Below are 45,670 nucleotides of genomic sequence, written 5' to 3' on the forward strand. Positions count from 1 at the left end.
CGATTGCATTTCCTGACAGGCGTTCCGGCACGCCACGGTGCGCACTACCTCGGTAGTGCCGGCCGCTGGCCGGCACCGCGTGATTCACGCCTGCGCCAACCACGCCACCACGCCACGCCCGGCGCGCAGCCCGCTGGCATAGCAGGCGGTCAGCAGATAGCCGCCGGTCGGCGCTTCCCAGTCCAGCATCTCGCCGGCACAGAAGGTGCCCGGGCGCCCGCGCAGCATCAGCTGCGTATCCAGCGCTTCCAGGCGCACGCCGCCGGCGGTGCTGATCACTTCATCGATCGGGCGCGGGTGCTGCAGGGCCAGCGGCAGGCGCTTGAGCGCATGCGCGATCTGGTCCAGCGGCAATTGCCCGGCCTCGCGACCCAGTACCTCGAACAGCAGCGCGGATTTGACCCCGCCCAGGCCCAGCTGGCGGCGCAGGACCTCGCCGAAACTTCGGCCCTGGCGTGGCTTGCCCAGTTTCTCCGCTACCTGCGCTTCGGTCTGGCCCGGCAGCAGGTCCAGCTGCAGGGTCACCTGGCCGTCGCGGGCCAGGCCGTCGCGCAGATCGGCCGACAGCGCGTAGATCAGGCTGCCTTCGATGCCGGTCGCGGTGATCACGCATTCGCCCTGCAGCGAGCGCGCTTCACCCTGCAGGTCGGTCCAGTGCGCCACCACCGGCTTGAGCGGGGCACCCGCCTGGCGCTCGCTGAAGTAGGGCGTCCAGCCGATGTCGAAGCCACAGTTGGCCGGCTTCAGCGGGGCGATGTCGATGCCGCTGGCGGTCATCGGCGCTACCCACGCACCATCCGAGCCCAGCTCCGGCCAACTGCCACCGCCGAGCGCGAACACCACCGCATCGGCCGTGATCGTGGTCGTGCCCTCGGGGGTCTCAAAGCGCAGTGCGCCCGCGTCATCCCAGCCAGTCCAGCGGTGCTGCACGTGGAAGCGCACCCCCTGTTCCTTCAGCCGGCGCACCCAGCCGCGCAACAGCGGGGCGGCCTTGCGGTCGACCGGGAACACACGTCCCGAACTACCCACATAGGTGTCCACCCCGAACGCCAGCGCCCAGGCACGCAGCGCCTCGCCATCGAAATCGGCCAACCAGCCGCCCACTGCCTCCGCGCGCTCGCGGTAGCGCGAGACGAACACCTCACGCGCATCGGAGTGGGTCAGGTTGAGGCCGCCTTTGCCGGCGATCAGGAACTTGCGCCCGGGCGATCCCTTGGCTTCGTACAGATCGACCGTGTGGCCGGCAGCGCGCACGGTTTCCGCCGCCATCAGGCCGGAGGGGCCGCCGCCGATGATCGCGACCCGGCGTGGGGTGTTCACGGCAATGCTCATGCAGGCAGGATCAACGCGGCTTGACGTCGAGCAGTTCAACATCGAACACCAGCGAGGCGTTCGGCGCGATCGGGCCGGCACCCCGTGCGCCGTAACCATACTCGGCCGGAATCATCAGGGTGCGCTTGCCGCCGACCTTCATGCCGGCAAAGCCTTCGTCCCAACCCTTGATGACCTGGCCCTGGCCGAGGTTGAAGGTGAAGGGCTCGCCGCGGTCGACCGAGCTGTCGAACTTGTCGCCATGCTTGTCGGCGGTGCGCTCGTCGTAGATCCACCCGGTGTAATGCACGGTGACCTTGCTGCCGGGCGTAGCCTCGGCGCCGGTGCCCGGCTGGGTGTCGATCTTCTCGAACTGCGCGATGCTGCCACCGGGCGGCGGGCCGGGCGGGGTGCAGGCAGCCAGCAGCGACAACATCAGGGGGGCGAGCAGGTAACGCGGCAGACGGCGCATGGGCGGCTCCGGATCCAAAAAACGGGGACGCAAGGGTAGCGCATCGCCGGGCGCTATCATGGGCGCATGTCGAAACTGCTGCTCAACCTGCGCAATGTCGCGGACGATGAAATCCAGGATGTCACCGCCCTGCTGGACAAGGCGGGCATCGCCCACTACCGCACCGAGCCCAGCCCCTGGGGGATCTCCTTTGGCGGGATCTGGGTCCGCGATGACGCCGATCACCCCCGGGCCAAGGCGCTGATGGCCGAGTACCAGCAGGCACGCGGCGAGCGCGTCCGCGGTGAGCGTGAGGCCGCGCTGCGCGAAGGCACGGCCGAAACCTTCGGCAGCCTGATCCGGCGGCGCCCGGTGTTCGTGGTGGCGGTGCTGCTCGGCATGGCCGTCGCGACCGCGCTGGTGCTGCTGCCGTTCGTGCTGCTGCGCGGCTGATTCCCGGGCGGGTCAGGCGTAGCGCCTGCCCAGCGGCTAAAATGACGGGATGATCGCCAATACCGCCGCCTACCACTTCACCCCCGTCGCCGACCCGGACGCGCTGTGCGCGACCCTGCTGGAACGGGCGAGCGCCGCGCAGCTGCGCGGCACGATCCTGGTGGCGGGCGAGGGCATCAACCTGTTCCTGGCCGGCGCCGAGCCGCAGATCGACGGCTTCTACGCCGCCCTGCGCGCCGATGCGCGGTTTGCCGGGCTGCGGGTGAAGACCAGCTACAGCCAGATGCAGCCGTTCGCCAGGCTCAAGGCCAAGGTCAAGCCGGAGATCATCAGTTTCCGCATCGACGACGGCCAGCCGCTGGCCTACCCGCGCGCGCCCTCGATCGATCCGGCCACGGTGCAGCGCTGGCTGCGCCAGGGGCACGACGACGCCGGCAAGCCGGTGGTGATGCTGGACACCCGCAATACCCAGGAAATCGAGTACGGCACCTTTCAGCACGCACTGGTGCTGCCGATCACCAAGTTCACCGATCTGCCCGAGGCCCTGGCCCCGCACCGCGAAGCGCTCAAGGACAGCACCGTGGTCAGCTTCTGCACCGGCGGCATCCGCTGCGAGAAGGCGGCGCTGTGGATGCGCAACGATGGCATGGACAACGTCCTGCAGCTGGACGGCGGCATCCTGGGCTATTTCGAGGCCGTAGGCGGTGAGGGGTATGACGGCCGCTGCTTCGTCTTCGACGAGCGCGTGGCGCTGGATGCGGCCCTGCAGCCGCTGGTCGATCAGGACGCCGGCGCCGCCTGAGCCGTCTTCACGGCCCTGATTGTCCTGAATGGTCGCGAGACGGAAATCAGCGTCTTGCCACCTGCGCCTTGTGGGCGGTGGCAAACCGGCCGGACAGCCCCATCTCAGTGGGATATCTCCTGGTTGGAACGAGCATTCATGATGCAGCTGTCGATTCTTGATCTGGCGCCGGTCTGCGAAGGCAGCGACACCACGCAGGCCTTCGCCAACATGCTGGACCTGGCCCAGCACGCCGAAGGTTGGGGCTTCCACCGCTATTGGCTGGCCGAGCACCACAACATGCCCGGCATCGCCAGCGCCGCCACCGCGGTGCTGATCGGTCATGTGGCTGGGGGCACCAAGCGCATCCGCGTCGGTGCCGGCGGCATCATGCTGCCCAATCACTCGCCGCTGCAGGTGGCCGAGCAGTTCGGCACGCTGGCCTCGCTGTACCCGGACCGCATCGACCTCGGCCTGGGCCGCGCGCCCGGCACCGACCAGCCGACCGCCCGCGCACTGCGCCGTTACTTCGACAGCGCCGACCAGTTCCCGCAGGACGTGCGTGAGCTGCTGCATTACTTCGAGCCGGCCCAGAAGGGCCAGGCCGTGCGCGCCGTGCCCGGTGCGGGCATCCCGGTGCCGGTGTGGCTGCTGGGCTCCAGTCTGTTCAGTGCGCGGCTGTCGGCGGCGATGGGCCTGCCGTTCGCCTTCGCCTCCCACTTTGCGCCGGACGCGATGGATGAAGCGCTGGCGGTCTACCGCCGCGAATTCCGTGCCTCGCAGTATCTGCAGGCGCCATACGCGGTGCTGGGCTTGAACGTGGTCGCCAGCGATTCCGAAGCCGAGGCCAAGCGCTTGTTCACCACCCAGCAGCAGAGCTTCGTCAATCTTCGCCGTGGCCTGCCCGGCCTGATCCCGCCGCCGATCGACGACATCGAAGCGTTCTGGCAGCCGCACGAAAAAGCCGGGGTGCAGAGCGCGTTGGCCTGTGCGGTGGTCGGTGACGTGCAGCAGGTGCAGGAAGGCCTCGCCGCGTTCGTGGCGCGACACAAGCCGGATGAAGTGCTGGTCACCGCCAATATCTACGACCACGCCGCGCGCAAGCGCTCGTTCGGGCTGGCGATGCAGGCATGGCGCGCACTGCAGATCTGAGGCTGGCGCGGCGTGCGAAGAAGGCGTGACCGCGCGGTTCACGTCGTCGTAGCTGCCGATCGGCTGTGATGGTGGCTCCCCTTACAGGAGCCACCCCATGGCCGAGCACGATCGTCAGCAACACATCAAACAACTGGCCGAGCTGATCCGCGGTGTGGACATCGCGATGTTCACCACGGTCGGTGCGGACGGACGCTTGTTCAGTCGTCCGCTGGGCACGCAGGAAGTCGAATTCGATGGCGACCTGTGGTTCGCCACCGGGGCCGACAGCCCGAAGATCGCGGAAATCACCGCCAACCCGCGCGTCAACGTGGCCTACGCGTCGCCGTCGGGCAATACCTATGTCTCGGTCTCGGGTACCGCGCGGGTGGTCAATGACCGCGCCAAGATCGACGAACTCTGGTCGCCGGCAATGAAGATCTTCTTCCCCGGCGGCAAGGACGACCCGAACCTGCGCCTGATCCATGTCAGCGCCGAATCGGCCGAGTACTGGGATGGCCCGGGCGGCCTGCTGGGCAAGGCGCTGTATTTCGTGCTGTCGGCGGTGACCGATGATCCGGGCGCGATGTCCGACACCGGCACGGTGGATCTCAAGCCCGGCGCGTAACCGGGTTCACAGGGCCGGCCTTGCGCCGGCCATTGTTGTGCTGAAGCCGGCCGCGGGGTCGGCTTTTTTCATGGCGCGTCGCGTGCCGGGGTGTGCCGGCGTCAGCCGAACCAGCGCTGGAACAGATCCACCGTATAGCCCACCAGCTGCCCCGAACTGACGCCGAAGAACAGCACGGCGGCGACCGCGCCGATCCAGTTGAGCAGCATCAGCACGCCATCGCGTTCCAGCAGTGCCAACGCGAACAGCAGCAGCTGGAAGCCGAACAGATAATTGGTGAGCGGGATCGGCAGCGACAGCAGCACGCCGATCAGGATCAGCAGCAGCCCGGTGAACGCATGCGCAGGCAGCGGTACCAGCAGGCCGGGCATCCGCGGCTTGAGCAGGCGGTCCAGCCGCCGCAGCGGACGGTCGATCCGCTCCAGGAACCGATGCATGGTGCCGCGCTTGGGTCCGCGGTTGCGGATGAAGCCGGGCAGCCAGGGGCGGCGCATGCCGCACAGCATCTGCGCGCCGATCAGCACCACCAGCGGTCCACTGACTGCACCGCCCAGCCCGGGGATCGGGATGAAGGCCGGCAGGATCGCCACGAACAGGAACACACCAAACGCGCTCTGCTGCAGATCCTGCAGGATCTGGCCGAGCAGCAGCCGTTGCTCCGGGTCACCGTGGTCGAACATCGCCAGCAGGGTACGGATACCCTCGTTGCGGTACTGCGGCCGCGTCGGGTCCGGCGGCGTCGGCTCAGCCGGTGATGTCATCGGTTTCGTCTTCGCTCAGGGTGCGCAGCAGCAGCTTGTCGACACGGGCACCGTCGAGATCGACGATCTCGATGCGCCAGCCGGCCCAATCGAAGTACTCGCCCGCATGCGGGATGCGGCCGAAATAGTGGATGCACATGCCGGCCAGCGTGTAGTAGTCGCCATCGTCGGCATCGGGCAGCTCGGCGTTGCCCATCAGTTCGCGCAGGTCTTCGATGGAGAGCGAGCCATCGACCAGGAACGAGCCGTCCTCACGGGTCACGACCAACGCGTCCTCGTCCACGTTCTCCACCGACTGCAGGCGGCCGACCACCGCGCCCATCAGGTCGCTGATGGTGACCAGGCCCTGGATTTCGCCGTATTCGTCCACCACCAGCGCCATCGACTGCTGTTCCTCGCGGAAGATCTCCAGCAGCTTCATCGCATGGGTGGATTCGGAGACGTACAGTGGCTCGCGCAGGTTCTGGAACAGCGAATGGTCATCGCGCACCAGGCGCGTCACCAGGCTCTTGACCTCCAGCACACCGACGATGTCCTGATCGTTGCCGCGGAACACCGGGTAACGCGAGAATTCGTTCTCGCGCATGGTCCCGATGTTCTTCTCCGGCTCGGCCAGTGTGTCCAGCCAGGCGATCCGGTTGCGCGGGGTCATCAGGCTGTCGGCGGTGCGGTCGCCCAGGCGCATGACGCGGTTCATCATGTCGCGCTCATGGGCGTCGATCACGCCGGCCTCGTGGCTCTCGGCCACCAGCATGCGGATCTCCTCTTCCGTCACCGAGGCCGATTCGTCCTTGCCCAGGCCCAGCACGCGCAGCACCAGCCGGGTCGAGTGGGACAACAGCCAGACGCCGGGCGCGGCAATCCTCGCCAGCCAGCTCATGGGCAGCGCCACCAGGCCGGCGATGTCCTCCGAACGGGTCAGCGCCAGCCGCTTGGGCACCAGTTCGCCGAAGATCAGCGTCAGGAAGGTGATCAGGGCAACGGCCAGGGTCTTGCCGACCACGCCGGAATAGGCGAACGCCGGGAACATGCCCTGCAGCCACTCGGCGATGGTCAGGCCGATCGCCTCGCCACCGAACAGGCCGGTCAGGATGCCGATCAGGGTGATCCCGATCTGGACCGTGGACAGGAAGTTCTCGGGCTTCTCGGAGAGCGCCAGGGCACGCTCGGCGCGCTTGCTGGAACCAGCCATCTGCTTCAGCCGGCTCTTGCGCGAGGTCATGACCGACATCTCGGACATGGCGAAGAAACCGTTCAGCAGGATCAGGGCGAGGACAATAATCAGTTCAAACACGGGCGGCTTCCCCGGTTGGTGGCAGGGAGGGCGTGTTCAAGCGATGTCGGCTACCGGAGGGCGCGTAAGCGCGGCGGTGCGGCGGGGGGTAAGGGTCGTCGTCCATAGAGTGCACCCGAAGGTGCCCGCGCATCTTAACAAAAGGCCGGGGCAGGGGTGCAAACAGAGTCGTTCAGACGGGGCCGTCCCGGCGTGAAGAAGGGGGGGAGTACCCGGAACAGACATCAAACCGTCATAATTCCGCCCGGTGCCGTCCTTCCTCGACGGCGAATAGGTTTCTCAATGTTCTCTCTGCAGACCATTTTTGGCTCCGGCAAACAGTTCTATACCCTGCTGGACGAGGCTGCCCAGGCCGCCCAGGACAGTTCCAAGGCGCTGCACTCCATGCTGCGCGAAGCGGACCGCCAGCCGGCCCTGGACGCCTTCAAGCTGGCCCGCCTGCGCGAGCGCGCGGCCTCGGACAAGATCAGCCAGGCGCTGGTCGACAGCTTCATGACCCCGATCGAGCGCGAAGACATCGAAGCGCTGGGCTCGGCGCTTTACAAGATTCCCAAGCAGATCGAGAAGTTCGCCGATCGCTACTCGCTGGCCACCCAGCATCTGGAACACATCGATTTCGCGCCGCGCGCGGCGATGCTGGAACAGGCTGCCAGCGTGGTGGTGGAGATGGTCAATGACCTGCGCCACATGAACCTGGACCGGATGACCGCGCTCAACGAGAAGCTGCGTTCGCTGGAAAACGAAGCCGACCGCCTGATGCTGGAGCTGTACCGCGACATCTACTCCGGCCGCCTGGACAGCCTGCAGATGTTCCTGCTCAAGGAATTCTTCGAGATCCTGGAAAAGGCCATCGATCGTTGCCGCGAGGCCGGCGTGGTGGCGTACCAGATCGTCTTGAAGAACAGCTGACGGACGCCACAGCATGCTGACCCTTGTCCTGGTGGTGATCCTGGCCGCGCTCGTTTTCGAGTTCATCAACGGCTTCCACGACACCGCCAACTCCATCGCCACCGTGGTGGCGACCAAAGTGCTCTCGCCCGGCTGGGCGGTGATGCTCGCCGCGTTCATGAACTTGATCGGCGCGCTGACCGGCACCGCCGTCGCGCTGACCATCGCTTCGGGCCTGCTCAACACCAACGTGGTCGATGTGACCCCGCAGGTGATCCTGTGTGCGCTGCTGGGCGGCATCATCTGGAACCTGATCACGTGGTGGAAGGGGCTGCCATCCTCGTCCTCGCACGCCCTGATCGGCGGCCTGTGCGGCGCCGGCCTGGCCGCTGCCCACAACAACTGGGATGCCCTGATCTGGTCCGAGCGGATCGGCACCTGGGCCCAGAACAAGGGCCTGCTGTGGAAGGTGTTCCTGCCGATGATCACCTCGCCGATCGCCGGCTTCCTGCTCGGCATCGCGGTGATGCTGCTGCTGTGGGGCATGATCGCGGGCATGGCGAAGATCGGTGGCTTCCTGGGCCGTCTGGCCCGCCCGCGCATCGTCAACGCGTTCTTCGGCAAGGCCCAGATCGTGTCGGCGGCCTACATGGGCTTTGCCCACGGCCACAACGATGCGCAGAAGACCATGGGCATCATCGCCATGACCCTGATCGGTGCCGAGGCAACCGGTGCGCTGAACGACCTGCCGTCCTGGCTGGCCTTCATGCACCCGGACGCGACCGCCGGTGACGGCATCGCGATGTGGATCGTGCTGACCTGCGCCGTGGTGATGGCCGCCGGTACCGCCTCGGGCGGCTGGAAGATCATCAAGACGCTGGGCCACAAGATGGTCAAGCTGCACCCGATCCACGGCTTCGCCGCGGAAACGAGCTCGGCCACGATCCTGACCGTGGCAGCGCACTTCGGCATGCCGGTCTCGACCACCCACAGCATCTCCACCGCGATCATGGGCGTGGGCTTCGCCAAGAACCCGCGTTCGCTGCGCTTCGGCGTGATCGAGCGCATCGTGTGGGCCTGGATCCTGACGATCCCGGCTGCCGGCGGGTGTGCGTACCTGATCCTGCGTCTGTTCGAACTGTTCGGCTGGGCCTGATCGGTCCATGCGGTTCAACATCGAAAAGCCCGCCGGAAGGCGGGCTTTTTCGTGGGCAAGGCGGATGCCGAGGCCGAACTTGCCGGAGGCGTTTCCGGGCACGGTCACCCCGCCGCTGCGCTGCCTGGCCCCTGCCACTCCCGTGCCAGCAGCCCATACACGGCCGAATCGGATACCTCGCCGGCGACCCGCCAGCGCTCCCGCAGCAGCCCCTCGCGCTGGAAGCCGAGCCGCGCCAGCACCTTTGCCGAGGGGGCGTTGCGCGGGTCGATCTCCGCTTCCAGACGCCGCACGCGCAGCACGTCGAACAGGTACGCCACGAACCGTGACAACGCCTCGTGCATGTAGCCCTTGCGCTGTGCCGACGGGGCAAGGTGATAGCCGATCTCCGCGCGCCTGGCGGTTTCGTCGATCGCGAACACCACTACGATGCCCAGCAGCGGCCCGTCCGCACGTTCACGGATCGCCAGTTTGAGCTGCGTGCCGGCATCGATCGCGGCCAGATCGTCGAGGATCTGCACGTAGGCCTGTTTGAGGTCGGTCCACGCCGGATGGTTCCAGTAGCGCATCACCGCACGGTCGGCCTGGATCGCAAACAACGCCTGGGCGTCTGTCGCGCGGATGGGCGCCAACACCAGGCGTGCGGTTTCCAGCGTCAGGGTCGGGTCGAACGGCATGCGGGTTCCTGCGGTGGCGGCACGCGCCACGGTAGCCGCTCCCGTGACGCATCGCCATGCCAAGTCGGTCAGGCAAGAAAAAACCCGCCGGGAGGCGGGTTTTTCCCGTGTCACAACCGGTCGGTCAGACCTCCAGTGAAGCCAGGTCGCCCTTCTTTTCCAGCCAGCCCTTGCGGTCGCTGGCGCGCTTCTTGGCCAGCAGCATGTCCATCAGCGAATGGGTCTGCTCGCCGTCATCGATGGTCAGCTGCACCAGGCGGCGCGTGTCGGGATGGATGGTGGACTCACGCAGCTGCTGCGGGTTCATTTCACCCAGGCCCTTGAAGCGGGTCACGCTGATCTGGCCCTTGATCTTCTCGCGCTCGATCTTGTCCAGCATCGTGCGCTTCTCTTCCTCGTCCAGGGCGTAGAACACCTGCTTGCCCACGTCGACACGGAACAGCGGCGGCATCGCCACGAACACGTGGCCGGCATCCACCAGCGCCGGGAAATGCTTGAGGAACAGCGCGGTCAGCAGGGTCGCGATGTGCAGGCCGTCCGAGTCGGCGTCGGCCAGGATGACGACCTTGCCGTAACGCAGCCCGGCGATGTCGTCCTTGCCCGGGTCGCAGCCGATCGCGATGGCCAGGTTGTGGACTTCTTCGGAGGCCAGCACGCTGCCCGAGGACACTTCCCAGGTGTTGAGGATCTTGCCGCGCAGCGGCAGGATCGCCTGGAAGTCCTTGTCACGGGCCTGCTTGGCGCTGCCACCGGCGGAGTCGCCTTCGACCAGGAACAGCTCGGTGCGCGACAGGTCCTGGCTGATGCAGTCGGCCAGCTTGCCGGGCAGGGCAGGGCCCTGGGTGACCTTCTTGCGGGTCACCAGCTTCTCGGTCTTCAAACGCGCACTGGCGCGCTCGATCGCCAGCTGCGCGATCTGCTCGCCCAATGCGACGTTCTGGTTGAGCAGCAGGCTGAAGGCATCGTGCGCGGCGCCTTCGACGAACCCGGCGGCCTGGCGCGAGGACAGGCGTTCCTTGGTCTGGCCGCTGAACTGCGGGTCGGTCATCTTCAGCGACAGCACGAACGACACGCGGTCCCAGACATCTTCCGGGGCCAGCTTGACGCCGCGCGGCAGCAGGTTGCGGAAGTCGCAGAACTCGCGCAGCGCCTCGGTCAGGCCGGTGCGCAGGCCGTTGGCGTGGGTGCCGTGCTGGGCGGTCGGGATCAGGTTGACGTAGCTTTCCTGGACCAGCTCGCCTTCGGGAATCCAGGCCAGGGCCCAGTCCACGATCTCGTTTTCTTTCTTGAGGTGACCCACGAACAGGTCGGCCGGCAGCATCTCGCGCTCGCCGAGTTCGGCCTTGAGGTAATCGCTCAGGCCATCTTCGTAGTACCAGGTGTCCTGCTCGCCGGTGGCTTCATCGAGAAGCTTCACGGTCAGGCCCGGGCACAGCACGGCCTTGGCGCGCAGCAGGTGACGCAGCGCACGCAGGTTGTACTTGGGCGTATCGAAGTACTTCGGGTCGGCCCAGAAGCGCACGCGGGTACCGGTGTTCTTCTTGCCGACACTGCCGACCACTTCCAGCGGGGTGGCGCGGTCGCCGTTGCGGAAGGTGATGCGGTGTTCGCTCCCCTCGCGCTTGATGTGCACTTCCACCAGGGTGGACAACGCGTTGACCACGCTGACGCCAACGCCATGCAGGCCGCCGGAGAAGGTGTAGTTCTTGTTGTTGAACTTGCCGCCCGCGTGCAGGCGGGTCAGGATCAGTTCGACGCCGGGGATCTTCTCCTCGGGGTGGATGTCCACGGGCATGCCGCGGCCGTCATCGCTGACTTCGCAGCTGCCGTCCTTGAACAGCGTGACTTCGACCGTGTGGGCGTGTCCGGCCAAGGCTTCGTCGACGGCATTGTCGATGACTTCCTGCGCCAGATGGTTCGGGCGCGCGGTGTCGGTGTACATGCCGGGGCGGCGCTTGACCGGGTCCAGGCCGGACAGGACTTCAATATCGGCGGCGTTATAGCGGGCGTTCATCTGTCTTCATAAAGCGCAATGCGACGGCGAAGTTTGCGGTCTGGACGGGTTTTTTGCACGCCACACGTTCAGGGGGCGGCCGACCGGGGCGCGATAGACTGTGCTGGATGGGAAACCGGAGCCTCCGGCGCCCCATTCCATGCCATACCGCGAGGAGCACCCCATGAAGAAGTTGCTGACCATCGTTGCCATCGCCGCCGCCGTGGTGGCCGTGCCCATGGCACTGGCCCAGAACGCCGGACAGGGCCAGCCCACGCCGCAGCAGGGCGAACAGGCCGACAAGGCCCAGGCGGAAGCGGACGCCAAGGCCAAGCGCCGCGCCGCCGCGACGGCCGAAATGAAGGCCAAGGGCGAGCAGGCCCCGCAGAAGGAAGAAGAGGAAGAAGCGCGGAAGAAGCGATAAGCGCTTCGCGCTGACGCTTCCCCACGGTTTGCGCGGCAAACCGTGGGCCCCGCTCACCCTCTCCTCCACATCCCCGCGCCTGTCGGCGCGCCCCCTTGAACTCCAAGGGGGGCTCACCACCAGAGAGACCTGGGGAGCTGAAAAGTATCCAACATGAGCCCCGGTATCGCGCCGGGGCTCTTCTTTTTATGTGAAGACCGTCATCCGCCCCTTGGGCTGGAGGCCGTCAATCTGTAAACTATGGCTTTCCGGGAGTAGTGCGTGTCATCCATCAGCGAATGGACTGGCCTGATCGTGCGCGATCGCCAGCAGGGTAGGCAGGAGGTGACGGTCCAGACAGTGGCCGGCACGGCTGACCCGACGTCGCTGACCCACTCCCGCACCGTATCCCCCCTGATCCCGGTCCTGGCGCGTGAAGACGCCGCCGCCAGCCGGATCGTTCCGATTTTCCCCTTTACGTCGTCCGTCGCCCCGCGCGCCGGCGCCGTTTCCCCCTTCCTGACAGGACACCCCCAGCCATGACTCCCTTGATCTTCGTAACCGGCGGCGTAGTGTCCTCGCTCGGCAAAGGCATTGCCGCCGCGTCGCTTGCCGCCATCCTCGAGGCCCGCGGCCTGCGGGTGACGATGATGAAGCTCGATCCGTACATCAACGTCGACCCGGGCACCATGAGCCCGTTCCAGCACGGTGAGGTCTACGTCACCGATGACGGCGCCGAGACCGATCTGGACCTGGGCCATTACGAGCGCTTCGTGCGTACCCGCCTGAGCCGCAAGAACTCGGTCACCACCGGCCGCATCTACGAGAACGTGATCCGCAAGGAGCGCCGCGGCGATTACCTGGGTGCCACCGTGCAGGTCATCCCGCACATCACCGATGAAATCCGCCGTTGCATGGACGAGGCCACCGAAGGCTTCGACGTGGCGCTGGTGGAGATCGGCGGCACCGTGGGCGATATCGAGTCGCTGCCGTTCCTGGAGGCGATCCGCCAGGTGCGCACCGAGCGCGGCCCGGAGAAAGCGCTGTTCATGCACCTGACCCTGGTGCCGTACATCGCCGCTGCCGGCGAGCTGAAAACCAAGCCGACCCAGCACTCGGTCAAGGAACTGCGCTCGATCGGCATCCAGCCGGACGTGCTGCTGTGCCGTTCCGAGCAGGTGGTGCCGGATTCGGAGCGCCGCAAGATCGCCCAGTTCACCAACGTCTCCGAGCGCGCCGTGATCAGCGTGCCGGACGTGGACGTGCTGTACCGCATTCCGATGGGCCTGCACGCGCAGGGCCTGGACGACATCGTCGTCAACCAGCTCAAGCTCGGCGACAAGGCCGGCCCGGTCGATCTGGCCGAGTGGGAAGCGGCGGTGGATGCCACGCTGCACCCGCTGGATGAGGTCACCATCGCGGTGGTCGGCAAGTATGTCGATCACCAGGACGCCTACAAGTCGGTTGGCGAGGCGCTCAAGCACGGCGGCCTGCGCCAGCGCACCAAGGTCAACCTGAAGTGGCTCGAAGCGCAGGAACTGGAAGACAGCGATCTGGCTGCACTCAAGGATGTCGACGGCATCCTGGTGCCGGGCGGCTTCGGCGACCGTGGCTTCGAAGGCAAGGTGCTGAGCTCGCAGTTCGCCCGTGAGCACAGCGTGCCGTACTTCGGCATCTGCTACGGCATGCAGGCCGCGGTGGTCGATTTCGCCCGCCATGTGGCCGGCCTGGAAGGTGCCAACAGCACCGAGAACGACCGCCAGTCGCCGAACCCGGTGATCGGCCTGATCACCGAATGGCGCACCGCCACCGGCGATGTGGAAAAGCGCGACGACAAGAGCGATCTGGGCGGCACCATGCGCCTGGGCCTGCAGGAACAGCGCCTGAAGCCGGGCACGCTGGCCCGCGAGCTGTACGGCAAGGATGTGGTGTCCGAGCGTCATCGCCACCGTTACGAGTTCAACAACCGCTACCGCACCCAGCTGGAAGATGCGGGCCTGGTGATCGCCGGCAAGTCGATGGACGACACCCTGGTGGAAGTCATCGAGCTGCCGCGCGACCAGCACCCGTGGTTCCTGGCCTGCCAGGCGCACCCGGAGTTCCTGTCCACCCCGCGCGAAGGCCACCCGCTGTTCATCGGCTTCATCCGTGCTGCGCGGGAGCGCAAGGCCGGTGCCAAGCTGGCGCAGGACGCAGCCGCCTGATCGGCACGCCGCACTTGCAGTGGGGGCCGCGTGCCCCCATTGCAGAGCGCTAATCACCCACGGCGGCTGGCCTGGCCAGTGTTCGCCGGACAACAAGGAAACGCCATGAAACTGTGTGGATTCGACGTCGGGCTCGACCAGCCCCTGTTCCTGATCGCCGGCCCGTGTGTGATCGAGTCGATGCAGCTGCAGCTGGACGTGGCTGGCAAGTTGAAGGAAATCACCGATCGCCTCGGCATCAACTTCATCTTCAAGTCGAGCTTCGACAAGGCCAACCGCACCTCGGGCACCGCCTTCCGCGGCCCGGGCATGGAAGAGGGCCTGAAGGTCCTGGCCGAAGTGAAGAAGCAGATCGGCGTGCCGGTGCTGACCGACGTGCACGAATACACCCCGATGGACGAAGTGGCCTCGGTGGTGGACGTGCTGCAGACCCCGGCCTTCCTGGTCCGCCAGACCGATTTCATCACCAAGGTGTGCGCGACCGGCAAGCCGGTCAACATCAAGAAGGGTCAGTTCCTGTCCCCGTGGGACATGAAACCTGTCGTGGAGAAGGCCAAGGCCACCGGCAACCAGGACATCATGGTCTGCGAGCGCGGTGCCAGCTTCGGCTACAACAACCTGGTCAGCGACATGCGCTCGCTGTCGGTGATGCGCGATACCGGGTGCCCGGTCGTGTTCGACGCCACCCATTCGGTGCAGCTGCCGGGCGGGCAGGGCAACAGCTCCGGTGGCCAGCGCGAGTTCGTGCCGGTGCTGGCGCGTGCGGCGGTCGCTGTCGGTGTGTCCGGCCTGTTCGCCGAGACCCACCCGGATCCGTCCAAGGCGCTGTCCGATGGCCCCAACGCGTGGCCGCTGGACCGCATGGAGGAGCTGCTTGAAACCCTGATGGAACTCGACGCGGTCACCAAGAAGCACGGGTTCTCGCGCTTCGCATGACAGGCGACGTTCCGGCGTCACCTGCGGTGCGCCGCGGCTGGCGTGGCTGGGCCTGGGGCTGGGTCGCGCTGGGTGCGGCGATCATGGCCTGGGGCGGTGTGTTCGTGCTGGTGCTGTTGGTGTTCGCCAGCGTCGGCTCGCCCGGTGACGGTGACAACGCGCTGCGCTCGGTGCGGCCGTTGCTGCTGGTCACGCTGTCACTGACCGGCACCGTTGCGCTGGCCTGCGTGACCGCCAGCGTGCTGGCGTTCCGGCTGCGCCGGCAACCGGCCGGCGGCGGCGTGGCGCTGGCCCTGTTGGCTTTGTTGCTGCTGGTGTTGTTGATCCCGTCGCTGACCTCGCGCCACACCAGCGTGGCCGGGGTGCTGCCTGCCGCTACGCCGATTTGGCAAGTGGCGGGTGTGCAGGGATAATCACGCGGCATGTTTTTTTTGGCGCTGCGTTGGCGGCGCCTCCCCCTCTCTGACTGGTAACCGGCCCGCTATGACCACGATCCGCAGCATCCACGCCCGTGAAATCCTCGACAGCCGTGGCAACCCCACGCTGGAAGCCGAAGTCATCCTCGAGGACGGCTCGTTTGGTCGTGCCGCGGTGCCGTCGGGCGCCTCGACCGGCACCAAGGAAGCCGTGGAACTGCGTGACGGCGACAAGACCCGTTACCTGGGCAAGGGCGTGCGCAACGCCGTGTCCAACGTCAACACCACGATTGCCACGGCGCTGAAGGGCTTCGATGCCGCCGACCAGGAAGGCCTCGACCGCCGCCTGATCGATCTGGACGGCACCGAGAACAAGGGCCGCCTGGGCGCGAACGCGCTGCTGGGGGTTTCGCTGGCCAACGCCCACGCCGTGGCGGCCTCGAAGAAGCAGGCGCTGTGGCAGCACCTGGCCAACGGCCGCGACGTCACCCTGCCGGTGCCGATGATGAACATCATCAACGGCGGCGCGCATGCCGACAACAACGTCGATTTCCAGGAATTCATGGTGCTGCCGGTCGGCTTCACCTCGTTCTCCGAGTCGCTGCGTGCCGGTACCGAAATCTTCCACTCGCTCAAGTCGGTGCTCAAGGGCCACGGCCTGAGCACGGCGGTGGGCGACGAAGGCGGCTTCGCACCGGACTTCCGCAGCAACGTCGAAGCGCTGGACACCATCCTGGAAGCCATCGGCAAGGCCGGCTACACCGCCGGTGAAGATGTGCTGCTGGGCCTGGACGTGGCCTCCAGCGAGTTCTACGAGAACGGCAAGTACAACCTGGTCGGCGAGAACAAGCGCCTGACCTCCGAGCAGTTCGTCGACTTCCTGGCCGACTGGGCCGCGCAGTACCCGATCGTGACCATCGAAGACGGCCTGGCCGAGAACGACTGGGCCGGCTGGAAGCTGCTGACCGACCGCATCGGCAACAAGGTGCAGCTGGTGGGCGACGATCTGTTCGTCACCAACCCGAAGATCTTCAAGGAAGGCATCGAGTCCGGCACCGCCAACGCGATCCTGATCAAGGTCAACCAGATCGGCACCCTGACCGAGACCCTGGAAGCGATCGCCATGGCGCACGCGGCCAACTACGCCTCGATCGTCTCGCACCGTTCGGGCGAAACCGAAGACACCACCATCGCCGACATCGCCGTGGCCACCACCGCCACCCAGATCAAGACCGGCTCGCTGTGCCGCAGTGATCGCGTGGCCAAGTACAACCAGCTGCTGCGTATCGAGGAAGCCCTCGGTGCCGGCGCGCGTTACGCCGGTCGTGACGCGTTCGTGTCGCTGAAGCGCTGATCCCATGCGCGACTGGCGCTGGCTGCTGCTGGTGCTCGCGCTGCTGCTCGGATGGCTGCAGTACCGCTTCTGGTTTGGGCCGGGCAACTCGGGCGAAGTGATGATGCTTGAGGCCCAGGTCGAGAACCAGAAGCGGGACAACGCCGGCCTGCAGCAGCGCAATGATGCGCTCGCTGCCGAGGTCAAGGACCTCAAGGAAGGCGAGGCCGCCATCGAAGAACGCGCGCGCAGCGAGCTGGGCATGATCAAGCCCGGCGAGAAGTTCTACCGCGTGGTCGAAGACGCGCCGGTGCCGCCACCGCGCGCGCCGACGGCCGTCACCGATCCGGATGCGCCGCACCAGGATGTGCCCTGATGGCGGGCATCTGGGCGGTGGTTCCCGCTGCTGGCCGTGGCACCCGCTTCGGCGGGCCCACGCCCAAGCAGTATCTGCTGGCCGGCGACCGCGTGTTGCTGGCCCACACCCTCGAGGCGCTGCTCTCGCACCCGGTCGTGGCCGGAGTGATGGTGGTGGTCGCCGAGAACGACGCCGACTGGCCGGGCTGGCAGTCACTGGCGGACAAACCCATTCTGACCTGCATCGGCGGCGCCACCCGCGCCGGCTCGGTGCTGGCCGGCCTGCATGCGTTGCCCGATGACGTGCGCGCGGACGATTTCGTGCTGGTGCACGACGCCGCACGCCCGAACCTGGCCGCTGCCGATCTCGGTCGCCTGCTGGAAGTCGGCCGTGCCGACCCGGTCGGCGCGATCCTGGCCGCGCCCGTGCGCGATACGCTCAAGCGTGCCGGCGATGACGGTGGTATCGATGCCACCGAGCCGCGTGAACGCCTGTGGCGTGCGCTGACCCCGCAGCTGTTCCGCCGCTACCAGTTGGCGCGCGCGCTGCAGGACGCGGCCGATGCCGGCGTGGCCGTCACTGACGAAGCCATGGCCATGGAGCGCCAGGGGCTGCGCCCGCTGCTGGTGGAAGGCAGCGAAGACAACTTCAAGGTCACCACGCCGGCTGACCTGTCCCGTTTCGAATTCGTGTTGTCGCGTCGCGAACCCTGACGTCCGCGCGCGCCACACCCAACCGCAGGTTCTTGCAATGACCACGCCCCAGTTTCCTCCCTTCCGCATCGGACAGGGCTACGACGTCCATGCCTTTGGCGAGGGCGATCACATCATGCTCGGCGGCATCCGCGTCGCGCACAGCTGCGGCGTGCTCGCGCACAGCGATGGCGACGTGATCCTGCACGCCCTGTGCGATGCCATGCTCGGTGCGCTGGCACTGGGCGACATCGGCGTGCATTTCCCGCCGACCGACATGCGCTGGAAAGGCGCGGACAGCGCGCACCTGCTGGATCATTGCAACGGGCTGCTGCGCGGGCGCGGCTGGCAGGTCGGCAACACCGATATCACCGTGATCTGCGAGCGGCCCAAGGTCGGTCCGCATGCGCTGGCCATGCGCGAGCGCATCGCCACGCTGCTGGGCATCGCGCTGGACTGCGTGAGCGTGAAGGCCACCACGTCGGAGAAGCTGGGCTTCACCGGCCGCAGCGAGGGCATCGCCGCCCAGGCCAGCGTGCTGTTGGTGGCGCTGTGATCCCGTTGCCGCTGGCGTTCGGCGCGCCGCTGCTCAGCGCGAAGATCCGCACCACGCCCGAGGATTTCCAGGTGGACGAACTGCCGGCGTTCGAGCCGAGCGGTGAGGGCGAGCACCTGTTGCTGACGATCCGCAAGCGCGGGGCGAACACCGTGCACGTGGCCAAGGTGCTGGCCAGGTGGGCTGGCCTGCCGGACATGGCGGTCAGCTACGCGGGCATGAAGGATCGCCACGCGGTCACCACGCAGCGCTTCAGCGTGCACCTGCCCAAGCGCGTGGCGCCGGATCCGGCGCTGCTGGCTTCGGACGAGATCGAGGTGGTCGAGTCGACCTGGCACAACCGCAAGCTGCAGCGCGGTGCGCTGGCTGGCAACCGCTTCAAGCTGGTGCTGCGCGATGTGCGCGGCGATGCCGCGGCCATTGAAGAGCGCCTGTCCCATCTTGCCTCGCGCGGTCTGCCGAACTGGTTCGGTGAGCAGCGCTTCGGCCGCGACGGCGGCAACGTGCCGGCCGCGCTGGCCATGTTCGGCGGCCGCCGCATGCGGCCCGATCAGCGCTCGTTGCTGCTCTCGGCCGCGCGCTCGGCACTGTTCAACCAGGTGCTGGCGGCGCGCGTGGAGCAGGGCAACTGGGACACGCCGCTGGAGGGCGAAGTCTGGATGCTCGATGGCAGCCGCAGTGTCTTCGGCCCGGAGCCGTGGACGGATCTGCTGGCCGATCGCCTTGGCCGCTTCGACATCCACCCCAGCGGCCCGTTGTGGGGCGAAGGTGAGCTGCGCAGCACCGGCGCCGCCGCCGAACTGGAACTGGGCGCGGTCGCGGATGAGCAATCGCTCGCGCTGCGCGCCGGCCTGGAAAGCGCTCGCCTGAAGCAGGAGCGCCGTGCGCTGCGCCTGCGCCCGGCCATGCTGCAACACCAGTGGCTGGCCGCGGATGTGCTGGAACTGAGCTTCGCGCTGCCACCGGGCTGCTATGCCACCGCGGTGCTGCATGAGCTGGGACCGGTGGAAGATGCCAGCCAGGCCACACCGGAGGCGTAGAGCCACGCCATGCAGGTGTGCGGGTGGCTACCGGTTTGCCAGCAGCACCAGTACCGCGCCCGTCCCACCTTGGCCGGCGGGCGCGGAATGAAACGCCAGCACGTCGTTGCGCAGCCGCAGCAGGCGATCGACCAGATTCTTCAACACCGGCGCGCCGCCATCGGATTGCAGCCCCTTGCCGTGGATGATGCGCACGCAGCCGTACTCATGGGCATGCGCTTCCACCAGGAACTGCCGGACCAGCGCCTCGGCCTGGGCCACGGTTGCACCATGCAGGTCCAGTTCGTCCTGCACGGAGTACTGGCCGCGCTTGAGTCGCTGGAACATCCGCGGCGGCAGGTTCTCGCGCCGGTAGCTGGCCGTATCCCCAGCCTCCAGGGGGCTGCTGTCGCGCAGCAGCCGGGCGAATTCACCGCGGGCGTCCTGTTCATCCTGCTCGGCCATCCGCGCGCGCGGCTTCGGCCGTGGCGTGGCCGGCGGCGGCGTGACCACCTTGCGCAGCGGTTTGACCTCGCCGATGGCGGCGCGGAACAACGCGGCAGGATCTTCGTCTTCAGGATGTGACATGCGTACAGCCTAATGGGCGGGGAGGGCGATGCCTACCGTTATCGGGGTAGGACGATCTGTCCGCTTGCGGCACAATAGCGGACGCACTTGCGCGGTCGTCATGCTCCGGAAGGGGCACGGCCACCGCCGCCAACAGTGGGAAGTGATGGAATCGAAGTCTTGAAAAATCAAGCGGTTAAATCGCAGATGCGGATTCTGGTCAGCAACGACGACGGTGTCGATGCACCGGGCATCAAGATGCTCGCCACGGGTTTACGTGACGCCGGTCATGAAGTGACCGTGGTCGCCCCCGATCGTGATCGCTCCGGCGCCAGCAATTCGCTGACCCTGGACCTGCCGATCCGCATGAAGCGCATCGACCACTACACCTGCTCGGTGGCCGGCACCCCGACCGACTGCGTGCATCTGGCCTTGACCGGCATGCTCGAGTACGAACCGGACATGGTGGTATCGGGCATCAACAACGCCGCCAATCTCGGCGACGACGTCATCTACTCCGGTACCGTCTCGGCGGCGATGGAAGGGCGCTTCCTCGGCCTGCCCGCAGTGGCGATGTCGCTGGTCACGCACAACCACGAGCCGCGCAACTTCGATACCGCCGCCCGCGCCGCGGTCGAGATCGTGACCCGGCTCAAGGCCGACCCGCTGCCCGCCGACACCATCCTCAACGTCAACGTGCCGGATCTGCCGTGGAGCGAGGTCCGTGGGTTCGAAGTGACCCGCCTGGGCAACCGCCACCGCGCCGAAGGCTGCATTGCCCAGCGCGATCCGCGCGGCAATGAGGTGTTCTGGATCGGCCCGGCCGGGCGCGAGCAGGATTCCGGCCCCGGCACCGATTTCCACGCGGTCCGCAACGGCTACATCTCGATCACCCCGATCCAGGTCGATCTCACCCGTTACCAGGCATTGGAGAAAGTGGCCAGCTGGGTTGCCGGGTTGACCGACGCGCTGGACCGGCCGGCATGACCCCGCGCCTGCGCCTGCAGCCCGAAGCCGTCGGCATCGGCATGACCTCGCAGCGGGTCCGCGATCGCCTGGTGGATCGCCTGCGCGATGCCGGCATCGCCGACGAAGCCACCCTCAATGCCATCCGTGTGGTGCCGCGCCATCTGTTCATCGATGAAGCGCTGGCGTCGCGTGCCTACGAAGACACCGCGCTGCCGATCGGGCACGGGCAGACCATTTCCCAGCCCTGGGTGGTCGCGCGCATGACCGAAGCGGTGCTGCAGTCAGCGCCGAAGAAAGTGCTGGAAGTCGGCACCGGCTCGGGCTACCAGGCCGCCGTGCTGGGCGCGATCGGGCTGGAGGTGTACACGGTCGAGCGTATCGGCGATCTGCTGCGCCAGGCGCGCAAGCGCTTCCGTGCGCTGGGCATGAACATCCGCAGCAAACATGATGATGGCCGCATCGGCTGGGCCGAACACGGTCCTTACGATGCGATCGTGGTGACCGCGGCCGCACCGGCGCTGGTGGACGCACTGGTCGAACAGCTTGCCGTGGGTGGCCGCCTGGTCGCGCCGGTCGGCGGCCCGGGCGCGCAGTCGCTGATCCAGTTGACCCGTCGCGATGACGGCAGTGTTGAACAGCAGGTACTGGCACCGGTCACGTTCGTACCGCTGCTGTCTGGCATGCTGGACTGATTCCAAGGAGCGTTGCGTCATGAAGATTTTTGGTCCGCTGTACGAGCGGGCAATGAAGTGGGCCGCGCATGAGCGCGCCCCGACCTATCTGACGGTGTTGAGCTTCATCGAGGCGATCATCTTCCCGGTGATGCCCGAGGTGATGCTCGCCCCGATGTGCGTGGCCCAGCCCAAGCGCGGCTGGTGGTTCGCCACGCTCAGCCTGGCCGGTTCGATGGCCGGTGCGCTGGTCGGCTATGCGCTGGGCCACTTCGCCTTCGAAGCGCTCAAGCCGGTGTTCGCCGCGCTGGGCATGTTGACCAGCATCGAAGGTGGCATCGCCATCGTGCAGGCCAAGATGGCCGAGTCGCCCTGGGCGGTGTTCACCTTCCTGGTGCTGGGCGGCTTCATGCCGATCCCGATGAAGGTCTTCACATGGGCATCGGGTATCGTCGGCGTGCCGTTGCCGCAGTATTTCCTGAGCATGTTGATCGGCCGTGGCAAGCGCGTGTACGTGCTGGCGGCGGTCATTCGTATTGGCGGGCCGCGCGCGGAAGCTGCGCTGCGCCGTTGGATTGAACCGCTGGGCTGGATCGCGACCGCGTTGGTGGTCGTGCTGGTGGCCTGGCTTGTATGGAGAGCGAAGTTCGCATGAGTGCTGATCGTTTGAGCAAGGGAGTGCGCAGCGGCGCGCTGCTGCTGGTGGTGTCGGCGCTGAGCGCCTGTGGCACCGCCACCGTGGTGCGGCCCTCGGGCTCGGGCGGTGTGGCCCACAGCACGCCGCAGAGCTCGGTGGCCAAACCCGGCCAGACCGCCGTCGTCCGCCGTGGCGACACGCTGTATGCGCTGGCCCGCATCCACAACATCACCCCGCGCGATCTGGCCGCCTGGAACGGGTTGGCCGAGCCGTACACGATCTATCCGGGGCAGTCGCTGCGCCTGTACCCGGGCGGCAGCGGCGGCAGCCCGGGCCGCGCCCCGACCACCGTGGTGACCGCGCCGCGCCCGGGTGGCACAGCGCCGGCCGCTACGCCGGCGCCGACCACGGCGATCAAGAGCAACATCAGCTGGCGCTGGCCGGCCGATGGCGCGATCGTCGGGCGCTTCGTCGCCGGTGAAGCGACCAAGCAGGGCGTGGACATTGCCGGCACCAGTGGCCAGCCGGTCCGGGCGACGGCCGCCGGCGTGGTGGTGTACTCCGGTGCCGGCCTGGTCGGTTTCGGTGAGTTGATCATCATCAAGCACAGCGACCAGTGGTTGTCGGCGTATGGTCACAACCGCAAGCGCCTGGTCAATGAAGGCCAGAGCGTGAAGGCCGGCGAGCAGATCGCGGAGATGGGCCGCACCGGCGCCGCACGCGACATGCTGCACTTCGAGATCCGCTACAACGGCAAGCCGGTCGACCCGCTGCTGTACCTGCCGCCGAAGTAAGCACGAAAAAGGCCGCCTCAAGGGCGGCCTTTTCTGAACGGAAATCCCGGTCTCACCCCTTCAGGATGAACGCCGCGGCCACCTTGCGCCCCTCGCTGGCGAGGATGTTGAAGGTTCGCGCCGCCGCCGGGTTGTTCATCACTTCCAGGCCGATCCCACGGGTCAGGCAGGCGGCCATGACTGCCGCCGGCGGGAACACCTGGGTATCGCCCGTACCCAGCACCACCAGCGCGGGGTTCAGCGCCAGCACCGGCTGCAGGTCTTCCGGGGTCAGCAAGGCAATATCGGCCACCGGCCACGCTTCGATCAGCGTGTCCGGAGCCAGGATGAAACTGGCGGCCAGGGTCCGGTCATTCACTTTCGCACTGCGGCCATCGGCGGCGCGCAGGGCATAGGCGTAGTCGGGGATTTCGTGGCTCAGCTGCATAAGCGTTCCGGAATCAGCCGCGCGGCAGGACGATCTGGCGCTGTTCCTTGCTCGGGCGGTACAGCACGGCCACGTGGCCGATACGCTGCACCAGCGCGCTTTCGCTGGCACTGACCAGCTCGGCGATGAGGGCGTCACGGGCCTCGCGGTCTTCGGCGGCAACCTTGACCTTGATCAGCTCGTGGCGCTCCAGCACCTCTTCCAGTTCAGCCAGGAAGGCCGGTGTCACCCCCTTGCCGCCGATCTGGAGCAGGGCTTTCAGATCATGCGCGTGGCCGCGGAGGAAACGGGTTTGGGAAGAAGTCAGGGCGATAGCCATTCAGGAACAAGCGGTTAACTGGGGCGATCAGGGTATCATGACCTCCCCATCCGACCCGCATCTCAATGGCAACCCGTAGCAAAAGCAGTCAACGCTGGTTGAAAGAGCACTTCGCCGACCCCTTCGTGAAGAAGGCCCAGGCCGAGGGCATGCGCTCGCGTGCGGCCTACAAGCTGGAGGAGTTGCTGCAGCGCGATCGGCTGCTGAAGCCGCACATGGTCGTGGTCGATCTGGGCGCCGCCCCGGGTGGCTGGTCCCAGCAGGTCCGCCGCCAGATCGGCGATACCGGCCGGGTGCTGGCCTTGGACATCCTGGAGATGCCGCCGCTGGCCGGCGTGGAGTTCCTTCACGGTGACTTCAGGGAACAAGCCGTCCTATCGGAGTTCGAAGCCATGCTGGGGGATCAGCCGGTAGACCTTGTGCTCTCGGATATGGCCCCCAATAAGAGTGGAATGGATGCGGTGGACCAACCGCGGATGATGCACCTGGCGGAGTTGGCGTTGGATTTTGCCGACAACCATCTCAAGCCCGGTGGCGCGTTCCTGATCAAGCTGTTCCAGGGCGTGGGCTTTGACGACTACGTGCGCGAAATGCGCCGCCGGTACGACAAAGTAGTGATCCGCAAGCCTGAAGCCTCCCGGAAGCGCTCGCCCGAGGTGTACGCCTTGGGGCAGGGAAAACGCGCGCAGATCAAGTAAGCTCAACCATACGAATCGCGTCAGGAATTAGAGGAACACCGGAGCCAATGAGGATGAACGACTTGACCAAGAACCTCCTGCTATGGGTGGTCGTCGCCGTCGTGCTGATGGTGGTCTTCCAGAGCTTCTCGCCGAAGAGCAGCGGAGCCGGCGCACAGGGCGCGACGTACTCGCAGTTCCTGGACCAGGTGGACAGCGGCAATGTCCAGAAGGTGACCTTCAGCGGGGACATGCGTGGCGGCACCAATCAGATTTCCTACACCACCCGTGGCGGCCAGTCGGCCACCATCACCGCCCCGTTCGATCGCGACCTGATCAACGTGCTGCGCGGCAAGAACGTGGAAATCGTCCAGGAGGAGCCCTCCAGCGGCATCTCGCTGGGCGCGATCCTGATGAACTTCCTCCCGGTGATCCTGATCATCGGCTTCTGGATCTTCATCATGCGCCAGATGCAGGGCGGTGGCGGCGGGGCCAAGGGCGCGATGTCCTTCGGCAAGTCGCGCGCCAAGCTGCAGGGCGAAGACCAGATCAAGGTCACCTTCGCCGACGTTGCCGGGTGCGACGAGGCCAAGGAAGAAGTCGGCGAACTGGTCGACTTCCTGCGCGACCCCACCAAGTTCACCAAGCTGGGCGGCAAGATTCCGCGCGGCGTGCTGATGGTGGGTCCGCCGGGTACCGGCAAGACGCTGCTGGCCCGCGCCATTGCTGGCGAGGCCAAGGTGCCGTTCTTCTCGATCTCCGGTTCGGACTTCGTGGAAATGTTCGTCGGCGTCGGCGCCAGCCGCGTGCGCGACATGTTCGAGCAGGCCAAGAAGCAGGCACCGTGCATCATCTTCATCGATGAAATCGACGCTGTCGGTCGTCACCGTGGTGCCGGTCTGGGCGGCGGTCACGACGAGCGCGAGCAGACCCTGAACCAGCTGCTGGTCGAAATGGACGGCTTCGAGGGAGGCGAGGGCGTGATCGTCATCGCCGCCACCAACCGTCCCGACGTGCTGGATCCGGCGCTGCTGCGCCCGGGCCGTTTCGACCGCCAGGTCGTGGTCGGCCTGCCGGACGTCAAGGGCCGCGAGCAGATCCTCAAGGTGCATATGCGCAAGCTGCCGCTGGCCGACGATGTCGAGCCGATGGTGATCGCGCGCGGCACCCCGGGCTTCTCCGGTGCGGACCTGGCCAACCTGGCCAACGAAGCAGCACTGTTCGCCGCGCGCGGCGGTGAGAAGGAAGTCCGCATGGACCACTTCGACCGTGCCCGCGACAAGATCCTGATGGGTGCCGAACGCCGTTCGATGGCGATGAGCGAAGAAGAAAAGACGCTCACCGCCTACCACGAAGCCGGCCACGCCATCGTCGGTCGCCTGGTGCCCGAGCACGATCCGGTCTACAAGGTCACCATCATTCCCCGCGGTCGCGCGCTGGGTGTGACGATGTACCTTCCCGAAGGCGACAAGTACTCGATGAACCGGGTGGCGATCGAATCGCAGCTGTGTTCGCTGTACGGCGGCCGCGTTGCCGAAGAACTGATCTTCGGCACCGACAAGGTCACCACCGGCGCCTCCAACGATATCGAGCGCGCCACCAAGATGGCCCGCAACATGGTCACCAAGTGGGGCCTGTCCGACGAACTCGGCCCGATCGCCTACGGTGAAGAGGACGATGAAGTGTTCCTCGGCCGTTCGGTGACGCAGCACAAGAGCGTGTCGGATGACACCGCGCGCCGCATCGACGAAGTCGTCCGCAGCATCCTGGACAAGGCGTACGCCCGTACCACCGAACTGCTGACCGCCAACCTCGACAAGCTGCACACGATGTCCCAACTGCTGCTGCAGTACGAGACCATCGATGCGCCGCAGATCAATGCCGTGATGGAAGGCCGTGATCCGCCGCCGCCGATGGGCTGGGACAAGTCCCCCAGCAACAAGGATGGCGGCAACAACAACGACAAGGGCGGCGATGCCCGTCCGGTCGCGCCGATCGCCGGTCCTGCCGAGCAGATCTGAGTGTTGCCCACGTAAGTGACGAAGGCCGGGGAAACCCGGCCTTCGTCGTTTCGGGCAAGTCATAATGACGGTCCGTTTTCGTTCCCGTTCTGGAGTCGCCATGTCCGCACCCCCGCCGCAGCCGATCTCGCACACCACTGAAATGGTGATCGCCACGGTCATTGGCGTGGCCATCGGCCTGACCCGCGACAACTTCCTGCTCGGCGCCGGCGTCGGCATCGCGGTCGGTGTGCTGATGAGCATCGCCAAGACCGTGTACGTGGAGCGCAAGCGCCGCCAGCGCTGAGTGCTTGCGCGCGCCGCCGGCAGTGGGCACGATGCGCGTGCCCGCGCCGCATGCTGCGGCCGGGCATGGCCGGGGGATCGGCCGACACACTTTCCAGGGGGATGTTCATGCGTCATTCGATGCGCGTAGCGGTTGCTGCGCTGCTGTGCTGTGCCACGCCGCTCATGGCCGCCGAGATCCACGTGCAGGATCCGGTGCCGTTCAACGACGCGGCGATCATCGCCGAGAACATCAAGGCCGAGTGCCGGATGGGCGCGCAGCTGGCGACCGCGCTGGGCAAGAATGCGCCGGCGCATGGCAACACCATCGTCTTCAGCAGTGATCCGGTGAACACCGGCAGCGGACACGCGTTGAAGCTGGAACTGGTGGAGGCGCAGAGCGCCGGCAATGCGTTCACCGGCCACTTCAAGTCCGCTGCCGTGCGCGGCGTGCTGTTCGAGAACGGCCAGCAGGTGGCCACGGTCACCGCACGCCGCGTGTCGCGCGGTGGCGCGTTTGCCGGCTTCAAGGGCTCGTGCGATGTGCTCGAGCGCACGGTCAATGCGATCGGCAACGATCTGGCGATCTGGCTGGCCAAGCCGGTCGATGGGGCCCGCCTCGGCGACCTCTGACGGCCGGTCCGGTGCGCCAGCGTAAACTACGCGCTGGCGTACTTCGTGGATCTGCCCATGTTCGATATCTCCCCCCAGCTCGATTGCGGCGGCCGCCTGCTGCGGCTGGATCGCCCGCGGGTCATGGGCATCGTCAACGTCACCCCGGATTCGTTCTCCGACGGCGGTGACCACGACAGCGTGGAGGCCGCGGTCGCGCACGGCCTGCAGCTGGTGGCCGAGGGCGCCGACCTGCTCGACATCGGCGGCGAGTCGACCCGGCCCGGCAGTGCGCCGGTACCGCTGGATGAAGAACTGCGCCGGGTCATCCCGGTGATCGAGCGGCTGGCACGCGAAACCACCGTGCCGATCAGCATCGACACCTTCAAGCCCGAGGTGATGCGCGCCGCGGTCGCCGCCGGTGCCGGCCTGATCAATGACATCCATGCGTTGCGCCAGCCCGGTGCGCTGGACGCCGCCGCCGAACTCGGCGTGCCGGTGGTGCTGATGCACATGCAGGGCGAGCCCGGCAGCATGCAGGACACCCCGCACTACGATGACGTGGTCGCCGAGGTGCATCGCTTCCTGACCGAGCGCATGTTCCAGGCCGAGATGGCCGGCGTCGCCAAGAAGCACCTGATCATCGATCTGGGCTTCGGTTTCGGCAAGACCACCGAACACAACATGATCCTGCTCGCACGCTCGGGCCGTTTCCTCGAGCTGGGCGTGCCGATGCTGGCCGGCCTGTCGCGCAAGCGCAGCATCGGTGAACTGACCGGTCGTGAGCAGCCGCGTGACCGCGTGGCCGGTTCCGTCGCCGCGCACCTGATCGCGGCGCAGCGTGGCGCGATGCTGCTGCGCGTGCACGATGTCGCCGCCACGGTGGACGCCTTGAAGGTATGGGCGGCGGTCGATGCGGTGCCGATGCCGCGGGTGTCGGCCGCACCGGCGATGCCGCGCTGGCCGGACGAGGACTGATGGCCGTCGATCAGCGCCCGCTGGCGATCGCGGTGATGGGCCCGACCGCCTCGGGCAAGACCGCCACCGCGATCGCGCTGGCCCAGCAGCTGGACGGCGAAATCGTGAGCGTCGATTCCGCCCTGGTCTACCGCGGGCTGGATATCGGCTCGGCCAAACCCGATGCGGCCGAGCGCGCGCAGGCGCCGCACCATCTGCTAGATGTGCGCGACCCGTGGCAGACCTATTCGGCGGCGGAGTTCGCCAGCGACGCGGCGCGTGCCGTCCGCGACATCATCGCGCGCGGCCGCATGCCGATCCTGGCCGGTGGCACCGGGCTGTATTTCCGCGCCCTGCTGCAGGGCCTGTCGCCGATGCCCGAAGCCGATCCGGCGGTGCGCGCGCAGATTGCCGCTGAGGCGGCCGAGCAGGGCTGGGCGGCGATGCATGGCCAACTGGCCGGCATCGATCCGGCAGCGGCAAAGCGCATTCACGCCACCGACCCGCAGCGCATCCAGCGGGCGCTGGAAGTCCATCGGCTGACCGGTACCCCGATCAGCGAATGGCAGAAGTTGCCCGGCGTGGACCGGCTGCCGGTTCGGGCGCTCAAACTGATCCTCGCGCCGCGCGAGCGCACGGTGCTGCACCAGCGCATCGAAACCCGTTTCGACACGATGCTGGATCACGGCTTCCTTGACGAAGTCCGCGCGCTGCGGGCCCTGCCGGCGATGGCCGAGGTGGCCGCGCCGCTGGATCTGCCGGCCGTGCGGGCGGTGGGCTACCGGCAGGCCTGGGCGTATCTGGACGGGCAGGGGACGGCGGAGAACTTCCGTGAACGCGGCATCCAGGCCACCCGCCAGCTGGCCAAGCGCCAGCTGACCTGGCTGCGCGGGGAGCTTGATGCGCGCTGGTTCGATCCCCATCTAGACAGGGCTTCCCTGGCGGATGCGGTGTCGACCTTCGTCGCACGCTGAGTCCACGCCTTCACCCGCCCACCCCGTGTACCATCAAGGGTTCCGGCGGGCGGCGGGGGCCGTGGCAACTGCCGGAAGACCATAAAAACAATAATCAGGAGTGTGCAATGTCCAAGGGGCAATCGCTGCAGGATCCGTTTCTGAATGCACTTCGGCGCGAACGTGTGCCGGTGTCGGTGTATCTGGTCAATGGCATCAAGCTGCAGGGAACGATTGAATCGTTCGACCAGTTCGTGGTGCTGCTGCGTAATACGGTGAGCCAGATGGTGTACAAGCACGCCATCTCGACCGTGGTGCCGGCGCGCAACGTGAAGGTCGGGCCCGGAGGTGGTTATGTGCAATCCAATGATGGCGCCGAGGGCGTCCAAGGTGATGACGACGTTGAGTGACTGCGTGAAAAATTCTGGAGAACTGCGTGTTTGACCGTTCCAAGCGAGGCGAACACGCACTCCTGATCCAGCCGCATGCCGGCCGGCTCGAAGATGACGTGCTTGAAGAGTTCACCGATCTGGCCCGCTCTGCCGGGGCCAGCATCGCGGCCACGTTGACCGCGCGCATCGATCGGCCCAATCCGTCGATCCTGATCGGCAGCGGCAAGCTGGACGAGGTCAAGGCCGCGGCCGATGCCACCGGCGCCGACCTGATCCTGGTCAACCATGCGCTGTCGCCGGGGCAGGAGCGCAACCTGGAACGGTTCCTGGAGCGGCGCGTGATCGACCGCACCGGGCTGATCCTGGATATCTTCGCCCAGCGTGCGCGCAGCCACGAAGGCAAGCTGCAGGTCGAGCTGGCGCAGCTGCGCCACATGTCCACGCGGCTGATCCGCGGCTGGACCCATCTGGAGCGCCAGCGCGGCGGTTCCATCGGTCTGCGCGGCCCGGGTGAAACCCAGCTGGAAACCGATCGCCGCCTGCTGCAGAAGCGGGTGGAGCAGCTGCAGAAGAAGCTGGAAAAGGTGGAAGTGCAGCGCACCCAGATGCGTCGTGCCCGCCTGCGCAGCGAGCTGCCGCGGGTGGCCCTGGTGGGCTACACCAACGCCGGCAAGTCGACCCTGTTCAACGCATTGACCGGTGCCGAGGCGTATGCCGCAGACCAGTTGTTCGCCACGCTGGACCCGACCGTGCGCCGCATCGCGCTGCCGGGCGGCAGCGTGGTGCTTGCCGATACCGTCGGCTTCGTCCGGGACCTGCCGCACGATCTGGTGGCCGCGTTCCGGTCCACCTTGTCCGAAGCCCGCGAAGCGGACTTCCTGCTGCACCTCGTCGATGCGGCCGATCCGCACCGTGAGGAGCGCATCGCACAGGTGGATGAAGTGCTGACCGCCATCGGCGCGGGCGATCTGCCGCAGTTGCTGGTGTTCAACAAGATCGATCGGATCGACGGGGCCGACGTGCGTCACGATGGCCAGGACGGCATCCCCGACAACGCGCGCCGCGAGCGGGTCTGGATTTCCGCCCGCGACAACGTTGGCCTGCCGCTGTTGCAGTCCGTGCTGGGCAAGCGGCTGGGCCTGCAGCACATCAGTGGCGAGCTTCGGTTGGCGCCGAGTGCTGGCCGCCTGCGTTCGCGCCTGCATCAGCTGGAAGTCGTGCGCAGCGAAACCACCGACGAAGACGGTTGGCTGCTGCAGGTCGAGATCCCGATCGCCGAGGCCGAGAAGCTGGCGGCCGGCGAGGGCGGCGAACCGATCCGCGCGATGCTCCCGGAGAAGCTTCCGGAGTGGTGAGGGGGTGCCGGCCGCTGGCCGGCGCTCCATCAGCCTCCCGGCGCGGCTGCGCGACGGGGCGTGCCGGCCGCTGGCCGGCTCGCATAATCTTGGGGGCGTGCGACCCTCCGTCGCGCCCGGCGACACACGACACCACGCGCGATTTCGGCTAAAACAGGGGGCGTTCGTCCCCCGTTGATCCAGGATTCCCCATGACCGTTCCTTCCGACGCCGAGCTGGGCGCCCTCGCCAGTGACGTGGGCCAGCGCCTGCAGCAGGCCTCGCTGCAGCTGGTCACCGCCGAGAGCTGCAGTGGCGGCTGGATCGCCAAGGCGATGACGGATATCGCCGGCTCCTCGGCGTTCTTCGATTGCGGCATGGTGGTCTACAGCTACGAAGCCAAACAACGCCTGCTCGGCGTGCGTGCACAGACGCTGGAACAGTTCGGCGCGGTCAGCCGCGAGACCGTGCTGGAAATGGTCTCCGGTGCGCTGATCAATTCCGGTGCCGGCATCGCCGTGGCGGTGACCGGCATTGCCGGGCCGGGCGGTGGCAGCGAGGACAAGCCGGTCGGCAGCGTGTGGATCGGCTGGAAGGGCCGTGGCGGCTACGCGCGTGCGCAGCTGTTCCAGTTCGACGGCGACCGCGAAGCCATACGGCGGCAGACCGTGCAGCAGGCGCTGACGGGAATCTTCCCGCTGTTGTGACATCCTGACTGGGTGTGCTGACAGGAGAGTGGGCCGATGTGGGAAACGCTGGGTACCGTGCGTGACCTGGGGCGATTGCAGGAAATCGCGTCGGTCCTGATCCGCTATGGCTTCGGCGACCTTGTGCGCCGCATCGGTCTGGCCGATGTGCTCGAACGCGCTGGCCGCCTGTTGCACTGGAACGATACCCAGCAGATGCTGCGGATGACCGCGCCGGTGCGCGTGCGCCGCGCGATGGAAGACCTGGGCCCCACCTTCGTCAAACTCGGCCAGGTGCTGGCCACCCGCGTGGATCTGTTCCCACCGGACTGGATCGCGGAATTTTCCGAACTGCAGAATGCCGTGCCCGCGCTGCCATATGCGCAGGTGCGTGAGCAGCTCGAACGCGATCTCGGCGAGCCGGCCACCGAGGTGTTCGCGTGGCTCGATGAAACGCCCATGGCCGCGGCCTCGCTGGCGCAGGCGCACCGCGCAACCCTGCATGACGGCACCGCCGTGGTGCTGAAGATCCGTCGTCCGGGCATCCGCGAGGTGATCGAAGCCGACCTGCGCCTGCTGGCGCGGCTGGCCGAGATCGTGGAAGCGCGCTTGCCCGACCTGCAGCGGTATCGCCCGGCCGAGGTGGTGCAGCAGTTCCAGGTGTCGCTGCGCCGCGAGCTGGATTTTGCCGCCGAATGCCGCAATGCCGAGCGCATCGCGCGCAACTTCCAGGGCCGCGACGACATCCTGATACCCAACGTGCACTGGCAGTGGACGTGCGAGAGCCTCAACGTGCAGGACTTCGTGGACGGCATTCCCGGTCGCGATCTGGCCGGTGTCGATGCGGCCGGTCTGGACCGCGTGCTGCTGGCCCGCACCGGTGCGCGCATCGTGCTGAAGATGGTGCTGGAGGACGGCTGTTTCCACGCTGATCCGCACCCGGGCAACATCATCTACCTGCGCGACGGCCGCATCGGCGTGATCGATTTCGGCATGGTCGGCGCGATCTCCGAGCAGCGCCGTTTCCAGGTCGCCCAGCTGCTGCACGGCCTGGTCACCCAGGAGCCGGAGCAGGTGGCCGACGTGCTGCTGGACTGGGCCGGTGGCGTGGAGGTGGACGAGTCGCGGCTGCAGCAGGACATCAGCACCTTCGTGGACCAGTACCGCGGGGTGCCGTTGAAAGACCTGCACATGGGCCTGATGCTGGGCAACATCACCCAGTTGCTGCGCCAGTACGCGCTGACCCTGCCGGCCGATCTGGCGCTGATGATCAAGACCTTCCTCACCCTGGAAGGCATGGGCCGCCAGCTCGACCCGCAGTTCGACATGGCCAGCGCCGCGCGCCCGTATCTGGAGCGGGTGATGTGGCAGCGCTACTCGCCCGGCGCGATGCTCAAGCGCGGCAAGCGCAGCCTGGTCGGGGTGATGGACCTGGTCGGCGACCTGCCGCGCGACGTGCGTAGGCTGCTGCAGATGGCGCGCCGCGGCCGGCTCCAGCTCAAGATCGAAACCACCGCGCTGCAGGGCTTCGGCGACCAGGTCAACCGTGCCGCCAACCGGCTGGTCATGGGTATCGTGACCGCCGCGCTGATCATCGGCTCCTCGATCGTCATGCACAGCGTCGGCGGCATCTCCAGCCGCTGGTTGCTTGCGCTCGGCGTGGCCGGCTTCATCGGTGCCGGCTTCTGTGGCGTGTGGATCCTGTTCTCGATCTGGCGCAGCGGCAAGAACCCATAGGGTTCCTGCCGCTGGGATCCGAAGGATCCCCGGAATCTCCCGCGTAAGCGGGGGATTACGTGTAGGTCCGACCGTTGGTCGGACGCTCCTTCCTGACCGGCCCGTCACTGCTTGCCCGGGGTAGGGCCACGCCATGCATGGCTGCACCTGCCCGTCACTGCTTGCCCCCGGTACCATGCGGGGCTGCGCTTCATCCGGCGCCCAGTAACGCCTGACCCAGAGGATTACAGCGGGTAAACGCCGGAGAGACGGCCTCAAGCGGCACGCGCCCGCACCGCCAGGCATTGCCGCGCGTTCGCGCGGTCACCGACCAACGGTCGGTGGCTACAGGTGTTGCTGGCGGCTTCGGTTGGGCGTGGACCACCCTTCTTCTATCTGTTCTTCCTCTGCGGGCACTTGCGTGCCCGCATCGTTAGTAGTAATACTACTAACCATGGACCTGACCGATACCCAGCAGGCGATCCTGCAGTTGATCGCCGAGCGTATAGAGACCGATGGCGCACCGCCGTCGCAGACGGAAATCGCCCGTGCGTTCGGCTTCAAGGGCGTCCGGGCCGCCCAGTACCATCTGGAAGCGCTGGAGCAGGCCGGGGCGATCCGTCGCATCCCGGGCCAGGCCCGCGGCATCCGGCTGGTCCAGGCACCGGCGCTGCAGAACGGCCTGCCCGAATCGCTGCCCGCCTCGGCGTTGCCGGACCACGTCCTGCGCCTGCCGGTGCTGGGCCGGGTCGCGGCCGGTCTGCCGATCGGCGCGGATATCGGCTCGGACGACTTCGTGGTGCTCGACCGGGTGTTCTTCTCGCCCGCGCCGGACTACCTGCTGAAAGTGCAGGGCGACTCGATGATCGACGAAGGCATCTTCGACGGCGACCTGATCGGGGTGCACCGCACCCGCGACGCCCGCTCCGGCCAGATCGTGGTGGCCCGCATCGATGACGAGATCACGGTCAAGCTGCTGAAGATGGGCAAGGACCGGATCCGCCTGTTGCCGCGCAACCCCGATTACAAGCCGATCGAAGTGCTGCCCGACCAGGACTTCGCCATCGAAGGCCTCTATTGCGGGTTGCTGCGGCCCAACCGCTGACCCTGTTCCCCCTTGAATCACGCGCGGTCTTTTGTGGCACATCTCTGGTTTTGCTGAGGTTGGTACGGATGTCCGATAATTTTTTTCCGAACGCTGGGCAGAATCTCAGCCCGTGCGATACGCCAGCCTTAAAGTGAACCCATGGCCAAGAAGACTTCCAAAGACAGCACCTCCACCGATACGACCTCTGCAAGGACCACTCCGATGGACGAAAACAAAAAGCGCGCCCTCACCGCCGCGCTGAGCCAGATCGAAAAGCAGTTCGGCAAGGGCGCCGTGATGCGCATGGGCGACCGTGTCGTCGAAGCGGTCGAGGTCATCCCCACCGGTTCGCTGATGCTGGATATCGCCCTCGGTATCGGTGGCCTGCCCAAGGGCCGCGTCGTGGAGATCTACGGTCCGGAATCCTCGGGCAAGACCACCCTGACCCTGCAGGCGATCGCCGAATGCCAGAAGAAGGGCGGTACCGCGGCCTTCATCGATGCCGAGCACGCGCTGGATCCGATCTACGCCGCCAAGCTGGGCGTCAACGTGGATGACCTGCTGCTCTCGCAGCCCGATACCGGTGAACAGGCGCTGGAAATCGCCGACATGCTGGTGCGCTCCAGCTCGGTGGACATCGTGGTGATCGACTCGGTCGCCGCACTGACCCCGAAGGCCGAAATCGAAGGCGAAATGGGCGACCAGCTGCCGGGCCTGCAGGCCCGTCTGATGAGCCAGGCGCTGCGCAAGCTGACCGGCAACATCAAGCGCTCCAACACCCTGGTGGTCTTCATCAACCAGCTGCGCCACAAGATCGGCGTGATGATGCCGGGCCAGAGCCCGGAAGTGACCACCGGCGGCAACGCGCTGAAGTTCTACGCCTCGGTCCGCCTGGACATCCGCCGTATCGGCGCGATCAAGAAGGGTGACGAGATCATCGGCAACCAGACCAAGATCAAGGTGGTCAAGAACAAGCTGGCGCCCCCGTTCAAGCAGGTCATCACCGAGATCCTGTACGGCGAAGGCATCAGCCGCGAAGGCGAACTGATCGACATGGGCGTGGAAGCCAAGCTGGTCGAGAAGGCCGGCGCCTGGTACAGCTACGGCGAAGAACGCATCGGCCAGGGCAAGGACAACGCCCGCGGCTACCTGCGCGACAACCCGCAGATTGCCCAGCGCCTGGAAGCCGAACTGCGCGAGAAGTTCCAGCCGGAAGAAGCGGTGCGTGAAGGCGGCGACGAGGCCGAAGACGACGCCGAGTGAGTTTCCTGCAGGGCAGGGCAGCGCCGTCAGTGACGCTCGCCCTGGCCTGCAGCTTCAAGAATCCCCGACGGGATGGCGCCAAGGACGGCGCACTGTAATGGACCACTGCCATGCAAGACTCCGAAGCCCCCGCACCCCGGCGCAAGCGCCGTGTCCAGGAACAGACGCCGGTCCAGCGGGCGTTGGGGCTGCTGGTGCGCCGCGAGCATTCGCGCAAAGAGCTGACCCGCAAGCTGCAGGCCCGTGGTATCGAGCACGAGGCCGCCGAAGCCGCGGTCAGCAAGCTGGCCGAGGCCGGCTGGCAGGATGACACGCGCTTTGCCGAGAACCTGGTCCGGATCCGGGCCAACACCGGCTATGGGCCGATCCACATCCGCGCCGAACTGGGCACGCATGGCCTGGACAGCGACCAGATCGCTGCGGCCATGGACACCTTCGAAGGCGATTGGACCGAGAATGCCCGCGACCTGGTCTGCCGCCGTTTTGGCGAGGCTGGCCCGCAGGAACTGCCTGCACGGCGCAAAGCCGCCGATCTTCTGGCCCGCCGGGGGTTCCCCGGCGACAGCATCCGCCAGGCCACCCGTTACGACCCTGAGGACTGAGCGGCCCGGGCCTGATACCCTTTGTGGTTTCGGCGGTCCTGCAGTTGACACCCGGCCATTGGGGCTGCGTGCCAGGGACTGACCGGCCCGCACAAAGCCAGCCCCCCATGAACGCATCCGTCAAATTCACTACCTCCCAGATCCGCAGCGATTTCCTTGAGTTCTTCAAGGGCAAAGGCCACACGATCGTGCCGTCGGCGCCCCTGGTGCCGGGCAATGATCCGACCCTGCTGTTCACCAACTCCGGCATGGTGCAGTTCAAGGACGTGTTCCTTGGCGCCGAGAAGCGCAGCTACGTGCGCGCGGCCGACGTCCAGCGCTGCCTGCGCGCCGGTGGCAAGCACAACGATCTGGACCAGGTCGGCTACACCGCGCGCCACCACACCTTCTTCGAGATGCTGGGCAACTGGTCGTTCGGCGATTACTTCAAGAAGGACGCCATCGCCTGGGCCTGGGAGCTGCTGACCCAGGTCTGGAAGCTGCCGGCCGAGCGCCTGCTGGTCACCGTGTACCAGACCGATGACGAGGCCTACGCGCTGTGGCGCGACATGGTCGGTATCCCGGAAGAGCGGATCGTGCGCATCGGCGACAACAAGGGTGCGCCGTTCGCGTCGGACAATTTCTGGCAGATGGCCGAAACCGGCCCGTGCGGCCCGTGTACCGAAATCTTCTATGACCATGGCGACCACATCGCCGGTGGCCCCCCGGGTTCGCCGGATGAAGACGGCGACCGCTTCATCGAGATCTGGAACCTGGTCTTCATGCAGTTCGACCGCCAGCCCGACGGCACCCTGGTGCCGCTGCCGGCCCCGTGCGTGGATACCGGCATGGGCCTGGAGCGTCTGGCGGCGATCCTGCAGCACGTCCACACCAATTACGAAATCGACCTGTTCCAGGCGCTGATCCGCAAGGCCAGCGAGCTGACCGGCATGGCTGATCTGGAGAACAAGTCGCTGCGCGTGATCGCCGATCACATCCGTGCCTGCTCGTTCCTGATCGTGGATGGCGTACTGCCGTCCAACGAAGGCCGCGGCTACGTGCTGCGCCGGATCATCCGCCGCGCCCTGCGCCATGGCTGGATGCTCGGGGTGCGCCAGCCGTTCTTCAGCAAGCTGGTGCCGACGCTGGTCGAGCAGATGGGCGTGGCCTATCCGGAACTGCCGGCGCAGGTCGACACGGTTGTGCGCGCCCTGCAGGCCGAAGAAGAGCGTTTCGCGGAAACGCTGGATTCGGGCATGAAGATCTTCGACGACGTGGCCGCCAAGGTCAGCAACGGCGTGATCCCGGGCGTGGATGCGTTCCGCCTGTACGACACCTACGGCTTCCCGCTCGATCTCACCCAGGACATCGCGCGCGAGCGTGACCTGACCGTGGACATCGAGGGCTTCAACGCCGCGATGGACACCCAGCGCGAGACCGCGCGCGCGGCCGGCAAGTTCGGCGGCGGCGTGACCCTGTCGGCCGATCTGGTCGCCACGCTCAAGCCGACCGTGTTCCTCGGGTATGACCGCCTGCAGGCCGACGACCTCACCGTGGTCGCCATCCTCAAGGACGGCCGCCCGGTGGAGAGTGCCCAAGCTGGCGATGACGTCATCGTGCTGACCCACCAGACCCCGTTCTACGCCGAGTCCGGTGGCCAGGTCGGCGACAACGGCATCCTGTCCGGCGCCGGCGTCCAGGTAGAGGTCAGCGACACCCAGAAGTTCGCGGGCCAGTTCCATGGGCACGTGGGCAAGCTCACCGCGGGCAGCCTGAAGGTCGGCGATGTGCTGTCCGGTCAGGTGGATGGCCAGCGCCGTGGCGCGACCATCCTCAACCACTCGGCCACCCACCTGCTGCATGCCGCCCTGCGCGAAGTGCTGGGCACCCACGTGCAGCAGAAGGGTTCGCTGGTCGCGCCTGATCGCCTGCGCTTCGATTTCTCGCACTTCGCGCCGATCAGCGCCGAAGACCTGGCGATCATCGAGCGCAAGGTCAACGAGCAGGTGCGCGCCAACAACGCCGCTGAAGTCCACACCATGGGCATGCAGGAAGCGCTCGACTTCGGCGCGATGGCGCTGTTCGGCGAGAAGTACGGCGAGCACGTGCGCGTGCTGAAGATGGGCGACTACTCCACCGAACTGTGTGGCGGTACGCATGTGTCGCGCACCGGCGACATCGGCCTGTTCAAGATCACTGCCGAAGGCGGTGTGTCTTCGGGCGTGCGTCGTATCGAAGCAGTCACCGGGCAGGGCGCGTTGGATTACGTGGCCCATGAAGAAGCCCAGCTGAGCGAAGCGGCGGCACTGCTTGGCGGCAATGCCGGCGACGTGGTCGACAAGATCCGCCAGCTCGGCGAGCGGCAGAAGAAGCTGGAGCGCGAGCTCGAGGCGCTCAAGGCCAAGCAGGCTGCCGGTGCGACCGCCGATCTCGGTGGCGCCGCGGTCGAGGTCAACGGCATCAAGATCCTGGCCGCGCGCCTGGAAGGCTTCGATGCCAAGGCGCTGCGCGATGCGATCGACCGGCTCAAGCAGCAGCTTGGCGATGCGGTGATCGTGCTGGCCGGCACCCAGGACGGCAAAGCGGCCCTGGTCGCAGGCGTGAACGGCAGCGCAATGGGCAAGGTAAAGGCCGGGGAACTGTTGGCCCATATCGCCAGTCAGATCGGGGGCAAGGGCGGCGGCCGCCCGGACCTCGCCCAGGGTGGTGGTGAGGACGGGCCCGCCCTTGCTTCTGCACTGGCCGCCGTCGTCGACTGGGTCACCCCCCGTATCTGAACAGCCTGAAGCCTCCTGCTCCTTGATGGGTCGGGAGGCCTGACGGTACTATGGCGAATCTTTTCCCGTTGTCGTGGGGCGCTCTTGCCGGGGCGCCAAGCCGGTGGGGAAATGCCACCACCGGTTCCCCTGGAGACTTGAACAAATGTTGATCCTGACTCGCCGTGTAGGCGAAACCCTGATGATCGGTGACTCGGTCAGCGTGACCGTGCTCGGCGTCAAGGGCAACCAGGTGCGTATCGGTATCACCGCTCCGAAGGACGTGGCCGTGCACCGCGAAGAGATTTACCAGCGGATCCAGCGCGGCGATGAGCCGAATGCATCCGGAAGTGAAAATTCTTCGGATTAAGGCTTTACCTGAGGGCGCGGAAAACGTTATTATTCGCGCCCCCGCTGAGATGATTCATCGCAGCGGCGGACCAAGAACACTGGAGCGGTGCCCGAGTGGCTGAAGGGGCTCCCCTGCTAAGGGAGTATAGGGCTTAAAACTCTATCGAGGGTTCGAATCCCTCCCGCTCCGCCAGTTGTAGAAAAGGCCTTCGTACGCAAGTACGGAGGCCTTTTTCTTTGTGCGATCCGGGTCAAACGATCGACTTGCAGACCGCTTCGATCCGATGCCCATCCGGATCAATCAGGAAGGCGGCGTAGTAGTGATCGCCATAGTCCTCGCGCAGCCCCGGCGCCCCGTTGCAGGTGCCGCCAACCGCCAGTGCATCGCGGTGGAACGCATCGACTGCCTCACGGGAAGGTGCGCCGAAGGCCAGGTGGAAACCCGTGCCCGGGGGCGAGGCGTCGGCGCGCAGTTTCAGGCACAGCAGATCCGCGTCCTCGACATACCCATAGCCGATGGCCTCGTCGTCTTCGAAAACACGGCGCATGCCCAGCGCGCCGAGCGCGGCATCGTGGAAGGCGGCGGCACGCGCAAGATCGCGCACGCCCAAGGAAATGTGATGCAGCATGGTGATGTGTGTCCGTGTCGAATGTCGCGCGCAGCGTCGCATGAAACAGACGGACGGCGCGCGGGTCGGCACATTCGGATGGCGCATGCAGTCGATCCCCAATCTTCATTGGTGCCGACGCGGCGGCTCGGCTACGGTCTGGTGCAGCGGCGCCTCACCAGGCGCCCCCCGTGAAAGGAGCAGGAGCATGTCGATGGGACGGAGGTCACTGCGTGGCTGGGTGGTGGTGAGCATGCTGATGGGCATGGTCATGCCGGTCGGTGCCGCATCGTTGGAGGAGCGGCTGCACCGGGCGGCGGAAAAGGGCGACGCCGCAGCCGTGCGCACGCTGCTGGGGCAGGGTGCACAGGTGGATGCGCGCGGCGCGGCCAACGCGACCCCGTTGCTGGCCGCGACCCACCACAACCACGTGGAGGCCGCGCTTGCGCTGATCCAGGCCGGTGCCGACGTCAATGCCAAGGATGCGATCCAGGACAGCCCGTACCTGTACGCCGGGGCGCGAGGGCATCTTCAGATCCTGCGCGCGACACTGAGCGCTGGCGCCGACCTGAAGAGCACCAACCGGTACGGGGGCACTGCACTCATTCCGGCGGCCGAACGCGGGCACGTGGAGACCGTGGCGACGCTGATCGCCGCCGGCGTCGATGTGGATCATGTCAACAACTTGCAGTGGACCGCGCTGCTGGAGGCGATCATCCTGGCCGATGGTGGCCCGCGACATGTGGAGATCGTCCGTCAGCTCATCGCGGCCGGGGCCGACGTGAACCTGCCCGACGGCGAGGGCGTGAGCCCGCTGCAGCATGCACGCCAGCGCGGTTACCGCCAGATGGAGACACTGCTTCTGGCGGCGGGTGCACGCCCGGGCTGAGCGAGGCGCAACCGGAACGAACGGAGGGGTGTTGCCACTGCGTTGACGCCGCACAGGCATGCTCTGCACCGCCGCTCTGCCAGGGTGTGCGCTTCCCCCGCAGAAACAGGAGTCGCCGTGAACGCACGCCGCCACTTCCTTTCCGTTGCAGCCGCCGGCACCGCCGCGTTCGCCGCCGCCCCATTGATGGCGCAGTCGGCCGGCCCGGGCAGCGTCCTGCCCACCCGCGGCCAGGCCTCGGCGAAGCCCTTGCCGGGCAACCCCGCACAGCAGGGCAGGCGTTACCGTCCGCAGACCCGCCTGGGCTTGGGCGGTGTCGCGATCGGCAATGGGTTTGCGGCCGCGACCGATGCGCAGAGCGAGGCCACCCTCGCCGCCGCCTTTGCAGCGGGCGTGCGCTATTTCGATACGTCGCCGTGGTACGGGCTTGGTCTGAGTGAGCGCCGTTACGGCCACCATCTGCACAACCATCCCGCGCGTGAGTACACGCTGTCGACCAAGGTCGGCCGCCTCCTGACGGCCACCGCCGGTGAGCTGCAGGACGTGATGTGGAAGGACCCCTCGCCGTTCCATTACCGCTACGACTACTCCGCCGACGGCACACGGCGCTCGGTGGAGGACAGCCTCAACCGCTTGGGTGTGTCGCAGTTGGATGTGGTCTTCATCCATGACCTGTCGCCGGACAACGAGAAAGACCTCGGCATGCCGTGGGAGCAGCGCTTCGCCGAGGCTGCAAAAGGCGCGATGCCGGCGCTGACGCGCATGCGCGAAGAGGGGCTGATCAAGGCCTGGGGCTTCGGGGTGAACCGCGCTGAGCCCGCCCTGCGTGCGGTCGCCGAGGCGGACCCGGACATCTTCCTGCTCGCCTGCCAGTACTCGCTGTTGGATCACGACCAAGCGCTGCATGACACGTTCCCGAAGATCGCCGCGCACGGTGCGTCGGTGGTGGTGGGTTCGCCGCTGCTGGCCGGCTATCTGGCTGGGCGCGACCGGTATCTGTACGACGGCAAGGTGCCGTCGTGGGCGCCGGAAAAGCGCGCGAAGGTGCAGGCCATCTGCGATCGCCACGGTGTGGATATGCGCACGGCCGCCCTGCAGTTCGCCGATGCACCGGAGGTGGTCTCGGCCGTGATCCCGGGCGCGCGCACGCCGGAACAGGTGTTGGCCAACGTCGCCTCCCTGTCCGTGGCGGTGCCCGCGGCGTTCTGGGCCGAGCTGAAGCAGGAAAAGCTGATCGCTTCGGATGCGCCGGTGCCGCGCGGCTGAGCCGGCTCCGGGACCAGGGAATCGCTTGGCCTGATCGGCACCCCCTGAGGCTCTGATGGCGCCCCGCCTGTAGAGGGGGCGTCACCTGTCTTCAGGACGGCCCCGCTCGGTGTCATTTCCGCCATAGTCTTTCGCGATAGACCCGGATACGGCATCATGCGGCCCATTCGTTCCCTCCAGCCGCCGCCAGAGGAGTCCCTTCCTGCCTGGAGGCATTGCCGTGTCCGTCGTTCCGTTCCGTGTTGCCCCGATCCATTCGGGTCGCCGTCGTGCTGTTCCCGCGTTCTCCCCGTTGATGCAGGCGATGGCCTGCGTGCTGGGCCTGGCCCTGTCCGCCTCGGCCGTGCAGGCCGAAGAGGCGCCGGCGGGTGACGCACCTGCCAAGGAAGGTGCGCAGACCCTGCAGACCGTGCAGGTCACCGCCAACCAGCTTGGTACCGTGACCGAGGGCAGCGATTCGTACACGCCCGGCACCATTGCCACGGCCACCCGCCTGGTGCTCAGCCCGCGCCAGACGCCGCAGTCGATCAGTGTGATCACGCGGCAGGAAATGAACGACTTCGGCCTCAATGGCATCGATGACGTCATGAAGGTCACGCCCGGCGTGAGCATCGTCACCTACGACAGCGAGCGCACCGAGTACTACGCGCGCGGCTTTGCGGTGCAGAACTTCCAGTACGACGGCATTCCGATGGCGCGTGATTCGGCCTACTCGGCGGGCAACACGCTCAGCGACATGGCCATCTATGACCGCATCGAAGTGCTCAAGGGCGCCACCGGCCTGCTGACCGGCATGGGCGACCCGGGCGCGACCATCAACCTGGTGCGCAAAAAGCCTACCCGCGAGCTGGCCGGCAGTGCCACGCTGGGCATCGGTTCCTGGGACAGCTACCGCGCCGAAGTCGATGTCGGCGGGCCGCTCACCGAGAGCGGGCGCGTGCGCGGCCGCGTCGTGGGCGCCTACCAGGACAATCATTCCAACGTCGATCATTACCAGCGCAGCAATGAGGTGTTCTACGGCATCCTGGAAGCCGACCTCGGCGAGAGCACGCTGCTGACCGTCGGTGCCGATTACCAGGACAGCGACCCGGAAGGCTCCAGCTGGGGCGGCATTCCCCTGCTGGACAGTGCAGGCAACTTCAACGACATGCCGCGCTCGTTCAACAACGGCGCGCGCTGGAGCCGCTGGGGCCAGTACGCCCGCACCGGCTTCGCCACGCTGGAGCACACCTTCGCCAATGACTGGGTTGCCAAGCTGCAGCTCAACCATCAGGTCAACGGCTATGACGCCTCGCTGGGCGCGGCGGCCGGTGGCAACCCGGATCCGGTCACCGGGGAAGGCGTGAGCATGTGGCTGGGCCAGTACATCGGCAAGACCACCAGCAACGCGGCCGATCTGTACGTCAGCGGAAAGTTCGAGTGGTTCGGCCGGCAGCATGAGCTGGTCGTCGGTGGCAGCGTGTCGCGCAAGCGCTGGGTCAACAACGGCTACTCGCCGCAGCCGGGCTACGTGAGCAGCGTCGCCAACTACTACGCCTGGACTGGCGATGTGCCCGAGCCGGACTGGCAGTGGGGCTACGGTGACAACCAGGTCACCCGCGAAAGCGGTGCCTATGTGGTGGGCCGCTTCGACCTGGCCGATCCGCTCAAGCTGATCGTCGGCAGCCGCATCGCCAACTATAAATCTCCGGATACCGACGAGAGCGGCGTGGTCGTGCCATACGCCGGCGTGGTGTACGACCTCAACCGCAACTTCTCCGTGTTCGCCAGCTACAGCACCATCTTCAAGCCGCAGGGCAACCAGGACGAGCAGGGCCGGGTGCTGGATCCGCTGGAAGGGCGCAGCTACGAAGCGGGCCTGAAGGCGGAGTTCTACGACGGTCGCCTCAATGCCAGTGCGGCGGTGTTCCAGCTGGAGCAGGACAACTACGCGCAGCCGACCGGCGGCAGGACGCCGAGCGGCGGGATCGCCTATGAAGGCCTGATGGGGGTGCGCACCAAGGGCTATGAGCTGGAAGTGTCCGGTCAGCTCGCGCCGGGCTGGCAGATCCAGGGGGGCTACGCGCACAAGATCGCGCGCCAGCAGTCCACCAAGGTCTCCACGCTGGAGCCGGAAGATCAGTTCAGCGTGCACAGCAGTTATCGCCTCACCGGCGCGGCCGATGGCTGGAGCGTCGGTGGGGGTGCGCGCTGGCAGGGCAGCACGTTCGGCACCATCACCAACCCGGCCACCGGCGGTAGCCAGATCCACCGCACCGAGCCCTACTGGCTGCTCGATGCCATGGCGCGTTACCAGTTCAACGACCAGCTCTCGGCGACGCTCAACGTCAACAACCTGCTGGACAAGCACTACTACACGATCTTCAGCTGGTACAGCACCTACACCTGGGGCGAGCCGCGCAACGTGCGCCTGACCCTCAACTACAGGTTCTGATCCAAAACCAACGACACCCCGGGCAACCGGGGTGTCTGCGTTTGCGGCCGGATGTTTACAGCGCCAGCTCGAACACGATGACTTCCGCGTCGTTGGCGTTTTCCAGCGTCAGCTGCGCCTCGTCACTGACCTGCAGCGCATCGCCGGTCTCCAGTGTGATGCCGTTGACCTGCAGCTGCCCGCGGGCCACCTGTACATAGGCGCCGCGACGCGGGGCCAGCGGCAGGTGGACGCGGTCGTCACCGTCCAGGATGGTGGCGTAGATGTTGGCGTCCTGGTGGATCAGCAGCGAACCGTCACGGCCATCGCGCGAGGCGATCAGGCGCAGCTGGCCGCGCTTGGTTTCCGGCGCGAAATGCGTTTCCTGGTAGCTCGGGGTGATGTTCTCCTGATCGGGGAACAGCCAGATCTGCAGGAAGTGCACCGGCTCGTCGGCCGAGTGGTTGAACTCGCTGTGGCTGACGCCGCTGCCGGCGCTCATCCGCTGCACATCGCCGTAGCGCAGCACCGAGCCGGTGCCCATCGAGTCCTTGTGCTCCAGCGCGCCGCCGAGCACGTAGGAGATGATCTCCATGTTGCTGTGGCTGTGCGTGCCAAAGCCCTGGCCGCCCTGCACGCGGTCTTCGTTGATCACCCGCAGCGGGCCGAAGCTGACATAGCGCGGATCGTAGTAGTTGGCGAAGGAGAAGGTGTGCATGGAGTTCAGCCAGCCATGGTCGGCCTTGCCACGGGTGTTGCTCTTGCGGATCTGCAGCATGGGAATCTCCTCGGTGTTCGATGGTTTCGATGGCGGTCCGGGGCGGCAGCTGCCGTTCCGTTTCCTGTTGCGGCCAGTATCCGCTTGCTCCGGTGCGTTGAAAAACGGATAGTTTCGCAAGCCATCATCGAAAAATTCGAATGCTCAAGCTCAGCCTCGACGCCCTGCAGATCCTGGATGCCATCGACCGCCCCGGCTCGTTCGCCCCGGCCGGCAAGGCCCTGCCCAAGGTGCCCGCGCC

General features: G+C 66.7%; 49 protein-coding genes, 1 tRNA gene and 1 pseudogene. 40 read left to right on the plus strand and 11 right to left on the minus strand.

Going from position 1 to position 45,670, the window contains the following annotated elements; all coding sequences use genetic code 11:
* Positions 1–84 precede the first annotated feature (84 nt).
* Positions 85–1,332: a TIGR03862 family flavoprotein gene (locus QMX81_RS09055; protein WP_282260770.1), complete on the minus strand. Its 1,248-nt coding sequence runs from the start codon at positions 1,330–1,332 to the stop codon at positions 85–87.
* A 10-nt stretch (positions 1,333–1,342) separates the two neighbouring features.
* Positions 1,343–1,783: an FKBP-type peptidyl-prolyl cis-trans isomerase gene (locus QMX81_RS09060; RefSeq protein WP_152151496.1), complete on the minus strand. Its 441-nt coding sequence runs from the start codon at positions 1,781–1,783 to the stop codon at positions 1,343–1,345.
* 66 nt (positions 1,784–1,849) lie between these two features.
* Here QMX81_RS09060 and QMX81_RS09065 point away from each other — a divergent pair, with 66 nt between their 5' ends.
* The 4 genes from QMX81_RS09065 to QMX81_RS09080 all read left to right on the plus strand — a co-directional run bounded on the left by QMX81_RS09065 (position 1,850) and on the right by QMX81_RS09080 (position 4,755).
* On the plus strand, positions 1,850–2,215 hold the full coding sequence (locus QMX81_RS09065) for a DUF6164 family protein (RefSeq protein ID WP_121041731.1): 366 nt from the start codon (positions 1,850–1,852) through the stop codon (positions 2,213–2,215).
* Positions 2,216–2,264: 49 nt separating this feature from the next.
* Positions 2,265–3,017: a sulfurtransferase gene (locus tag QMX81_RS09070; protein WP_282260775.1), complete on the plus strand. Its 753-nt coding sequence runs from the start codon at positions 2,265–2,267 to the stop codon at positions 3,015–3,017.
* Between the two features lie 138 nt (positions 3,018–3,155).
* Positions 3,156–4,148: an LLM class flavin-dependent oxidoreductase gene (locus QMX81_RS09075; RefSeq protein WP_121041735.1), complete on the plus strand. Its 993-nt coding sequence runs from the start codon at positions 3,156–3,158 to the stop codon at positions 4,146–4,148.
* A 97-nt stretch (positions 4,149–4,245) separates the two neighbouring features.
* A complete protein-coding gene (locus QMX81_RS09080) occupies positions 4,246–4,755 on the plus strand; it encodes a pyridoxamine 5'-phosphate oxidase family protein (protein WP_121041737.1) in 510 nt (169 codons plus the stop codon).
* Positions 4,756–4,856: 101 nt separating this feature from the next.
* Here QMX81_RS09080 and QMX81_RS09085 read toward each other — a convergent pair whose 3' ends face one another.
* Positions 4,857–5,516, minus strand: coding sequence for an exopolysaccharide biosynthesis protein (locus tag QMX81_RS09085; protein ID WP_121041739.1), 660 nt, complete (start codon positions 5,514–5,516; stop codon positions 4,857–4,859).
* The gene (locus tag QMX81_RS09090; protein WP_121041741.1) at positions 5,500–6,810 is read right to left on the minus strand and encodes a hemolysin family protein; all 1,311 of its coding nucleotides are present in this window, start codon (positions 6,808–6,810) and stop codon (positions 5,500–5,502) included. Before QMX81_RS09090 ends, QMX81_RS09085 begins: the two co-directional genes overlap by 17 nt.
* A 282-nt stretch (positions 6,811–7,092) precedes the next feature.
* Here QMX81_RS09090 and QMX81_RS09095 point away from each other — a divergent pair, with 282 nt between their 5' ends.
* Positions 7,093–7,719, plus strand: coding sequence for a DUF47 family protein (locus tag QMX81_RS09095; protein ID WP_121041743.1), 627 nt, complete (start codon positions 7,093–7,095; stop codon positions 7,717–7,719).
* Positions 7,720–7,732: 13 nt separating this feature from the next.
* Positions 7,733–8,854: an inorganic phosphate transporter gene (locus tag QMX81_RS09100; protein WP_121041745.1), complete on the plus strand. Its 1,122-nt coding sequence runs from the start codon at positions 7,733–7,735 to the stop codon at positions 8,852–8,854.
* A 104-nt stretch (positions 8,855–8,958) separates the two neighbouring features.
* On the opposite strand, the gene QMX81_RS09105 is transcribed toward QMX81_RS09100, so the two are convergent.
* Both QMX81_RS09105 and parE read right to left on the minus strand, forming a co-directional pair.
* On the minus strand, positions 8,959–9,531 hold the full coding sequence (locus QMX81_RS09105) for a GNAT family protein (RefSeq protein WP_282260784.1): 573 nt from the start codon (positions 9,529–9,531) through the stop codon (positions 8,959–8,961).
* Between the two features lie 124 nt (positions 9,532–9,655).
* Positions 9,656–11,545, minus strand: coding sequence for a DNA topoisomerase IV subunit B (gene parE / locus QMX81_RS09110; RefSeq protein ID WP_121041749.1), 1,890 nt, complete (start codon positions 11,543–11,545; stop codon positions 9,656–9,658).
* A gap of 163 nt (positions 11,546–11,708) precedes the next feature.
* Here parE and QMX81_RS09115 point away from each other — a divergent pair, with 163 nt between their 5' ends.
* From QMX81_RS09115 to truD, 10 genes are all read left to right on the plus strand, one after another.
* Complete coding sequence (locus tag QMX81_RS09115) at positions 11,709–11,948, plus strand: hypothetical protein (RefSeq protein WP_088433184.1); 240 nt, start codon at positions 11,709–11,711, stop codon at positions 11,946–11,948.
* Positions 11,949–12,209: 261 nt separating this feature from the next.
* A complete protein-coding gene (locus QMX81_RS09120; protein WP_121041751.1) occupies positions 12,210–12,470 on the plus strand; it encodes a hypothetical protein in 261 nt (86 codons plus the stop codon).
* Positions 12,467–14,131, plus strand: coding sequence for a CTP synthase (locus QMX81_RS09125; protein WP_121041753.1), 1,665 nt, complete (start codon positions 12,467–12,469; stop codon positions 14,129–14,131). The genes QMX81_RS09120 and QMX81_RS09125 overlap by 4 nt, the downstream gene beginning before the upstream one ends.
* Positions 14,132–14,236: 105 nt before the next feature.
* Positions 14,237–15,067, plus strand: coding sequence for a 3-deoxy-8-phosphooctulonate synthase (gene kdsA / locus QMX81_RS09130; RefSeq protein WP_088433181.1), 831 nt, complete (start codon positions 14,237–14,239; stop codon positions 15,065–15,067).
* Positions 15,064–15,480 carry a hypothetical protein gene (locus tag QMX81_RS09135; RefSeq protein WP_282260786.1) on the plus strand — a complete coding sequence of 139 codons (417 nt, stop codon included), beginning with the start codon at positions 15,064–15,066 and terminating at the stop codon, positions 15,478–15,480. Before kdsA ends, QMX81_RS09135 begins: the two co-directional genes overlap by 4 nt.
* A gap of 70 nt (positions 15,481–15,550) precedes the next feature.
* Positions 15,551–16,837: a phosphopyruvate hydratase gene (eno, locus tag QMX81_RS09140; protein WP_121041757.1), complete on the plus strand. Its 1,287-nt coding sequence runs from the start codon at positions 15,551–15,553 to the stop codon at positions 16,835–16,837.
* A 4-nt stretch (positions 16,838–16,841) separates the two neighbouring features.
* Positions 16,842–17,192: a cell division protein FtsB gene (gene ftsB, locus QMX81_RS09145; protein WP_121041759.1), complete on the plus strand. Its 351-nt coding sequence runs from the start codon at positions 16,842–16,844 to the stop codon at positions 17,190–17,192.
* The gene (gene ispD, locus QMX81_RS09150; protein ID WP_121041761.1) at positions 17,189–17,887 is read left to right on the plus strand and encodes a 2-C-methyl-D-erythritol 4-phosphate cytidylyltransferase; all 699 of its coding nucleotides are present in this window, start codon (positions 17,189–17,191) and stop codon (positions 17,885–17,887) included. The genes ftsB and ispD overlap by 4 nt, the downstream gene beginning before the upstream one ends.
* Positions 17,888–17,924: 37 nt before the next feature.
* On the plus strand, positions 17,925–18,422 hold the full coding sequence (gene ispF, locus QMX81_RS09155; protein ID WP_282260791.1) for a 2-C-methyl-D-erythritol 2,4-cyclodiphosphate synthase: 498 nt from the start codon (positions 17,925–17,927) through the stop codon (positions 18,420–18,422).
* Positions 18,419–19,462, plus strand: a complete 1,044-nt coding sequence (gene truD, locus QMX81_RS09160; RefSeq protein ID WP_282260793.1) for a tRNA pseudouridine(13) synthase TruD — start codon at positions 18,419–18,421, stop codon at positions 19,460–19,462. Before ispF ends, truD begins: the two co-directional genes overlap by 4 nt.
* A 27-nt stretch (positions 19,463–19,489) precedes the next feature.
* Here truD and QMX81_RS09165 read toward each other — a convergent pair whose 3' ends face one another.
* On the minus strand, positions 19,490–20,029 hold the full coding sequence (locus tag QMX81_RS09165) for a Smr/MutS family protein (RefSeq protein ID WP_121041768.1): 540 nt from the start codon (positions 20,027–20,029) through the stop codon (positions 19,490–19,492).
* Between the two features lie 186 nt (positions 20,030–20,215).
* On the opposite strand from QMX81_RS09165, the gene surE reads away from it, so the two are divergent.
* The 4 genes from surE to QMX81_RS09185 are packed head-to-tail and all read left to right on the plus strand — an operon-like array spanning position 20,216 to position 23,079.
* Positions 20,216–20,995, plus strand: coding sequence for a 5'/3'-nucleotidase SurE (gene surE, locus QMX81_RS09170; RefSeq protein WP_121041770.1), 780 nt, complete (start codon positions 20,216–20,218; stop codon positions 20,993–20,995).
* On the plus strand, positions 20,992–21,669 hold the full coding sequence (locus QMX81_RS09175; RefSeq protein WP_121041772.1) for a protein-L-isoaspartate(D-aspartate) O-methyltransferase: 678 nt from the start codon (positions 20,992–20,994) through the stop codon (positions 21,667–21,669). The genes surE and QMX81_RS09175 overlap by 4 nt, the downstream gene beginning before the upstream one ends.
* Before the next feature lie 19 nt (positions 21,670–21,688).
* Positions 21,689–22,303 (plus strand): YqaA family protein, encoded by a 615-nt coding sequence (locus QMX81_RS09180; RefSeq protein WP_121041774.1) that lies wholly within the window; start codon positions 21,689–21,691, stop codon positions 22,301–22,303.
* A complete protein-coding gene (locus QMX81_RS09185; RefSeq protein ID WP_121041776.1) occupies positions 22,300–23,079 on the plus strand; it encodes a peptidoglycan DD-metalloendopeptidase family protein in 780 nt (259 codons plus the stop codon). Before QMX81_RS09180 ends, QMX81_RS09185 begins: the two co-directional genes overlap by 4 nt.
* 52 nt (positions 23,080–23,131) lie before the next feature.
* Here the strand turns inward: QMX81_RS09185 and QMX81_RS09190 are convergent, their stop codons facing one another.
* Together QMX81_RS09190 and yhbY are read right to left on the minus strand one after the other, a co-directional pair.
* On the minus strand, positions 23,132–23,506 hold the full coding sequence (locus tag QMX81_RS09190; protein WP_121041778.1) for an Mth938-like domain-containing protein: 375 nt from the start codon (positions 23,504–23,506) through the stop codon (positions 23,132–23,134).
* Positions 23,507–23,519: 13 nt separating this feature from the next.
* On the minus strand, positions 23,520–23,825 hold the full coding sequence (gene yhbY / locus QMX81_RS09195) for a ribosome assembly RNA-binding protein YhbY (protein WP_019183325.1): 306 nt from the start codon (positions 23,823–23,825) through the stop codon (positions 23,520–23,522).
* A 65-nt stretch (positions 23,826–23,890) separates the two neighbouring features.
* Between yhbY and rlmE the strand changes: the two genes are divergently transcribed.
* The 16 genes from rlmE (at position 23,891) to QMX81_RS09275 (ending at position 39,668) form a co-directional block, all read left to right on the plus strand.
* Positions 23,891–24,523, plus strand: a complete 633-nt coding sequence (gene rlmE / locus QMX81_RS09200) for a 23S rRNA (uridine(2552)-2'-O)-methyltransferase RlmE (RefSeq protein ID WP_121041780.1) — start codon at positions 23,891–23,893, stop codon at positions 24,521–24,523.
* Positions 24,524–24,576: 53 nt separating this feature from the next.
* Positions 24,577–26,523, plus strand: coding sequence for an ATP-dependent zinc metalloprotease FtsH (ftsH, locus tag QMX81_RS09205; RefSeq protein ID WP_183073776.1), 1,947 nt, complete (start codon positions 24,577–24,579; stop codon positions 26,521–26,523).
* A gap of 100 nt (positions 26,524–26,623) precedes the next feature.
* The gene (locus QMX81_RS09210) at positions 26,624–26,809 is read left to right on the plus strand and encodes a hypothetical protein (protein WP_282260810.1); all 186 of its coding nucleotides are present in this window, start codon (positions 26,624–26,626) and stop codon (positions 26,807–26,809) included.
* Positions 26,810–26,916: 107 nt separating this feature from the next.
* A complete protein-coding gene (locus QMX81_RS09215) occupies positions 26,917–27,420 on the plus strand; it encodes a hypothetical protein (RefSeq protein ID WP_282260813.1) in 504 nt (167 codons plus the stop codon).
* A 57-nt stretch (positions 27,421–27,477) separates the two neighbouring features.
* Complete coding sequence (gene folP, locus QMX81_RS09220) at positions 27,478–28,377, plus strand: dihydropteroate synthase (protein WP_282260815.1); 900 nt, start codon at positions 27,478–27,480, stop codon at positions 28,375–28,377.
* On the plus strand, positions 28,377–29,330 hold the full coding sequence (gene miaA, locus QMX81_RS09225) for a tRNA (adenosine(37)-N6)-dimethylallyltransferase MiaA (protein ID WP_282260817.1): 954 nt from the start codon (positions 28,377–28,379) through the stop codon (positions 29,328–29,330). The genes folP and miaA overlap by 1 nt, the downstream gene beginning before the upstream one ends.
* A gap of 107 nt (positions 29,331–29,437) precedes the next feature.
* A complete protein-coding gene (gene hfq / locus QMX81_RS09230; RefSeq protein ID WP_019183319.1) occupies positions 29,438–29,719 on the plus strand; it encodes an RNA chaperone Hfq in 282 nt (93 codons plus the stop codon).
* A 26-nt stretch (positions 29,720–29,745) separates the two neighbouring features.
* Complete coding sequence (hflX, locus tag QMX81_RS09235; protein WP_121041791.1) at positions 29,746–31,056, plus strand: ribosome rescue GTPase HflX; 1,311 nt, start codon at positions 29,746–29,748, stop codon at positions 31,054–31,056.
* A gap of 191 nt (positions 31,057–31,247) precedes the next feature.
* Positions 31,248–31,742 (plus strand): CinA family protein, encoded by a 495-nt coding sequence (locus tag QMX81_RS09240; RefSeq protein WP_019183317.1) that lies wholly within the window; start codon positions 31,248–31,250, stop codon positions 31,740–31,742.
* A 36-nt stretch (positions 31,743–31,778) separates the two neighbouring features.
* On the plus strand, positions 31,779–33,458 hold the full coding sequence (ubiB, locus tag QMX81_RS09245) for a 2-polyprenylphenol 6-hydroxylase (protein ID WP_282260819.1): 1,680 nt from the start codon (positions 31,779–31,781) through the stop codon (positions 33,456–33,458).
* A gap of 433 nt (positions 33,459–33,891) precedes the next feature.
* The gene (lexA, locus tag QMX81_RS09250) at positions 33,892–34,542 is read left to right on the plus strand and encodes a transcriptional repressor LexA (RefSeq protein WP_121041795.1); all 651 of its coding nucleotides are present in this window, start codon (positions 33,892–33,894) and stop codon (positions 34,540–34,542) included.
* Positions 34,543–34,746: 204 nt separating this feature from the next.
* Positions 34,747–35,787 carry a recombinase RecA gene (gene recA / locus QMX81_RS09255; protein WP_121041797.1) on the plus strand — a complete coding sequence of 347 codons (1,041 nt, stop codon included), beginning with the start codon at positions 34,747–34,749 and terminating at the stop codon, positions 35,785–35,787.
* 110 nt (positions 35,788–35,897) lie between these two features.
* Positions 35,898–36,389, plus strand: coding sequence for a recombination regulator RecX (gene recX, locus QMX81_RS09260; protein ID WP_282260822.1), 492 nt, complete (start codon positions 35,898–35,900; stop codon positions 36,387–36,389).
* 107 nt (positions 36,390–36,496) lie between these two features.
* Positions 36,497–39,145: an alanine--tRNA ligase gene (gene alaS, locus QMX81_RS09265; RefSeq protein WP_282260824.1), complete on the plus strand. Its 2,649-nt coding sequence runs from the start codon at positions 36,497–36,499 to the stop codon at positions 39,143–39,145.
* Positions 39,146–39,290: 145 nt separating this feature from the next.
* The gene (gene csrA / locus QMX81_RS09270; protein ID WP_019183311.1) at positions 39,291–39,494 is read left to right on the plus strand and encodes a carbon storage regulator CsrA; all 204 of its coding nucleotides are present in this window, start codon (positions 39,291–39,293) and stop codon (positions 39,492–39,494) included.
* A gap of 81 nt (positions 39,495–39,575) precedes the next feature.
* Positions 39,576–39,668 (plus strand) — tRNA-Ser (locus tag QMX81_RS09275).
* A gap of 58 nt (positions 39,669–39,726) precedes the next feature.
* Here QMX81_RS09275 and QMX81_RS09280 read toward each other — a convergent pair.
* Positions 39,727–40,104 carry a VOC family protein gene (locus QMX81_RS09280; RefSeq protein ID WP_121041803.1) on the minus strand — a complete coding sequence of 126 codons (378 nt, stop codon included), beginning with the start codon at positions 40,102–40,104 and terminating at the stop codon, positions 39,727–39,729.
* A gap of 187 nt (positions 40,105–40,291) precedes the next feature.
* On the opposite strand from QMX81_RS09280, the gene QMX81_RS09285 reads away from it, so the two are divergent.
* The 3 genes from QMX81_RS09285 to QMX81_RS09295 all read left to right on the plus strand — a co-directional run bounded on the left by QMX81_RS09285 (position 40,292) and on the right by QMX81_RS09295 (position 44,672).
* Positions 40,292–40,972: an ankyrin repeat domain-containing protein gene (locus QMX81_RS09285; RefSeq protein WP_121041805.1), complete on the plus strand. Its 681-nt coding sequence runs from the start codon at positions 40,292–40,294 to the stop codon at positions 40,970–40,972.
* 117 nt (positions 40,973–41,089) lie between these two features.
* A complete protein-coding gene (locus QMX81_RS09290) occupies positions 41,090–42,238 on the plus strand; it encodes an aldo/keto reductase (protein WP_282260830.1) in 1,149 nt (382 codons plus the stop codon).
* Between the two features lie 295 nt (positions 42,239–42,533).
* A complete protein-coding gene (locus tag QMX81_RS09295; protein WP_282260836.1) occupies positions 42,534–44,672 on the plus strand; it encodes a TonB-dependent siderophore receptor in 2,139 nt (712 codons plus the stop codon).
* Positions 44,673–44,727: 55 nt separating this feature from the next.
* On the opposite strand, the gene QMX81_RS09300 is transcribed toward QMX81_RS09295, so the two are convergent.
* Positions 44,728–45,429: a pirin family protein gene (locus QMX81_RS09300; protein ID WP_282260831.1), complete on the minus strand. Its 702-nt coding sequence runs from the start codon at positions 45,427–45,429 to the stop codon at positions 44,728–44,730.
* A 140-nt stretch (positions 45,430–45,569) separates the two neighbouring features.
* Here QMX81_RS09300 and QMX81_RS09305 point away from each other — a divergent pair.
* Positions 45,570–45,670: pseudogene (locus QMX81_RS09305) on the plus strand (LysR family transcriptional regulator); the annotation flags it as partial.

Origin of the sequence: Stenotrophomonas sp. PS02301 (assembly GCF_029959485.1) — a bacterium.
In the GTDB taxonomy this organism is placed as follows: Bacteria; Pseudomonadota; Gammaproteobacteria; order Xanthomonadales; family Xanthomonadaceae; genus Stenotrophomonas; species Stenotrophomonas maltophilia_Z.

What these genes read in the sequence shown, in the direction of transcription:
- QMX81_RS09055 (WP_282260770.1), bottom strand. Translation starts at nt 1,332, where the DNA reads ATGAGCATTGCCGTGAACACCCCACGCCGGGTCGCGATCATCGGCGGC.
- QMX81_RS09060 (WP_152151496.1), bottom strand. Translation starts at nt 1,783, where the DNA reads ATGCGCCGTCTGCCGCGTTACCTGCTCGCCCCCCTGATGTTGTCGCTG.
- QMX81_RS09065 (WP_121041731.1), top strand. Translation starts at nt 1,850, where the DNA reads ATGTCGAAACTGCTGCTCAACCTGCGCAATGTCGCGGACGATGAAATC.
- QMX81_RS09070 (WP_282260775.1), top strand. Translation starts at nt 2,265, where the DNA reads ATGATCGCCAATACCGCCGCCTACCACTTCACCCCCGTCGCCGACCCG.
- QMX81_RS09075 (WP_121041735.1), top strand. Translation starts at nt 3,156, where the DNA reads ATGATGCAGCTGTCGATTCTTGATCTGGCGCCGGTCTGCGAAGGCAGC.
- QMX81_RS09080 (WP_121041737.1), top strand. Translation starts at nt 4,246, where the DNA reads ATGGCCGAGCACGATCGTCAGCAACACATCAAACAACTGGCCGAGCTG.
- QMX81_RS09085 (WP_121041739.1), bottom strand. Translation starts at nt 5,516, where the DNA reads ATGACATCACCGGCTGAGCCGACGCCGCCGGACCCGACGCGGCCGCAG.
- QMX81_RS09095 (WP_121041743.1), top strand. Translation starts at nt 7,093, where the DNA reads ATGTTCTCTCTGCAGACCATTTTTGGCTCCGGCAAACAGTTCTATACC.
- QMX81_RS09100 (WP_121041745.1), top strand. Translation starts at nt 7,733, where the DNA reads ATGCTGACCCTTGTCCTGGTGGTGATCCTGGCCGCGCTCGTTTTCGAG.
- QMX81_RS09105 (WP_282260784.1), bottom strand. Translation starts at nt 9,531, where the DNA reads ATGCCGTTCGACCCGACCCTGACGCTGGAAACCGCACGCCTGGTGTTG.
- parE (WP_121041749.1), bottom strand. Translation starts at nt 11,545, where the DNA reads ATGAACGCCCGCTATAACGCCGCCGATATTGAAGTCCTGTCCGGCCTG.
- QMX81_RS09115 (WP_088433184.1), top strand. Translation starts at nt 11,709, where the DNA reads ATGAAGAAGTTGCTGACCATCGTTGCCATCGCCGCCGCCGTGGTGGCC.
- QMX81_RS09125 (WP_121041753.1), top strand. Translation starts at nt 12,467, where the DNA reads ATGACTCCCTTGATCTTCGTAACCGGCGGCGTAGTGTCCTCGCTCGGC.
- kdsA (WP_088433181.1), top strand. Translation starts at nt 14,237, where the DNA reads ATGAAACTGTGTGGATTCGACGTCGGGCTCGACCAGCCCCTGTTCCTG.
- QMX81_RS09135 (WP_282260786.1), top strand. Translation starts at nt 15,064, where the DNA reads ATGACAGGCGACGTTCCGGCGTCACCTGCGGTGCGCCGCGGCTGGCGT.
- eno (WP_121041757.1), top strand. Translation starts at nt 15,551, where the DNA reads ATGACCACGATCCGCAGCATCCACGCCCGTGAAATCCTCGACAGCCGT.
- ftsB (WP_121041759.1), top strand. Translation starts at nt 16,842, where the DNA reads ATGCGCGACTGGCGCTGGCTGCTGCTGGTGCTCGCGCTGCTGCTCGGA.
- ispF (WP_282260791.1), top strand. Translation starts at nt 17,925, where the DNA reads ATGACCACGCCCCAGTTTCCTCCCTTCCGCATCGGACAGGGCTACGAC.
- QMX81_RS09165 (WP_121041768.1), bottom strand. Translation starts at nt 20,029, where the DNA reads ATGTCACATCCTGAAGACGAAGATCCTGCCGCGTTGTTCCGCGCCGCC.
- surE (WP_121041770.1), top strand. Translation starts at nt 20,216, where the DNA reads ATGCGGATTCTGGTCAGCAACGACGACGGTGTCGATGCACCGGGCATC.
- QMX81_RS09175 (WP_121041772.1), top strand. Translation starts at nt 20,992, where the DNA reads ATGACCCCGCGCCTGCGCCTGCAGCCCGAAGCCGTCGGCATCGGCATG.
- QMX81_RS09180 (WP_121041774.1), top strand. Translation starts at nt 21,689, where the DNA reads ATGAAGATTTTTGGTCCGCTGTACGAGCGGGCAATGAAGTGGGCCGCG.
- QMX81_RS09185 (WP_121041776.1), top strand. Translation starts at nt 22,300, where the DNA reads ATGAGTGCTGATCGTTTGAGCAAGGGAGTGCGCAGCGGCGCGCTGCTG.
- QMX81_RS09190 (WP_121041778.1), bottom strand. Translation starts at nt 23,506, where the DNA reads ATGCAGCTGAGCCACGAAATCCCCGACTACGCCTATGCCCTGCGCGCC.
- yhbY (WP_019183325.1), bottom strand. Translation starts at nt 23,825, where the DNA reads ATGGCTATCGCCCTGACTTCTTCCCAAACCCGTTTCCTCCGCGGCCAC.
- rlmE (WP_121041780.1), top strand. Translation starts at nt 23,891, where the DNA reads ATGGCAACCCGTAGCAAAAGCAGTCAACGCTGGTTGAAAGAGCACTTC.
- ftsH (WP_183073776.1), top strand. Translation starts at nt 24,577, where the DNA reads ATGAACGACTTGACCAAGAACCTCCTGCTATGGGTGGTCGTCGCCGTC.
- QMX81_RS09210 (WP_282260810.1), top strand. Translation starts at nt 26,624, where the DNA reads ATGTCCGCACCCCCGCCGCAGCCGATCTCGCACACCACTGAAATGGTG.
- QMX81_RS09215 (WP_282260813.1), top strand. Translation starts at nt 26,917, where the DNA reads ATGCGTCATTCGATGCGCGTAGCGGTTGCTGCGCTGCTGTGCTGTGCC.
- folP (WP_282260815.1), top strand. Translation starts at nt 27,478, where the DNA reads ATGTTCGATATCTCCCCCCAGCTCGATTGCGGCGGCCGCCTGCTGCGG.
- miaA (WP_282260817.1), top strand. Translation starts at nt 28,377, where the DNA reads ATGGCCGTCGATCAGCGCCCGCTGGCGATCGCGGTGATGGGCCCGACC.
- hfq (WP_019183319.1), top strand. Translation starts at nt 29,438, where the DNA reads ATGTCCAAGGGGCAATCGCTGCAGGATCCGTTTCTGAATGCACTTCGG.
- QMX81_RS09240 (WP_019183317.1), top strand. Translation starts at nt 31,248, where the DNA reads ATGACCGTTCCTTCCGACGCCGAGCTGGGCGCCCTCGCCAGTGACGTG.
- ubiB (WP_282260819.1), top strand. Translation starts at nt 31,779, where the DNA reads ATGTGGGAAACGCTGGGTACCGTGCGTGACCTGGGGCGATTGCAGGAA.
- lexA (WP_121041795.1), top strand. Translation starts at nt 33,892, where the DNA reads ATGGACCTGACCGATACCCAGCAGGCGATCCTGCAGTTGATCGCCGAG.
- recA (WP_121041797.1), top strand. Translation starts at nt 34,747, where the DNA reads ATGGACGAAAACAAAAAGCGCGCCCTCACCGCCGCGCTGAGCCAGATC.
- recX (WP_282260822.1), top strand. Translation starts at nt 35,898, where the DNA reads ATGCAAGACTCCGAAGCCCCCGCACCCCGGCGCAAGCGCCGTGTCCAG.
- alaS (WP_282260824.1), top strand. Translation starts at nt 36,497, where the DNA reads ATGAACGCATCCGTCAAATTCACTACCTCCCAGATCCGCAGCGATTTC.
- csrA (WP_019183311.1), top strand. Translation starts at nt 39,291, where the DNA reads ATGTTGATCCTGACTCGCCGTGTAGGCGAAACCCTGATGATCGGTGAC.
- QMX81_RS09280 (WP_121041803.1), bottom strand. Translation starts at nt 40,104, where the DNA reads ATGCTGCATCACATTTCCTTGGGCGTGCGCGATCTTGCGCGTGCCGCC.
- QMX81_RS09285 (WP_121041805.1), top strand. Translation starts at nt 40,292, where the DNA reads ATGTCGATGGGACGGAGGTCACTGCGTGGCTGGGTGGTGGTGAGCATG.
- QMX81_RS09295 (WP_282260836.1), top strand. Translation starts at nt 42,534, where the DNA reads ATGCAGGCGATGGCCTGCGTGCTGGGCCTGGCCCTGTCCGCCTCGGCC.
- QMX81_RS09300 (WP_282260831.1), bottom strand. Translation starts at nt 45,429, where the DNA reads ATGCTGCAGATCCGCAAGAGCAACACCCGTGGCAAGGCCGACCATGGC.